Here is a 54,342-nt window from a genome sequence, read left to right on the forward strand (position 1 = left end):
CGGAACTTCATCGCCACGCTGATGCTGTCGCAGGGCGTGCCGATGCTGAGCCACGGCGACGAGTTCGCGCGTACCCAGCGGGGCAACAACAACGCGTACTGCCAGGACAACGAGTTGTCATGGGTGCAGTGGCCGGAGCCGGCCGAGGCCCCGGGGGACGAAACGGACGAGACCGCACCGGACGGGGCGAACGGTCCGGGCAGCAGTCTGCTGGAGTTCACCCGGGCGATGGTCTGGCTCCGTCGCGACCACCCGGTCTTCCGGCGCCGCCGGTTCTTCCACGGCCGTCCGGTCGAGGGCACGCACGACGAGCTCTCGGACATCGCGTGGTTCACGCCGGAGGGCAGTGAGATGACGCAGCGGGACTGGCAGGCCGCGCACGCCAAGGCACTGACGGTCTTCCTCAACGGACACGCGATCTCGGAGCCGGGGCCGCGCGGCGAGCGGATCTCCGACGACTCGTTCCTGCTGATGTTCAACGCGAGCGCCGAGACGCTGGAGTTCTCCGTACCGGTGAATCACGGCCGGCAGTGGCTGGTGGTGGTCGACACCGCACGCCCGGTCGGAGTCCTGCCCGGCTCGGGGCCGAAGGTGGCGGGAGGCGATCGGGTGACGCTGGTCGGGCGCAGCATGGCGGTGCTCCAGCGGCCCGCGTAGGGCGTGTCCGGTCACCGGGGACACCGCCGGTCGAGCCCTTTGCGGCGTTCCGTGACACACAAGCCGCCAGGCTGGGTACGAACGTCCGCATGACGCCCACCGCCACCTACCGGCTCCAGCTCCAGCCGGACTTCCCGTTCGCGGCCGCCGGACACGCCGTGCCGTATCTCGCCGCGCTCGGCGTCTCCCACCTCCATCTGTCCCCGGTCCTCGAAGCCGTGCCCGGCTCCCGGCACGGCTACGACGTCGTCGACCACGGCCGGGTCCGTGGTGAGCTCGGCGGTGAGGACGGGCTGCGGGAGCTGGCCCGAACGGCGCGTGAGCACGGTCTCGGGCTGATCGTGGACATCGTGCCGAACCACATGGCCGCCGTCCCCCGCCACAACCGCGCGCTGTGGGAGGTGCTGCGCGAGGGCCCCGGGTCCCCGTACGCCCGCTGGTTCGACATCGACTGGGCGGCGGGCGGCGGCAAGGTGCTGCTGCCGGTGCTCGGCGGACGGATCGGCGAGGAGATCGGCGGACTCCGGGCGGACGGGGACGTGCTGCGCTACGGCGACCAGGAATTCCCGCTGCGGACCGGCACCGCCGGTCTGCCGCTGCCCGAGCTGCTGGATGCCCAGCACTACCGGCTCGGCTGGTGGCGGCTGGCCCGTACCGAGCTGAACTACCGGCGGTTCTTCACGATCTCGGAGCTCATCGGGGTGCGGGTGGAGGACCCCGAGGTCTTCGCCGCCACCCACGGCAAGATCCTCGAACTGGTCCGGGACGGTGTCGTCGACGGGCTGCGCATCGATCACCCCGACGGGCTGGCCGACCCGGCGGCCTACCTGGAACGGCTCTCGGCGGCGGCCGACGGGCGGTGGACGGTGGTGGAGAAGATCCTCACCGGCGGCGAGACGCTGCCCGCGGACTGGGCCGTCGCGGGGACGACCGGCTACGACGCACTGCACCGCGTCGACGGGCTGTTCGTCGACCCGATGGGCGCCGCGGAGCTGGTCGGCCGCTACCGGGAGTACGCGGGACCCGCCGGTGACCGCGGCGGTTACTGGACGGCGACCGTCCGCCGGGCCGCGTACCGGGTGGTGACGCATGAACTGGCCGCCGAGACCGAGCTGCTGACCCGGCTCGCCGTACGGATCTGCGCCGACGACCCCGCGCTGCGCGATCACGCCCCGTGGACGCTGCACGCCGCCGTGCGCGAACTGCTCGTGCGGGTACCCGTCTACCGCCCGTACGCGACGGCCGGCGGGCCCCGCACACGGACGGCCGACGAGACGCTGCCGGACGCGGTCGTACGGGACGCGAAGGCGATGTTCGCCGTGGCGGAGGAGGCGTCGGCCGTCGATGTGGTCCGGGAGCTGGCGCTGGGGCGGCTGGGAGAGGGTCCCGACCGGGCCGCGTTCTGTGCCCGGTTCGCCCAGACCGCCTCCGCGCTGCGCGCCAAGTCCGTCGAGGACACCGCGTTCTACCGGTATGTGCCGTTGATCTCGGCGAACGAGGTGGGCGGCGATCCCGGTCAGCCGGCGGTGACGCCGGAGGAGTTCCATGCGTTCTGTGCCCGGCTGGCCCGCGACTGGCCGGCCACCGGCACGGCGCTGACCACCCATGACACCAAGCGGAGCGCCGATCTGCGGGCCCGGGTCGCGGTGCTGACGGAGTGCCCGGAGTCGTGGTCCGGACTGCTGACGGAGCTGGAGCGGATGACTCCGGCCACCGCTCCCGACGCGCAGCTCGCCTGGCAGGCCTGGCAGACGGCCGTGGGCTGCGCGAAGCTGCCGGGCGGCGAGATGGCGGGCCGGCTGGAGCCGGCGCTGCTGAAGGCGGTGCGCGAGGCCGGGCTCTTCACCAGCTGGACCGAATCCGATCCGGCGTACGAGCGGGCGGTGACGGACTTCGTCGCGGCCGGGCCGGCGGCCGGCTCCGGTCCGGTGCGCGAGACGCTGGAGCGGTTCGCGAACACGCTCGACCCGTACGTGCGGGCCAATGTGCTGGGTGCGGCGCTGGTGCAGCTGACGATGCCCGGTGTGCCGGATCTGTACCAGGGCACGGAGCGGGAGTACGTGGCGCTGGTCGACCCGGACAACCGGCGGCCGTTCCGCGAGCCGTCCGGGGACGGGGCCCGCGGCGAGAAGGGCGAGCTCACGGCGGCCGCCCTGCGGCTGCGGCGCGAACGGCCCGAGGCGTTCGGCGAGTCCGGTACGTACGCCCCGCTGGGCGCGCATGGCCCGGCGGCCGCGCACTGTCTGGCGTTCTGCCGCTCCGGCGAGGTGGTCACCGCCGTGACCAGGCTGTCGTTGCGGCTGGCGGAGTCGGGCGGCTGGCACGACACGGAGCTGGCGCTGCCGGACGACGGGCCGTGGACCGATCTGCTGACACCCGGGCGGGAGTTCGCCGGGGGCCCGGTCGCGCTCGCCGAGCTCTTCGCCGGGCGGCCGGTGGCGCTGCTCAGCCGGGCCGGACGAGGAGGGCCCGCGGACCGCGGGTGAGCAGCCCGGTGCCGGCCGGACGGAATCCGTCCGCCCAGCGGAGCCGGGGCATCGCGTCGAGCAGCGCGCGCAGGCCCTGCCCTGCCTCCAGCCGGCCGAGCAGCACGGCCGGGCAGGACGCGGGGCCGGTGAGGGACCGGCCCTGGTCGCGGCGGAAGGGGTCGAAGAGGTCGGGTGCGGCGAACCGTTCCGGATCGCGGCCGGCCGAACCGATCAGACAGGCGACGTCCGCCCCGGCGGGCAGTGTGCCGCCGCTGAGGGTGACCTCGGCGACGGTGCGGCGCAGCACGACCTGGACCGGCGGGTCGCGGCGCAGTGACTCGGTCCAGGCCCGGTCGGCCAGGGCGGGTGCGGTGCGCAGGGCGGCGAGGAGGTCGGGGGCGTCCAGCACATTGGCGAGGAAGGAGGCGAGCGCGGTCTCGCGGAGGCCGGTGTGCCGGGTGCAGGGTGTGGCAGCGGTGGCTGTCCCACCTGCCGCGCCTGTTGCACCTGTCGTACCTGTCGCGGTGCGGGACAGGCGGAAGGCGTACGGTCGGGCGCTCGCGCCGGGGGCGGCGCCGACGGGCAGCCAACGGCAGAACTCCGCGACGAGGTCGACCTGTTGGCGGCCCGCGAGCCGGCGCGCCAGCACGTACGCGGTCCGCTCGATCCGCGCGACCATGTGACGTGGTACCGATCCGGGGTCCGGCATGTGACATGGCATCGCCCCGGGCGCGGTCGTGTGGTGCCGGCGGGGCGCGCAGTGGGGGCTGCCGTGGCAGAGGCCGAGCGGGGCGGGGCCGCCACGGGGCGCGGCGTCGTGCGGGAGGCCGGTGAACCGGGGGTCGGTGAGCGCCGTGGCCACGTCCGCGTACCGGCTGACCAGCCAGGCGCCCAGGGGCGCGTCGTAGCAGAGCGGGTACTCCTCGCGCAGGACGCGGTAGAGCCGGTACGGGTCGTGCGCCGCGCCGGGTGCGAGCAGGCTGGGGCCGGTGCTCGGGCGGGGGCCGCGCGCCGGCCTGCCGGTCCGACGGCCGAGGTCCGGTGCGGGTATGCCTTCCGGCGCGTCGGCCTGCATCGGTACCCCCGGGACTCAGGGCGCCGGTGTGCGGCGCGGCTTCCCACCAGGGGACCACCCGCGGGGGTGTCGCGCAGTCGGCGTACGGCCGTCCGGGTGACGGCGGTTCGCCCGGTCGGGGGTCTCAGTCCGTCGGTGTCCGGGGGCGGAGCGGCCGGGCGGCCCCGAGCAGATCCGTGAACGCGGCGCCGGCCCCCGTGAGCTCGACGCGGGAGAAGACCGCCAGTCGACGCCGCCAGGGAGGTTCGACGGCGAGGACCGCGAAGTCCTCACCGACCGCTCCCCGGACCACATGCGCCGGAGCGTGCACGGGCGGGCGGCCTGGTGAAGATCGTCGCCGAACGGGGCGGCCGGGTCCTCGGGGTGCATCTCGTCGGTCCGCAGGTCTCCGAGATGATCGCGGAGAGTCGGCTCATCGTCGGGTGGGATGCCGAACCGGCCGACGTGGCCTGTCACATCCACGCCCATCCGACGCTCTGCGAGGCGGTCGGCGAAGCCTTTCTCACCCTCGGCGGACGCGGGCTGCACCAGCGGTCCCGAGCCGGCCGGCTCCCAGCCGGGCGGGCGGGGCCCTCAGTCGGGCGGCGCGAGGACGGGCGCGGAGAGCCGGAAGCTCATCCGTCCGAAGCTCACCTGGTCCCCGTCGCGGACCGGGACCGTGCCGGTGACCCGCTGGCCGTTGACACAGGTGCCGTTGGTCGAGCCGAGGTCACGCAGCAGCCAGCAGCCGCTCCGCACGGTGAGCTCCGCGTGGAGCCGGGAGACGGTCTCGTGGTTGAGCCGCAGGCCGTTTCCGGGATCGCGGCCGATCAGCAGGGGGTTCGGGCTCGGGGCGGGGAGCAGCAGCTTCGGGAGCCGTTCGGTCTGCCAGACCCGGCGCACCCGGCCGGGGAATCCGGACATCCCGCCCACCACCCGGAGTATCCGCCGTGACCAGTGGTTCTCGCCCTCCAGGTCGGCGGTGAGCGCGTCCAGCTCCTCGGAACGCCGGGCGGTGAGGGCCAGTTCCATGCGTCGCACGAAGGTGTCGTGGGACAGTCTGCCCTGTGCCGCGCCGTCTCTGAGCACGCCGAGCACACGATCGCGCTGGGCATCGGACAGCCGCACGGGATACGTGTGGGACTCGAAGGAGGACGTCACGCGGACAATTGTCGGTCCGACCGCCCCGGGGTGTCCAGAACGGGCCCGTGTCCGGCCCTTCGACCGGCGCGGAACACCCCGCGAACGCCTTCGCGGACAGCCCCTCGGAACCCTGCCGCGAATATCCCCGCGCACGGCCGTGGCGACGTTGCTACTGTCTCCCGCCGCGGGCCGCCCGGGATTCACCGGATGGCACTTCCGCGCATCCCGAGGAGCTCGTGTGACCTTTGCACCACAGGAACTGACCATCCGTCCGCTCGCCGGCCCGCACGAGCTCGGGCTCTTCCGCCGGCTGTCGTACACCCTCGATCACGAGCTCGCCGACGACCTGGGGAGCGGGCGTCGTCGCCCCGAGTGGATGTGGGTGGCGATGCGCGGCGAGCACGTGGTGGCACGGATCGCGTGGTGGAGCCGGACCGGAGAGGCGCCGCTGCTCCTGGACTTCTTCGACCTGGACGACACCCTGCCCGAGCCCGAACGCGGCGAGGCGGGCCTGAAGCTGCTGGAGACGGCGACGGCGGCGGTCGTGCCCGCCGGCGCCCCGCGGCCCGAGTACGGACGTTTCGTACCGGCCGACTGGCGCGAGGACCCGGCCGCCCGCGATGCCGTCGAGGCCCGGATCCGGGTCATGGAACGCTCCGGTGCGCGGATGCTGGTCGAGCGGCTCCGTCTGGAGTGGCGTGCCGGTACACCGGTCCCTGCCGACAGCGGTCGGCTCCGGTTCCGCCCGGTCGGCGACCGTGAGGATCTCCTCGCGCTGATGACCCCGGTGATGGAGGGCACCCTCGATGCCCACGGGCAGGCCGACCTGGCGTCCGGGCTCGGTGCCCGCGAGGCCGCCGAGAAGCACTACGACGAGGAGCTGGCCGGGTACGGGACACCGCGCGAGTGGTGGCGCGTCGCCGAGCTCCCGGACGGTGAACCGGTCGGGTTCGTGATCCCGGCACGCAACGACTACAACCCGATCATCGCCTACATCGGTGTGCTGCCCGCACGGCGCGGCCACGGCTACATCGACGATGTCCTCGCCGAGGGCACCAGGGTCCTGGCCGCGCAGGACGGCGTGGAACGGATCCGGGCCGCCACCGACCTCGGCAACGTACCGATGGCCGAGTCCTTCGCACGCCTCGGGTATGTGAACTTCGAGCGCTCCTTCGACATGGTCTGGGACTGATCCGTCCCACCGGCAGGGCGGTTACGCCGACCGCTCCCCCGTGAGTCCGGAGGCGGCTTCCGCCAGCCATTCCAGGCGGAGTTGCTGCTCGGCGGGGATCGTGGCGTCCTCGCCGCGCGGCCCCACGTTGAGCAGCAGATTGCCGCCTCCGGCCGCCGTCTCCCGGACCAGCGTCTCCAGCGCCGCGCGGCCGAGGTACGCCTCGGGCGGGGAGTTGCGGTTGTAGCCGAAGCTGTGGTCGATGCCACGGGTGATCTCGTACGGGTCGGGGCCGCTGTGGCGGGCGAATTCCGGGGTGCGGAAGTCGTAGTACGGGGGCCGGCGCGGGACGAAGCCCTCGCCCCGGGCGGCGGTGCGGCGTTCCCAGCCGTCGTACAGGGCCCTGGCGCCGGGAAGCCGCAGCGCGCGCCACATCGGTGCGTACGGGAACAGCCGGTCGTTGACGACGCCGTGCGGAACGGCGAAGCGGTAGTACTCGATGAGCCGCTGCACATCGGCGCGTGAGCCGGGCCAGGCGATGTCGTTCCAGAGGATGTCGGGGCGGTACCGCCGGATCAGTTCGCGCATCTGGGCGCCCGCGTACGCGGGGTAGCTGCCGCGCGGCACGGCCGAGACGGTGTCCGCGCCGGTTCCTATGGGGCGGTCGTCGAAGGTCCAGTCGAGTCCGCCGGAGTAGTGGACCCCGAAGCGCAGCCCCTCGGCCCGTACGGCTTCGGCGAATTCACCGACGATGTCGCGTGTGGTGTGCCAGCGCGCGCGGTGCGGGTTGGCGACGCCGGAGGGCCAGAGGCAGAAGCCGTCGTGGTGCTTGGTGACGAGGACGGCGTAGCGGGCGCCCGCGGCACGGAAGCCGCGGGCCCACGCGGTGGGGTCCCAGCTCTCCACGGCGTCGTTGAAGTCGTCTCCGAAGGAGGTGTACGGGCGGCTGCCGTAGGTCGCGCGGTGGTGGGCGGAGACGGGGCTGCCGGGGAACCGGAGCGCGTTCTCGTACCACTCGGCGCAGGAGGTCCAGCCGAGCGGCGAGCGGCGGCCGGCCTGCGGGAGTTCAGCCGCGGGGACGTACGGCGGGGCCCAGCCCGGTACGGAGGCGGGCGTCCAGTGCACAAAGATCCCCAGTCCGGCCCGGGACCACCACGAAGCAACCATGCCGCGAAGTATGGATCACGCCGGAGACCCTCCGTCAGGTCGGTGTCCCGGACCGCCCGCCTTCTGTGTGCGGATCAGGTCGCGGTACCAGGCGTAGGAGTCCTTCGGCGTCCGGCGCAGTGTCTCGTAGTCGATGTGGACCAGGCCGAAGCGCTTGCTGGCGCCCTCGGTCCATTCGACGTTGTCGGTGAGCGACCAGGTGAAGTAGCCGCGTACGTCGACACCCGCGTCGATGGCCGTACGCAGGGCCCGCAGATGTCCTTCGAGGTACGCGATCCGGCGGGTGTCCTCGGCGGGCTCGTCGACGGCGCAGCCGTTCTCGGTGATGTAGAGCGGCGGGAGCCGGTCGCCGAAGCGGTCGTGGAGCTGGACGAGGGTCTCGCGCAGGCCGTCGGGGACGACGGGCCAGCCGAAGTCGGTCTTCTCGTAACCCTCTATCTCGCGGATGCCGAAGGGGAGTTCGGCGGGCATCCGGAAGCCGGAGAAGGTCTCCTCGGCGTCGGCGTCGGGGGCGCCGACGAGGGTGGGGTTGTAGTAGTTGACCCCGTACCAGTCGAGCGGGGTGGAGATGGTCGACAGGTCGTCCTCGACCGGGCCCGGCATCAGCGCGGCGAAGTTCTCGTCGGGGTAGCGGCCGGTGAGGACCGGGTCGGCGAACAGCCAGTTGGTGATCGTGTCGTACAGCTCCGCGCCCAGGCGGTCCTCCTCGCGGTCCCCGGCGGTCCAGACGGGGGTGTGCGAGACGGCGATGCCGATGTTGTCCGCGCCCGCGCCGCGCAGCGCGCGCACGGCCAGGCCGTGGGCGAGGAGCTGGTGGTGGGCGGCGGGCAGGGCGTCGAGGAGGAGGGCGCGGCCGGGCGCGTGCTCGCCGAGGGCGTAGCCGAGCATCGTGACTTCGGCCGGTTCGTTGATGGTGATCCACATCGGTACGCGGTCGGCGAGGCGCTCGGCGACGATGCCCGCGTACTCGGCGAAGCGGTAGGCGGTGTCCCGGTTGAGCCAGCCGCCCTCCTCGTCCAGCGGCAGCGGGGTGTCCCAGTGGTAGAGGGTGGGGGCCGGGGTGATGCCGTGGGCGCAGAGTTCGTCGACGAGGCGGTCGTAGAAGTCGAGCCCCTGCGGGTTGACCGGTCCGCTGCCGCCGGGCACCACGCGCGGCCAGCTGACGGAGAACCGGAAGGCGTCGGCGCCGAGGCCGGCCAGCAGGGCGACGTCCTCACGGTAGTGCTGGTGGAAGCCGGTTCCGCGGGTGGTGTCGGTGCCGTCCTTGATCCGTCCGGGCTGCGCGGCGAAGGCGTCCCAGCCGGAAGGGCCCTTGCCGTCGGTGTCGGCCGCCCCCTCGGTCTGGAAGGCGGACGCGGAGGCTCCCCAGAGGAAACCGGGCGGGAACGACGGCACAGTCATCTCGGCCTCCACAGCCGTAAGAGGGAGTGCGTATTGAGCGGAACCTGGCGGGGCAATGATCAGAACCAGACCTTAATCGTCAGTATCGGGCTCGATCCAGTGTCGTGGGCCGGTGATCACGGCTGTTGCCGACGATGGGGCACGGGGGCGAGGAGACGAGGAGCGTTGCATGCTGTTCGAGGTATGGGCACCGGATGCGGACTCGGTCGGGCTGCGGCTGTCGGGTGAGCTGCGGGCGATGGGACGTGATCCAGGGCGGGACGGCTGGTGGACGGCCGAGGCGGAGGCCTCGGACGGGGACCGCTACGGCTTCGTCCTGGGCGGGGACGGGAGCGGCGGGGACGGGAGCGGCGGGGACGGGGACGGCAGCGACGGGGACGGTGCTGACCCGCGCGTGCTCCCCGATCCGCGTTCGCGCCGTCAGCCGGACGGGCCGGACGGCGAGAGCGCCGTCGTCGACCACTCGTTGTTCGAATGGCGCAGCGACTGGGCGGGCCGGGGGCTTCCGGGCGCCGTCCTGTACGAGCTGCACATCGGTACGTACACCGACGAGGGCACCTTCGACGCCGCGGCCGCCCGGCTGGAGCACCTCGTCGAGCTCGGCGTCACCCATGTGTCGCTGATGCCGGTCTGCCCGTTCCCCGGCACCCACGGATGGGGGTACGAGGGGGTGTCGCTCTGGGCCGTGCACGAGCCGTACGGCGGACCGGAGGGGCTCAAGCGCTTTGTCGACACGGCGCACGGTCTCGGGCTCGCGGTCCTCCTGGACGTGGTCCACAATCACCTCGGCCCGTCCGGCAATCACCTCCCGGCCTTCGGCCCGTACTTCACCGCGACCCATCACACGCCGTGGGGCGCGGCGGTCAATCTCGACGCCCCCGGTTCGGACGAGGTGCGGGCGTTCCTGCTGGGCAGCGCGCTCGCCTGGCTGCGGGACTACCGGCTCGACGGGCTGCGGCTCGACGCGGTCCACGCCCTGGCCGACGGCCGGGCGCTGACCTTCCTGGAGGAGCTGTCCACGGCGACCGACGCGCTCGCGGCCGAACTGGGCCGGCCGCTCCCGCTGATCGCCGAGTCCGACCTCTGCGATCCGCGGACCACGACCCCGCGCGAATCGGGCGGCCTCGGCCTGCACGCCCAGTGGAACGACGACTTCCACCACGCCCTGCACTCCGCGCTCACCGGGGAGTCCCAGGGCTACTACGCGGACTTCGCCGCGGCTCCGCTGGCCGCCGTCGCCAAGACCGTGACGAGCGCGTTCTTCCACAACGGCACGTACTCCAGCTTCCGGGGCCGTACCCACGGCCGCCCCGTCGACATCGGCCGCACGCCCGCCCACCGCTTCGTCGGCTACGCCCAGACCCACGACCAGATCGGCAACCGGGCCCTGGGCGACCGGCTCTCCGCCACGCTCTCCCCCGGCCTGCTGGCCTGCGCCGCGGCTCTCGTCCTGACCGGGCCCTTCACGCCGATGCTGTTCATGGGCGAGGAGTGGGGCGCGCGCACCCCCTGGCAGTTCTTCACCGACCACACCGATCCGGCGCTCGCCGAGGCGGTGCGCAACGGCCGGCGGCGGGAGTTCGCGGCGCACGGCTGGGCGGCGGACGACATTCCGGACCCGCAGGACCCGGCCACCCGCAACCGTTCCTGTCTGGACTGGAGCGAGCCGTCGCGGGAGCCGCACGCCCGCCTGCACGCCTGGTACCGCGAGCTGATCGCACTGCGCCACGCCCTGCCCGACCTCCGCGACCCGGACCTGGCGTCGGTACGCACCGCCCACGACGAACAGGCCCGCTGGCTGGCGTACCGCAGGGGCGATCTGCGGATCGCGGTCAACCTCGGCGAGAAGCCGGCCACGATCCCGCTGGGCGGCGGCCGGCGCCGGGGCGGCGGGGACCGGGTGGTGGCGGCGTGGGGGCCGGTGGAGGCCCCGGGCGGCGACGGGCTTCTGCACCTGCCGCCGGAGTCGTGCGTGGTGCTGGCCGACGGCTGAGGGGCGCGGCGGGGCCGGTCCGCCGCGCCCCTCGTCCGGCTATTCGACGATCGCCAGCTCGCGCGCGGTGGTGTTGAGGCGTCGGCCGCCGTCCTCGGTCACGGTCACGATGTCCTCGATCCGCACACCGAACCGGCCCGGCAGATAGATGCCCGGCTCCACCGAGAAGCACATCCCGGGCACCAGCGGCTGCTCCTCGCCCTCGATCATGTACGGCGGTTCGTGGGTGGTGACACCGATGCCGTGGCCGGTGCGGTGGATGAAGCGTTCGCCGTAGCCGAACTCGGTGATGACCGCGCGGGCCGCACGGTCGATCTCCTGGCAGGCGACGCCCGGCCGGACCGCGTTGCAGCCCGCCTCCTGCGCCTCCCGCACGATGTCGTGGACCCGCTGCTCCTCGGCGGTGGGTTCGCCGACGTGGACCGTACGGGAGGTGTCCGAGCCGTAGCCGTGCTTGAGGCCGCCGAAGTCGAGCACGACCATGTCGCCCCGCTCGATGGTGCGGTCGCCGGCCTCGTGGTGCGGATTGGCACCGTTGGGGCCGGAGCCGACGACCGTGAAGTCGACCTGGGAGTGCCCGAACCGCGTGAGCAGCTCGGCCAGTTCGGCGGCGATGTCGGTCTCCTTGCGGCCGGAGAAGCGCACCTTGAGGATCTCGCCGTACGTGGCGTCGGCGGCGGCTCCGGCGGCCGCGAGCCGCTCCAGCTCATGGGCGTCCTTCACCGCGCGCAGCATCGGCAGGGCCTCGGTGAGGGAGACGTACGAGGTGCCCGGCAGGGTGCGTTGCAGCCCGAGCAGATGCATCGCCCAGGCGTTGTCGCTGATCCCGAACCGGCCCGCGCCGTCGAGCAGCGGGGCCGTGACGGCGTAGGGGTCCTTGCCGTCGGTCCAGTCCCGGAGGGTGAGGGCCGGGGCACCGACGGCCTTCTCGGCGTCCGGGGCCTCCAGCGTCGGGACGACGAGGACCGGGTCCTGACCGGCCGTGAGGACGAGGACGGTGAGGCGTTCGGTGTTCACGGGCTGGTAGCCGGTGAGGTAGACGAGATCGGGTCCGGGCGCGACCAGGACGCCCGCGAGTCCGGCCTCGGCGGCGGTGTCGGCCGCACGCCTCATGCGGGCCCGGTAGTCGTCGGCGGTGAACGGTACGGGCTGGTTCTGGCTGGACATGCGGGACCTCCTGGCGACGCGACACGGCACACAGCATCCTGCCTGTCCGCGCCGGTCGACGCGAGTGGGGCTCAGGTTTGCGGATCCGGACGTACGACGAGGTCGGCGCCGTCCCGGCCGCGCTCGACCAGGCGCGCGTTGGCCTCGTCGGACCGCATCACCCAGCGCTCGGCGTACGGCCGCGGCTTCCCGAACCGCACATGCCGCTCGACGAGCCGCCGTACCCGCAGGGCCGGGTCGGTGTCCAGGAACCAGACCTCGTCGAGCAGCCCGCGGACGGGGGCCCAGGGGCCTTCGTCGTGCAGCAGGTAATTGCCCTCGGTGATGACCAGCGGGATGTCCGGGGATACGGGAACGGCCCCGGCGACCGGCTCCTCCAGGGCGCGGTCGAAGGCGGGGGCGTACACGGTGGTTCCCGCTTCCGGTGTGCGCAGGCGTCCGAGCAGGGCCGCGTACCCGGCGGCGTCGAAGGTGTCGGGGGCGCCCTTGCGCGCGGCGCGGCCGAGTCGTTCCAGCTCGGCCTGGGCCAGGTGGAAGCCGTCCATGGGGACGAGGACGGCGAGGCCGTCGAGCGCGTCGACGAGCCGGGCCGCCAGGGTGGACTTGCCGGCCCCGGGCGGCCCCGCGATGCCGAGGATGCGACGGTGCCCGGGGACGGCGAGGCGGCGGGCGCGGGCCGTCGTCCCGGTGGGATCGCTGTCGGCGGTGGGATCGCCGGTGGTGGGGCCGTTCGTGTCCATGCGGGGCATTGTCCCGCAAGGAGAAGAGCCACACATGGGCGTACGCGTCACGTTGCGGCAGCACGTCCCAGTCGCTTCCGCACGCATCGGCCGGGGCGTTGACACAGAAGGCCAGGGCGCGGTGCTCGCTCCCGTTCCACTCCTCGCGGAGCCGGCTCCGGAAGTCGGCCTTCGCTCTCTCGACATCCTGTGCGCCGTGCTCGCCCCTGAGAATCCTTCTCACGACCACGGCCTGCGGCTCAGGCCTGCTCACCATGACGCCCATGGTCTCGGCGTTCCGCGACCGGGACGAGAGGGCCTGCCGGCGCCGGCCCTCCCCACCGCCGCGCCGCGTCAGCGCGCCCCCTTGCCCTCCAGGTACGCCAGCACCGCCAGCACCCGTCGGTGCACCGTGCCGTCGTCGGGTTCCAGGCCGAGCTTGGCGAAGATCGAGCCGATGTGCTTGCTCACCGCCCGTTCCGTCACGACGAGTTCGGCGGCGATGGTGCCGTTCGCCTTGCCCTGCGCCATCAGTTCCAGCACCTCGCGTTCGCGCGGGGTGAGGCTCTGCAGCGGTTCGGCGGACGACTTGCGGGTCAGCAGCTGGGTCACGACCTCGGGGTCGAGCGCCGTGCCGCCGCCCGCCACCCGGTCCAGTGCCTGGAGGAACTGGTCGACCCGGCCGATCCGGTCCTTCAGGAGGTAGCCGATGCCCTGGGCGCCCTGGGCGAGCAGCTCGGCGGCGTAGGTCTCCTCCACATACTGCGAGAGCACCAGGATCGGCAGCTCGGGCAGCTCCGCACGGGCGGCGAGCGCGGCGCGCAGCCCCTCGTCGCGGAAGGTGGGCGGGAGCCGCACGTCGAGCACGGCGGCGTCCGGGCGGTGTTCCAGCAGGGCGGGCAGCACCTCGGGCCCGGTCGACGCGGCGGCCACCACCTCGTGGCCCGAGCTGGTGAGCAGCAGGATCAGCCCCTCCCGCAACAGCGCGTTGTCCTCGGCGATCACGATCCGCACGGCAGCTCCACTTCGATGTCCGTCGGCCCCCCGATGGGGCTGCTGATGCGGGTGGTGCCGTCCAGGGCGGCGATCCGCCGCCTGATGCCGACCAGCCCGCTGCCGGACCCACCCCGGTCCGTGGCCTGCGTGGGCCGGGGGCTCGGACGATCGCCGCCGGTGGAGGGCTTCTCCGAGGTTCCGTACCGTTCGCCCGCGCCGCCGTGCCCATTGTCGCTGATGGTCACCCGCAGGGTGCCGGGGGTACGTTCGATGCGCACGGTGGCGGCCGTCGCACCGCTGTGCTTGCTGATGTTGGTGAGGGCCTCGGCGATGACGAAGTAGGCGGCGGCCTCGATCGCGGCCGGAAGCCGCCGGCCGTCCTCGACGCCGTCCAGCTCCGCGGTGACGGGCACGCCCGCATCGGCGGCCAACGCCCGTACCGCGCCTGCCAGTCCGCGGTCGGTCAGCACCGGCGGATGGATGCCGCGCACCACGTGCCGCAGTTCGGCGAGAGCCGCCTCCGCACCGTCCTGCGCCTCGTCCAGACGGATGCGCGCGGTGCCCGGGTCGCTGTCGAGGAGTTGTCTGGCGAGGCCGATGCGCAACGACAGGGCGACGATCCTGGCCTGGGCTCCGTCGTGCAGATCACGTTCGATGCGCCGCAGTTCGGCGCCGTGTGCCTCGACCGCACCGGCCCGGCTCTCGGTCAGCTGGGTGATCCGTTCGGCGAGCGCGGCCGACGGCGACGTGGTGAGCAGGGAGCGGGTCCATTGCGCGGACAGGTCCGCGAGTACGCCGTGCCAGCGCAGCACCCACCCCTGCCGCTCGGGCAACGGGGTGCCGTACTCGTCGGCGGCTCGCCGGTCCAGCAGATGCACGACCGTCAGCGCGACCCCGTCCACCAGGAGTCCGACCGGCCACAGCACCATCGCGAGGTAGCCGAGGGCATTGCCCATGAGTGCCTGGAAGGGCAGCCAGAGCGCGTCGCGCCAGACCGTCGGATCGGCGAGCACCCGCCGGACCCGCTCGGAGAGTTCGGCGCTGTCCAGCGACGGATACTGCGTCGGGGTGAACGGAACGCCCAGCCGCGCCGCGGCCCTGCGTCGCTCGGACTCCGCGAACCGGCGCAGCACCTTGGCGGCCTCCGGCAGCGCGGGCAGCCCGATGAGCACGGTGGCGAACAGCAGGACCGCCACCACCAGGAACGCGCTCACATACGCGAGCAGCGCGACCGCGATGCCGACGGCCAGATAACGCGACGCGTCCCACGAACGCCGGATGGCGGCCGTCAGCGGGGCGGGAGTGGTGCTCATGACGCAGAACGTTACGGGGCTTCGTCCGTCGCCGGAGTGGAGCCCTCCCCCGGGCCGGGGTGGAGCTGGCTGCACCCCCGTTCCGGGACCGCGCACCCTCGCTCGGCCGGTCTCCGGTTCGTAGCGTTTACCCAGGTCAGAAGGTATGCGGCGGGGCAGAGAAGGAATGGTGGAGTCAACGGTGGACGCGATCACAGCGGTGCGGTCGTCCGCGCTGAGGCTGGAGTCGGTGAGCCGGCGCCACGGCCGGCGCGGCCAGGAGACGACCGCGCTCGACGCGGTCAGTTGCGTGGTCCCGGCCGGGAGCTTCACCGCGGTGGTGGGCCCCTCGGGCTCGGGGAAGAGCACATTCCTGCAGTGTGCCGCGGGTCTGGACCGTCCGACATCGGGCACGGTACGGATCGGGAACACCGATCTCGGTGCGCTCTCGGAGGCCGCGCTGACCCGGTTGCGGCGGGACCGGATCGGCTTCGTCTTCCAGTCGCACGCCCTCAATCTGATGCCTTCGCTGAGCATCGAGGAGAACGTCGTGCTGCCGCTGGTGCTGGCGGGCGCCGACCCGGCGGACGAGCGGGTGCTGACCCGCGGGCGGGACCTGCTGGCCCGGGTCGGCCTGGCGGACCGCGGCGCGCAGGGTCCCGCGACGCTCTCCGGCGGGCAGCAGCAACGGGTGGCGGTGGCACGGGCGTTGGTGACCGAACCCGAGGTCATCTTCGCGGACGAGCCGACGGCTTCCCTGGACCCGGAGGCGGCGGCCCTGGTGCTCGGTCTGCTGCGGGACGCGGTGCGGATCGACGGCCGTACGGTCGTCATGGTCACCCATGATCCGGTGGCGGCGAGCTGGGCGGACACCGTACTGACGATGGACGGCGGCCGGCTGCGATGAACAGGACCAAGGGCAGCAGGGCCAAGGAGAGCAGGAGCGAGGGGAGCGGGACCGGGAGCGAAGAGGCGGCGCGGCCCCGGCCGGATGCGCGGACCGGCGTCCGACGGGCGTCGGCGTTTCTCGCCCGGCGTTCGCTGAAGGCCCATCGCCGGGCCTGGGGCGCGGTGTTCACGGCGACGACGGCGGCGGCCGCACTGATCGGCGCCTTCGCCCTCGTCGTCGGTTCGCTGCTGCTGGCGCAGCCGCCGGTGGAGCGTTACGCGGGGGCCGACGCGGTGGTGGCGGCCGACCAGAAGGTGACGTACACGGCGAAGCCGTGGGGCAGCAAGCCGAAGACCGCGACGACGTATCTGCCGGAACGGGTGCGGCTCGACCGCTCCGTGGTGGCGAAGGCCGCCGCCGCGCACGGCGTCGCGAAGGCCGTCGCGGACGATTCGGTACCGGTGACCGTGGGCGGCGAGGGCGGCGCGGCTTCGGGCCTCGGCCGTTCCTGGGCGGCCGCCGCGCTCACCCCGTACCGGCTGACGGACGGACACCCGCCCAGGTCGGCCGGCGAGGTGGTCATCGACAGCGCGCTGTCGGCGGCCACCGGGAGCGGGACCGGTGACCATGTGACATTGCAGGTCGACGGGGCTCCCCGGCCGTACACCGTCAGCGGTGTCGTAGGCGCCGGTCTCCGGGGCGGCTCCCCCGCCGTCTTCCTCACCGAGCGGCACCTCACCGCCCTGGCCGGGCACCCCGGCACGGTGGACGCGGTCGGCATCGTCGCCGAGCCGGGGGTCTCCGCCGACGCGCTGCGGGCTTCGCTGGAGGAGGCGTTGCCGGACCGCTCCCGTGGCGACCACGAGGTCCGGGTGCTCACCGGCCCGGAGCGCGGGCAGGCCGAGCACCCGGACGCGCTCGGCGCCCGAGGCGAACTGCTGCCACTGCTCGCCTCCATCACCGCAACGGTTTTCATGGTGGCGCTCCTGGTGATCGCCACCACCCTCTCCCAGGCGGTCCACCAGCGCTCCGGTGAACTGGCGCTGCTGCGTGCCATCGGAGCGACGCCCCGGCAGCTCAGGTCGGCCGTCGGCCGCGAGGTGAGCCGGGTGGCCGGTGCCGCGGCGGTGCTGGGCGGGGTCGGTGCCGTACCTCTGGGGCTGCTGATGCGGTCGCTCCTGACGACGGACCCGCTGCCACTGCCCATGCCGGTGTGGCTGCCGTTCGCCGCGGCAGCCACGGCGGCGTCGCTCGTCGCGCTCGCCGCCCGTCCGGTGTCGGTCCTCGCGGCCAGGTCCATCACCGGGCTGCGGCCCGCCGCGGCGCTGGGCGCGGCCCGTGCGCCCGAGCCGAGCGAGCCGGGACGGGTGCGTACGGTCGCCGGAGCGGTACTGGCCATGGCGGGCGTCAGCGCGGCCGGTGCGGCGACGGCGCAGGGCGGGCAGGCCGCCGCGGTGGCCGCGTCGGGTGCGGCGACATCGATGATCATCGCCGTGGCGCTGCTCGGTCCGTGGATCGCCCGGGTGGCAATGAGGGTCCTCGGCACGCCGGTACGACGCGTCGGCGGGGTCTCCGGCTTCCTCGCCGCCAAGTCCGCCGCCGCGCACAATCGGCGCCTCGGTGCGGCGATCACCCCGATCGTGCTGGTCGTCGCGTTCGTCTGCGTACAGCTGGCGGCGGGCTCGACGCTGGAGCGGGCCGCCGACCGGCAGGCCGGTGCCGCGCTCCGGGCCGACCTGGTGGTGACGGGCCCGGCCGCCGGACTGCCGGACGGTGCGGCTCGGGCCGTGCGCGGGGCACCGGGGGTGGCGGCGGCGACCGGTGTGCTGCGCTCCGGTGTCGTCCTCGCGCATCGTGAGATGGGTGATCCGAAGCTGGACCGGTTCCCGGTGCTGGGGGTGACGGCGGACCAGCTGTCCGGCACGCTCGATCCGCGGGTCACCGCGGGCGATCCGGCGGACCTCACCGGCCGGGGCACGGTGGCGGTCGGCGAGGACCGGGCCGCCGATCTCGGTGTCGGCGTCGGCGACCCGGTGGAACTCCGTCTCGGCGACGGCACCGAGGTGCGACTCCGTGTGGTGGCGCTCTACGAACGGGCGCTGGGACTCGGTGAGTTCATGCTGCCGCGCGAGGCACTGGCCGGGCACGTCTCGGCCCTTCGCGACCAGCTGATCCTGATCCGTTCGACGGACGGCACGGCGGCCTCCGCCGCCACCGCCGCTTCGGTACGACGTGCGCTCGCCCCGTACACGGGTGTGCGGGTCCGTCCCGCGACGGCCGACGACGTACGGATCGCACCGTCGTCGTCGGACCAGGACAACGCGATGGTCATCATCGGTGTCGGGGTGATCGGTGGCTTCGCGCTGCTCGCGGTGATCAGCACGCTGTCCCTGATCACGGTGGGCCGCCGCCCCGAGTTCCGGCTGCTGCGGATGGTCGGTGCGGGCCGCCGTCAGGTGCGGCGGATGCTGGTGCTGGAGACGGGACTGGTGGCGGTGGCCGGGCTGGCGATCGGCACACTGGTCGCGGCGGTACCGCTGGTGGCGTTCGCGGTGTCGACGACCGGTTCGGTGCCGTATCTGCCACCGGTGCAGTACGGGGTGCTCGCCCTGGCCGTGACCGTCGCGGCGGGTGCGGGGACGCTGGGGCCGGCATCGTCCGGTGGCCGGTTCGTCCTCGGGCGCCGCAGGTGAGGACGGCTCCCGTGGTCCCGTCCGGCAGCCGCGGGGCAGCGCGTCACGGCGCTGCGGGCAGGGGCAGCGCTCCCTCCCGTACCGCCGCCGCGGCCAGTGCGTCGAGCACCGGGGCGATCAGCGGATGTCCCTCCGCCCCCTGCCGCACCGCGGCGAAGACCCGGCGGGTCGGCGCGCTGCCCTCCACCGGCCGCACCACCACGCCCGTCAGCTCCATCCCCAGCAGCGCCGACCGCGGCACCAACGCCACCCCGGCCCCCGCCCCGGCCAGCGCGACCACCGCGCGGAAGTCGTCCGAGGAGTGCTCCAGCCTTGGCTGGAAACCGGCGAACTCGCAGGACAGGACCACCACGTCGTGGCAGGGGTTGCCGGGGTAGGGGCCGATCCACGCGTCCTTCTCCAGGTCGGCGATGGCCACCTGTGTCCGGCCGGCCAGCCGGTGCCCGACCGGCAGCACCGCGTCGAAGGGCTCGGAGTACAGCGGCACCCGGGTCAGCCGGCGGTCGTCCTCGCCCGGGGCGCCCCGGTACTCGACGGCGACGGCCACGTCGACCTGCCGGTCGAGCACCATCGGCACACTCGCGTCGCCCTCGGCATCCTGGACCCGGACCCGGATGCCGGGCGCGGTACGCGTCAGTTCGGCGATGGCGGGGGCGAGGACCAGGCCGATGCCGGTGGCGAACGCGGCGACGGTGACCGTGCCCGCGTCCCCCGCGCTGTAGGCGGCGAGCTCCGCCTCGGCCCGTTCCAGCTGGGCGAGCACCGCGTTGGTGTGGGTCAGCAGGATCTCCCCGGCGGGGGTGAGCCGGGCGCCGCGCGCGCCCCGTTCGACGAGCCGGTGTCCGGTCTCCTGCTCCAGCGCGGCGAGCTGCTGGGAGACCGCGGAGGGGGTGAGGTAGAGCGCGGCGGCTGCGGCCGTCACCGTGCGGTGGTCGGCCACCGCACGGAGGATCCGCAACCGCCGTGAATCGATCATGTGACCCATTGTCCCAGGTCACGGAGGGAACCCCGCCGCCGGGCGGGGCTCCCGGGTGAGGCCCCCGGGTGCTACTCCCCCAGCGCGGCCCGCGCGTCGACGAACGCGTCCACGGCCCGGTTCACGTCCTGTGTGGAGTGCGCGGCGGAGAGCTGGACGCGGATCCGGGCCGCGCCCTGCGGGACGACCGGGTAGGAGAACCCGATCACGTACACACCGCGCTCCAGGAGGAGCTCCGCCATCCGGCCTGCCTTCGCCGCGTCCCCGATCATGACGGGGGCGATGGCGTGGTCGCCGGGCAGGATGTCGAAGCCCTCCTCGGTCATCCGGGTACGGAAGAGCGCGGTGTTGGCGTTGAGCTGCTCGCGCAGGTCGCCGGCGGCCTCCAGCAGGTCGAGGACCTTGAGCGAGGCCGCCGCGATGACCGGGGCGAGGGAGTTGGAGAAGAGGTACGGGCGGGAGCGCTGGCGCAGCAGCGCGACGATCTCGGCGCGCGCCGCGACATAGCCGCCGGACGCGCCGCCGAGCGCCTTGCCGAGGGTGCCGGTGATGATGTCGACCCGGTCCATCACGTCGTGCAGCTCCGGCGTGCCACGGCCGCCGGGGCCGACGAAGCCGACGGCGTGCGAGTCGTCGACCATGACCATGGCGTCGTAGCGCTCGGCCAGGTCGCAGATCTCGCGCAGCGGCGCGACGTACCCGTCCATGGAGAACACACCGTCGGTGACGACGAGCCTGCGCCGGGCGCCGGACGCCTCCTTGAGCTGCTTCTCCAGGTCGTCCATGTCACGGTTGGCGTAGCGGAACCGCTTGGCCTTGGAGAGGCGGATGCCGTCGATGATGGAGGCGTGGTTGAGGGCGTCGGAGATGACCGCGTCCTCCGGGCCGAGGACGGTCTCGAAGACACCGCCGTTGGCGTCGAAGCAGGAGGAGTAGAGGATCGTGTCCTCCTGGCCGAGGAACGTGGAGAGCCGCTGCTCCAGTTCCTTGTGGACCTCCTGGGTGCCGCAGATGAAGCGGACCGAGGCCATGCCGTAGCCCCAGCGGTCCAGCGCCTCGTGGGCGGCGGCGATCACCTCGGGGTGGTCGGCGAGGCCCAGGTAGTTGTTGGCGCAGAAGTTGAGCACCTCACCGGGCCGGCCGCCCGCGGTGACGGCGACCGACGCGGACTGCGGGGTGCCGATGACGCGCTCGGGCTTGTGCAGTCCGGCGGCCTCGATCTCTTCGAGGGTGGTGCGCATGTCGTCGCGTACGGAGTCGAACATGAGGGGTGTCTCCCAGCTGTCTACGGTGGCGTCGTCTACGGAGGCGTCGGGTCAGGAGGTCCAGTCGAGGATGACCTTGCCGCCGCGGCCGCTCGCCGCGTCGTCGAAGGCCGCTTCGAAGTCGCGGTAGCCGTACCGGCCGGTGATCACGGGGGCGAGGTCGAGGCCGCCCTCCAGCAGTACGGACATGGCGTACCAGGTCTCGTACATCTCACGGCCGTAGATGCCCTTGACGGTGATCATCGAGGTGACGATGCGGGCCCAGTCGACGGCGAACTCCTCGGACGGCAGTCCGAGCATGGCGATCCGGCCGCCGTGCGTCATGTTCGCGATCATGTCGCGCATGGCCTCGGGCCGGCCGGACATCTCCAGGCCGACATCGAAGCCCTCGCGCAGTCCGAGGCTCTTCTGGCCGTCGGCGATGGTCTCCTCGCCGACGTTCAGGGCGAGGCTCACGCCGACCTTCCGGGCCAGTTCCAGGCGGGCCTCGCTGACGTCGGTGATGACGACGTTGCGGGCGCCCGCGTGCTTGGCGACGGCCGCGGCCATGATGCCGATCGGCCCGGCGCCGGTGATCAGTACGTCCTCGCCGACCAGCGGGAACGACAGCGCGGTGTGCACGGCGTTGCCGAACGGGTCGAAGATCGCGGCGATGTCGAGGTCGACGGGGACCCGGTGCACCCAGACGTTGGACGCGGGCAGGGCGACGTACTCGGCGAAGGCCCCGTCCCGGCCGACGCCGAGGCCGAGCGTGGAGCGGCACAGGTGGCGGCGGCCGGCCAGACAGTTGCGGCACTTGCCGCACACCAGGTGACCCTCGCCGCTGACCAGGTCGCCGACGTTGATGTCGACGACGTCGGCGCCGGTCTCCGCGACCTCGCCGACGAACTCGTGCCCGAGGACCAGCGGGGTGCGTACGGCCTGCTGCGCCCAGCCGTCGTAGTTGCGGATGTGCAGATCGGTGCCGCAGATACCGGTACGGAGCACCTTGATCAGTACGTCCGAGGGGCCGATCTCCGGCTCCGGCACGTCCATCAGCCAGAGTCCCGGCTCGGCCTTCTGCTTCACGAGTGCCTTCACGGCTGCGGCTCCCTGCGCTGGTGCGGCGTTGAGTACCCCGGGCCGGGGGCATGCCTGTGGGAAGCCTGCGGCCCGGGGAGGATCGAGAGGGACGGGGCAATGGCAGCGCGCGTCGATCGGCTGCCGCGCACCATCCTCTGCCGTCACGGAGAAATCTGCCGCACCCCGCGCCACAGGTCCATCGAGGTTTTCTTAAGCGCGCCCGCAGCTCCGCTTCATGCCGTGCTCCGCCCCGGCGTCACATGTGGGCGCCGCTGCCGCCCGGCGCCCGCGCCGTTCCGCTTCATACCTCCGTGCACAGCCCCAGGAAGCGCGCCCGCCCGCTCCGGACCCGGTAGAGGAACATCCCCGTCCCGGTCGGCACCTGATGGGTGGAGTGGAAGGAGAGCGTCCGGGTGATGCCGGGGTGGCTGGTCCGGAACAGCCGCTGTGCGACGCCACCGCGTTCCGCGCCCGCCGCGCTCGTGGACCGGGCGGCGCGGGCGATCAGCCCGACCGCGTCGTACGCCTCGGCGGACCAGCCGGCCGGCGCGGTCCCGAACCGCTTCCGGTACGCGGCGGTGAAGGCCTTCGCGGCCGGGAGCGCCGCCGGATCGGTGTACGCCTGTGCGAAGACCCATCCTTCGGCGGCCCTTCCCGCGCCGCGGAGGAAGGCGGGTGCCAGGACCGGCCCGACGGACATGCCGGTACCGGTGAATCCGGCATCGGCCAGGGCGGTGGCGCAGCGGGCGCCCCGGCCGGGGGACGATCCGGCGTACACGACCGCGTCCGCTCCCGCCGCGACCGCCGCGTGGGCGGCCGGGGCGAAGGTGGCGGTGTCCGCCCCGACCGTGTGCACGGTCACCTCGGTCCCCTCGATCACGGTGTCCCGGAAGCGGTACGTGATCGACCAGTTGCTCCGGGGGTCGGCACGGTCCTCGACGACGACCACCCGCCGGGCCGGGCGGACCTGGGCCACGTACCGGATCAGGGCGATCGACAGCGAGTCGTCGAAGGGCCGGGTCACGCAGAGGGACTTGGTGCCCGCCCGGTCGGCGGTGGTGGATCCTGCCGCGACGACGACCTGGGCGAGGCGTGCGTTCTCGTAGCGGCCGAGCTCCCGCTTCCCTCGCCCGGTCCCGGGCCCTCCGCTGCGCCGGAACACGCCGCCAGCAGCAGTGGGGCCAACGCCAGGATCCCGTATCTGCGTATCGGCCCGCCGCACATCACGATCGACCACCCCGTCTCCCCGACGCCGCGTCGATCCTATGAGCGCGGGCCGGACACGGGCGGTTCCGGGCAGAACTGTTGCGGCTTCAGGAGGCTGGGGCGGCTGTCGGGCGGCTCGGCGGCCGCTACGCCGCCGGCTCTCCCGCGGGCTCGGCCGGTTCCGGGTCGGTGGCCAGGCGGGCGTGCAGGTGCTCGTCGTGGTACTTCCCGTCGCCGAAGCGGTAGGAGTCGCGCAGTGTGCCCTCGGGGAGATAGCCGCAGCGGTCGGCCACCCGGCAGGAGCCCTCGTTGCCCACCGCGTGGGCTATCTCGATCCGACGGGCATCGGCGGTGGCGAAGCCCCAACTCGTCACCGCCCTGGTCGCCCTGGTGGCGATGCCCCGCCCGCGGGCGGCCGGCAGCGTCCAGTAACCGATCATCGCCAGGCCGTCCTCGCGGTCGACCCAACGCAGTGCGACATTGCCCAGCAGGGCACCTCCGGCTGCTTCCCGCACGGCGAACGAGGCGCTGGCGCCACGGTCCCAGGCCTTGTCCCGCGCCTGCACCCAGGCCAGGGCGGCGCTGCGGTCGGCCGCCGCGAGCGGGCTCCAGAGGGCGATCCGCGGATCCGCCGCCGCGTCCACCAGGCCGTCCAGCACGGCTTCCGACTCGGCGTCCTCCCGACTCCATGGGCGCAGCACCACATCACCGAGGTCGAGTGCGGTGCGGACGAAGGCTCGCCGGTCGATGGGGTCCTGCGCGGTCTGCGGGGGCATGGCTGTGCTCATGGCCCCATTCCTACCCGGCCGTACGGGACCCCGCCAGCGAATTTCCGCCGGTCACGGGCGGTGGTCCGCGGTCCACCCCGGCCCGGGAATTGGACGACTGTTAACCCCCGCGTGCCCTTGTGATTCCCGCACGACACGGACACAACCGATCGAATAGGTCTGGACCACTCGCGGACGCCTTGATCCGCCACCCCATCCAACACTCCCTTTTAACGCTCCCTTCGCAAATGGTCTATACCTTTGACGGTATGGTGGATCACCCGATGCCGCCAAATGCCCGGCCATGGGGGTCTTATGACGATCCATCATCTTCCACAACCACCGTCCGACCACGAGCTCTACTGGTACTTCGGGCCGCAGCGCCGCTGGGTACTGATCAGCACCTCGTTCGCCTTCGCACTCACCGCGGCGACGATGCTGACCTTCGCGCTGCGCGCTCCGGCCCTGTGGGCCTTCCTCGCGGTGCTCGCCCTCAATGTCGTCGCCCTCGCGCTGTCCTCGGTCAACAGCCTGCGCCAGCGGCGACTGACCAGGCGCTCGCACGAGGTGCTCGTCCATGCCTGGGACCCGGCCGAACTGCCCGGTGTGGACCTGTACTTGCCGACCTGCGGCGAGCCGCTCGCCGTTCTGGACAACGCCTACCGCGCAGTCTCGGCGGTCGACTGGCCCGGCGCGCTGACCGTCTGGGTGCTGGACGACGCCGCGAGCCCCGAGGTCGCCGAGCTGGCCGCCTCGTACGGATACCGGTACGTCGTCCGGCCGGACCGGGGTCACCTCAAGAAGGCCGGCAATCTCAACCACGCGCTCACCCTGAGCAGCGCGGAGTACATCGCCATCCTGGACGCCGACTTCGCGCCCCGGCCCGACTTCCTGCGTCATCTCGTCCCGTATCTCGCCGACCCCGGTGTCGGCATCGTGCAGAGCCCGCAGTGCTTCGACACCGACGGGTCGATGAGCTGGATCCAGCGCGCCGCCGGATCGGCCCAGGAGTGGTTCTTCCGCTGGATCCAGCCGTCCCGGGACGCGAGCGACGCCGCGATCTGCTGCGGCAGCAACGCGGTCTACCGCCGCAGCGCCATCGACCTGGCCGGCGGCTTCGCCAGGCTCGACCACAGCGAGGACCTGTTCACCGGGCTCGCACTCCACGAACAGGGGTTCCGCACCCTGTACGTTCCGGTACTGGTGGCCAAGGGCACCTCGCCGGACAACCTGGCGTCCTTCGTCAACCAGCAGTACCGCTGGGCGATGGGCAATCTGCATCTGCTGGGGACGCCCGTCCTCAAGCGCATGGGCGCCCCCTGGCGGATGCGGCTGTGCTTCTACGAAGGCGTCGTCGGCTACCTGACGACGGCGGTGAACACCTTCGCCGCTCCACTGCCGCCGTTGGTGATGCTGTTCCGGTACCCGGACGACGTCCGCCCCTGGCACGTGCTGCCGCTGCTCGCCCCGCTCTGGCTCTGGCACGTACTGCTGCCGCGGATCAGCCGGACCCGCTGGCGGGTGGAGGTGATCCGGGCCAATGTCCTGACGAGCGTCGCCGCCGGGGCCGCCTTTCTGCACACCCTGCGCGGCCGCAGCGCGGCCTGGGTGCCCACCGGGACCGGCGGTGCGGCGAAGGGCGGCATGGCCCGCCGGGTCGTGATCGTCGCCCTCGCCTGGCTCTGCTGCTCCACCGGCGCGGCCGCCGCCGGGCTCGCCCTGGCGGTGGCCCGCAACGGCTGGGAACCCAACTGGGGTCTCATCCTCTACCTGTTGGTGCAGTGCCAGATCAACCTGCCCCTGATACGCGACCTGTTGACCGAACTGCGCCCCGCCGACCCGGCACGCGGGCCCGCGCGGCCGGTACGTCCGACAGGACGCTCCCTGCTGCCCAGGCGCTGGCCCGAAGCGCTGGCCGCCACCACACTTCTCCTGCTCACCGCCCTGCTCGCATCCGGTTGGGTCAACCCGATGCTGCCCTGGCTGAGTTGAAAGGCCCGTCAGATCAATGTCCACGACCATGGCTCCCGGCTTCCGTCGCTCCGGGTTCCGCCCAGACATCGAGGGACTGCGCGCGGTCGCGGTCCTCGGGGTCCTCGCCTTCCACGCGGCCGTGCCCGGCCTGACCGGCGGATTCGTCGGAGTGGATGTCTTCTTCGTCATCTCCGGCTATCTGATCACCGGGCTCCTGGTGCGTGAGGCCGTCACCACCGGGCGCATCCGGCTCGGCGAGTTCTTCTCCCGCCGGGCCCGCCGCCTGCTGCCCTCCGCCGCCGTGGTCCTCGGCGCCGTCGCACTGGCCGGGGCCTGGCTCACCGTCCCGCTGCGCCGCACCGAGCTGGAGTACGACGTGGTGGCCGCGGCGCTGTCCGCCGCCAACTGGCGCTTCGTCCAGCAGCAGACCGACTACCTCGCGGCAGGCCACGGCCAGAGCCCGTTGCTGCACTTCTGGTCGCTGGCGGTGGAGGAGCAGTTCTATCTCTTCTGGGCCCCACTGCTCGCCGGCTTCGTGTACGTCGCCGCCAGGGCGGCACGCCGGGGGCGCGCCGTGCGGTCGGCGGTGACCGCCTTCACCGTACTGCTGACGCTCGGCTCCTTCGCCCTGTCGCTGCGCTGGACCGGTGACTCCGTTTCGCTGGCATACCTCGGAACTCCCTCGCGGGTATGGCAGTTCGGCATCGGTGCGTTACTGGCACTGCTGCCCTGGCACCTGCTGCGCGGCCCTCGCCCGTTGCGCCTGCTGTGCGGGTGGGCGGGGGCCGGGGCACTGTTGTGGTGCATGGTCGAGTACGACGCGTCGACCCCGTACCCCGGATACGCGGCGCTCGTGCCGACGCTGGCCACGGCAGCGGTGATCCTGGCCGGGATACCCGACCGGTCGTCCGGCGGGAGCGCGAACGGCCCGGACGCGTACGGGGTGGGGCGGCTGCTGGCGGGCCGGGCGCCCCGTGCGGTCGGACGGCTCTCCTACACCCTCTACCTGTGGCACTGGCCCGTACTCGTACTCGCGGAGGCCCGCCTCGGCACGCTGGACTGGCCGGCGAAGGCGGCGCTGACGGTGGCGTCCGCATTGCCCGCGCTGGCCACCATGCGCTGGGTCGAGCAGCCGGTGCGTCACAGCAGGACCGTGTCCGAACTGCCCCGGCGGGGACTGTCGGTGGGGGTGTCGGCCGTCACCGTCCCGGTCGTCCTCGCACTGGTGATGGGCACCACGGCCCTGCGGCTGCTGGGCCCGGCCGCACCGGTGGACGTGAAGGGCCTGCCGCCGGGCGCGGCCGAGGGCCCGCATCTGCTGTCGCGGAACGGCACGCCGTTCAAGGACGGCCCCGTGGTGCCCAGTCCCGTGCAGGCGCGCAAGGACTTCCCGCCGGACGGGGCCTGTGAGGTGGCACCGCCGGTGACCAGCAGTCCGCCCTGCCTGTTCGGGGCGACCGGCAGCCCGGACCGGATCGTCCTGCTCGGCGACTCGCATGCCGGTCAGTGGTTCTCCCCGATGCTCGCCCTGGCGGCCCAACGCGGATGGGCTCTTGAGGAGTTGGTGAAGCAGGGCTGCCCACTTCCGGAACTGCGTGTGGTCAACCCACAGTTGGGCCGCACCTATCACGAGTGCGACACCTGGCGTACGGACACCCTGGCCCGGCTCGGCAAGGGGCCCAAGCCCCGTCTCGTCGTGATCGCCTCCCTCAACCGCTACACCGATGACCAGCAACTCCTCACCGAGGGATGGGAGAAGACACTCAAGCCCCTGCGTGCGCTCGGGGTCCCGATCGTGTACCTGGAGGACACCCCCGTGCCGGGGAAGGACATCCCGGCCTGCGTCTCCGGGCACACCACGGACCCGGAGGCATGCGCGTTCGACCGCGACACCGCACGGTGGCCCGACCCGCTGGCGCGGCGGATCGCGTCCGGCCGGCTGCCGGGGGTGCGGGCCGTGTCGGTCGGCCCGGTCCTGTGCCCACCGAAGGGGGCGACCTGCCCGGCGGTGCTGGACCGGATCCTGCTCTACCGGGACGACGCCCATCTGACCGATGTCGCCGCCGTGGTCCTCACGCCCCGGCTCGAACGGCTCCTCTCGGAGGCCGGAGCACTGTCCGGCGGCCCGGGACCGGAGGCGGACGGCTGGACCCGGATCATGCACGACGACTTCGAAGGGCCCGCGGGCAGCCGCCCGTCCGCCGCCCGCTGGAAGTACGACATCGGCACCTGCTATCCGGGCTGCCCGGCCCCGCAGTGGGGAACCGGTGAGATCGAGACCATGACGGAATCGACCGACAACGTGCGCCTGGACGGGAAGGGCTCACTGGAGATCGTCCCCACGCTCAGGGACGGCAAGTGGTACTCCGGCCGGATCGAGTCCCGGCGGGCGGACTTCGCCCCGCCCCCCGGCGGTGTGATGCGGATCGAGGCGTCCATCGCGCTGCCCGATGTCACCGGCTCCGCGGCGGCGGGCTACTGGCCGGCCTTCTGGACCCTGGGAGCGAAGCTCCGCGACGGCTTCACGGGGTGGCCGTCCGTCGGTGAACTCGACGTCATGGAGTCCGTCAACGGCCGCGACACCGTCTTCGGCAGCATGCACTGCGGCACCTTCGAAGGCGGCCCCTGCGAGGAGCCGGTGGGGCTCACCTCGGGACCGCGGCCGTGCCCCGGCTGCCGTACCGCCTTCCACTCCTACGCCGTCGAGGTCGATCTGACGCCCGGCGCCGAGGAAGTGCGCTGGTACCTGGACGGCCGCGTCCACCACCGGGTCACCGAGGCGGGAATGGACTCCCGGACGTGGGACCGGGCGGTGCACCACGGGCTGTTCCTGATCCTGAACGTGGCCATGGGCGGCAAACTCCCGGCCGCCGACGGCGCCACCGCGGGCCCCGGCACCGAGCCGGGACACCCGATGCGCGTCCAGCACGTCACCGTCTCGACCCGGGAGGGCGCCCCCCGCTCCTGACCGACCGCGCCGCGCCGCACACCGAGTCGACTCCGGTGCGTGGCGCGGCGCGGTATCAGGTGTTACGGGTCGGACGCGACATGTCACATGTCACTCGTCGTGCGTCACGCGCCACGCGCCACGCGTCACTCGTCAGGAGAGGGCCAGCTCGGTGACGTTGTTGGCCTCCAGGACCCACGTCGCGCTCAGGCCGCCCTCCTTCACCCGCGCGTCGCCGTCACCCTTGAGTACACCGATGCGGTTGCCGGACAGGGCGATCTGGATGGCCTGGTTGTACTCGTGGACCCAGCTCGCGCTGAGGCCGCCCTCCTTCACGTGTGCCTCGCCGTTGTCCTTCAGGACGCCGATGCGGTTGCCCGACAGTTCGAGCTGGATGATGTCGTCGGCCTCCCGGACCCAGGAGGCGCTGAGGCCGCCTTCCTTCACCCAGGCGACACCGTTGCCGGTGAGGACGCCGATGCGGTTGCCGGCCAGGTCGATGCCGATGGCGTTGTCGGACTCCCTCACCCAGGAGGCGCTGAGGCCGCCTTCCTTCACCCAGGCGACACCGTCACCCGTGACGACCCCGATGCGATTGCCCGACAGTTCGAGCTCCTTGACCTTGTCGGACTCCTTGACCCACGTGGCGCTCAGCCCGCCCTCCTTCACGTAGGCCTCGCCGGTGTCCTTCAGGACGCCGATGCGGTTGCCGGACAGGGCGATCTGCTTGACGTCCGTGGCTTCCTTGACCCACGTGGCGCTGAGGCCGCCTTCCTTCACCCAGGCGACACCGTCACCCGTGACGACCCCGATGCGATTGCCCGACAGGGCAATCTGCTTGACGTCCCCCGACTCCTTGACCCATGTGGCGCTGAGGCCGCCCTCCTTCACGTAGGCGTCGCCGTTGACACGCAGGGTGCCGATGCGGTTGCCGCCGTCGCCGGAGACCGTGCCGGGAACCGCGTTGGCCGTGGACGGACCAGCGAGACCGGCCAGCGCCAGAACGGCTGCTGCCGCGGAGAGAGTCTTGAGATTCAACGGAGTAACTCCTGTACACAGAGGGACCCTTGGGCCCAATGAGCAGTGCCCTCGGGGGATTGAGCAATCCGGAGACGATCAACGACTGAAGGGGCAGCGGGTGCCGGGGCCATTGGGGTGAGGGAGGCGCATTGAGCAGGGCTCGCCGCGCGCCGTGCCCCACGAGCCCGGCCGGGTCCGGACGAAGGCCCGGGTGACCTTCCGGCAGGGTGCGTGCGGGGCGGTGTGCCTTGATAGCGTCGCTCCCGCGATTGCGGACCGCTCCCCGCCGGGGTCGTCGCTGCGCCCGGACGGCCCGCCCTCGACGGGCGGCCTGCGGAGCGGGCGTGCTGACGGTACGGGGACGTTCGCGGCAAGGACGAAGAGGGCCGACGCATGAGCCTCGCGCAGTTGCACTACACCTCTGCCACCGCGGGGGACGACGGGGGCGGCGCACGGTTCACGGCCGTCAGCGCCGGCATACCCACGCCGGTGCTGGCGGAGGCCGAGCAGCTCCTCGGCTACGCGCCGCCCGCCGGAGCTCCTTACCACCCCACCACCGGCGAACTCCGTTCGTTTCCCGAGGCGTTCAGCTTCAGCACCCTGTCCGACGGCAGTCATCTGCTGAGCCGCACCGTGGCGCTCGACGGCCCCGGCGCCGGCGGTTTCCACGCGCACGCGGTGCACCTTCCGGCCGGTACCCGGCTGCCGGGCGACGCGCTGCCGATCACGGCCTGGCGGTCGCCGAACTGGGCCTCCGTCGCGCCCGTCGGCGGCACCCCCGGCCCCATGGCCGCCCTGCCCGCCTCCGCCGCCTTCGGCCCCGAGGCGCTCAACGACTTCGCGGTCTCCCGGAGCCCCTGGCTGGCGGCGGTCTTCGCCGACCTGCGCCGGGTGTGCGAGGAGCCGGCGCAGGCGCGGCTCGTTCTCGTGGAGCGGCAGTGCGCCGATGTGGCCCGGTGGATCGCCCTGGCCGGAGCCGTACTGCCGCCGGAGACCGCTCAGCGGCTGACCTTCACGACCTACACCCGTCGGCCGTCCGGTTCCCCGCACCAGATCGTCGGGGTGCTGCCGGAGGACGCCCCCGAACCGACCGGCCCGGACGGCGCGTTCCTGGGGTGCGCGACTGCACCGGGGCGCGCCCCGGCGAGCCGGTGGGCGATGCCTGGGCCGAGACCTGCGCCCGGATCTGGCGCAACCGGTCCCCCGAGCTGTTCCGGGTGGCGGCGGAGCTGCCCGGCGAACCCTTCGCCGCCGGGCCGCTCGCGGTGACGGCACTCTGCGCGGGCGTCCCGCTCGGCCCCGACGGGCGCGCCGCGGCGGCGAACTGGGCGGCCGAGCGGCCGTACGCGCTGGACGAGGAGCGGACCCGGCAGCTGACCGACGCGCTGACCGCTCCCGGCCTCGACCGCACCAGCACCGAACTGTCAGGGGTCGCAAGGCTGTTGACCGCCCTCGACGGCCGGTCCGCCGCCGCCACGACCGCGACGCTCGGCGCCCTGCTGGTGACGGAGGCGGTCCATGGCGGCGATGTCGCACTCGATCCGCCCGCGCGCTCGGTCTTCGCCGGACCGGCCGGGGAGCGTGCCGTCGCCGCGCTGGTCACGGCTCTGGGCGACGACCTCCGTACCGAACTCGCCACCGGTACGCCCCTCGCGACCCCCGCGACGCCCGTTCCCGGGCGGAGCATGGGGCGTGCCGTGCAGTTGCTGCGGATCGCTCGGCTGCTCGATGTGGACTGCGCGGAACTGCTCCCCGACGTCGTGGGCCGGATGGCCCGGTCCCTGCTGGGCGAAGGGCCGGCCGACTGCGCCGCGGTGCTGCTCGATCTGCTGGACGAACAGTTCGATGTCCGTACGGCGCTGCTCGGCGAGCTGGACCGGATCGCCCCGCAGGATCCGTCGGCGACGGAGCGGCTGCTGGCGGAGGTCGCGCTGCCGTTCACCGGGGCACAGGCACTGCCGCATCTGCGGATGTGCGCGGCGGCGCCGGACGCCAGGGCAGGCGGCGGCGACGACCGGGTGAAGGTGCTGAACACGGTGCTGCGCGCCGGTGGAATGTCACCGTTCACCGAGCCGTTGGTGCTGCGTACGGCGGTGGGTCTCGCCTGGGGCGACGGCACCCCCACGGCGGGCGAGGCCCGGCTGCTGCTGGGCGGGAGCACTTCCGACGCGCACCGTACGGCCGGTACGTGGGCCGTGCTCGTCGCGGCGGCGCTCGGTGCCCCCGCCGACGACGCGGCGGCCCCCGAGCTCGCCCATGACCTGTTGCGCGGTTTCCCGCAGGAGATCGACGCGCGGACGCGCGGCGCCCTGCTTCTCCTGGAGTTCGCCCGGGACGTCCGCTCGGGGGCGGCGGAGCCCGGCTGGGCGGAAGGGGCCCGGAAGCTGTGTGCCGGGGCCGAACCGGTGGAGCCGGGCGTGCGCGAGCAGGCGTTCGGCGCCCTGGCCGGGCAGCTGCTCGCCCCGGACCGGCCGGAGGCGGAGCTGTACGCGTTCGTCCACAGCGACGACCCGGATCTCATCGCGGCCTACGGCAACGCCGCCCGGCAGGACGCGGTGCTCGCCCGACTGCGCTCCGACCCGGCCTATGTCGCCGACTGCTTCACCGTCTGGAGCTCCCACCCGCACGCGGGCCGTGCCTGGGGCGAGACCCGGGCGGCGCTGCTGGAGGAGGTGCTGCGTCCGGTGGTGCGCGGCCTGTCGGCCGGCGAGGTGGCTGCGGTGGAGGAAGCCGCCGAGCGCGCGGGCAGCAGCCGTACGGCGGAGGCGTTCCGGACGTGGAACCGGCCGGGCGGCCTCCGAAGGCGGCTCGGCAGCAGACTGGCGGCGCGGGTGCGCCGGTCGTGAACGACATCCTCCGGCAGTCGCGGGCGGGCCACGGAAGTCGTGGCCCGTCCGGGGCGACCGGTACCGTGTGACCTATCGATCTCGTGCGCTCCCGGCGGGCTGCGTGACACCCCCAGGAGGAACAGATGACGACGAACCGCGGACGCAAGGACGTCATCCGGGACCGGATGGCCGCGACCGGCGAGTCGTACAACGTCGCCGCCCGCAATCTGAAGGCCATGAAGGACATGGGCGCCACGCGTGAGGCCGTCCTCACCCAGCGCTGGCGTCCCGCCGACACACTCGACGTCCCCTGCCCCTGCGGCGGCACGTGCGAGCCCGGTGAGCGGTGCGAGCGCTGCCACGCGCTCCACCGGCACGTGGCGCGCTACCCCGGCAGCGTCACGGACGTGGAGACCTGGGCCGACCGTTACGACTGCATGGGCTGCGCGTCCTCGTACATCCTGACCGTGGTGCTGCCCGGTCGGCCGTGGGGTGTCGCCGAGACCGTGATCCGTGGCGGATCCGCGGAGCCGGTCGTGCGGGCCCGGGTGTTCCCGGGTGTCGCCCATCCGCTGCTGCGGCCGGAGGGCGCCGAGGACGAGACCGAGGACTGACGACCGGCGCCGGCCCACGCCCCCGCGCCCGCCCCCGTCAAGGCGGAGGCCCCGGCCGCCCCGGAGTCACCGGACGGCCTGGACGACGGTCGCTCCCACCGCGACGGCGAGGACCAGGGACGCGACGACCAGGGACCGCGGGTTGCCGAAGTTGACCGTCCAGCCGATGCCGACCCGTTTGGGCACCAGGACCCCGGGATCATCGGCATTGACGTAGATCGTGCCGGCGCCGCGCCAGAAGCGGTCGTCGTCCCGCGCGACCAGTCCGGTGCTCTCCTCGCCCGTGTCCTCCGGCAGCCTGCTGCCGAAGGGCCCGACGCGCAGGACGAACCGGGCGACCACGACAAGCACCGCGACGAACGGCACGCCCGTGACGGCCAGGGTCACGACCGTCGAACGGGTGTCGCTCCAGATCAGCGCGGACAGCCCGAGCAGCATCAGATTCACCAGGGCGGTGATGCCCATCGCGGAGCGGGCCGTGACGATGAGGTAGCGGCGGTACCGTGCGGCGCCGGCCACCGGGCGTGCCACATCGAGGTCGGCACGGGCCCGGAGCAGTCCGGCGACGACGGCGGCCATGGTGAGGGTGAGGAGGACCTGGCCGAGGACGAGGCTGAAAGCGGTCCACACACTGGTCGTGTACATGTGATAGACGGTTCCGCCGGAGGAGCGTTCGGGCAGTGCGATGCGGTCGGGCAGACCGGGGTAGACGACGACGCCCGCGGCGATGCTGACGGCGATCACGACGAGCGCGGGGACGGTCCAGCCCCAGGGGAAGCGGACCGGGTCGGTGCGCAGGGACGTGTCCACGACGGAGCCCTGCCGGGCCTGTCCGTACCATCCACCCTCCGCCTTCGCGCGGGCGATGCCGCGGTGGGCCCGTACCCACAGGGCGGCGGCGAGGGCGCAGAGCAGCAGGGAACCGGCGGCTCCGGCGGTGAGGGTGCCGAGCGCGGCGCCGAGCGCCGAGGCGAGCACGGTGACGACGGCCGCGGCGACGAGCATCGCACCGCGGTAGCGACTGCGTTGTTCCTCGACGGCGGCGGCGCGCGCCTTGTCCGGCGGTACGCGGACGCCGAAGGGTACGGCGGAGGGGTTGAGGAGCGGGCTGGGGGCGGTGTACAGGACGGCGCTCAGCGCCGCGAGTATGCCGAAACTGAGAGCTGCGTCGACCAGCAAGGTGTTCACCTGTCCGTTCTTGTCGCTGATCCCGGTGGAGCGGGGCACCGCACCGGGACACGGAATGACGTTTCGGGGTCCCGTGCCGCGCGCCGTTCCGCGCGGGACGTCGTGCCGCGGCCCAGGCCTCCCGCCCGGCCCCACGGGTCAGGACTTTTCGTCCTCCCTCCCGGGGAAGCCGTCCAGAACCGCCGCGACATGTCTCTTCACCTCCTCCTTCGCGATCCCTCGCACGTCCAGCTCGGCAAGGAGGGTGCGCATCCGCGCCTCCCAGTCGACGCCGGCCCGCAGTTCGTCCGACGGCTGCTTGACGTCCGGCCGGACCGCCGCACCGCTCTTGCGGTTGATGCGGATGATCCCTTCGCGTCGTAGCAGGTCATAGGCCTTGTTGACGGTGTGGAAGTTGATCGCCAGGTCGACGGCCAGCTGCCTGGTGGAAGGAAGACCGGCACCGGGCGCCAACGCCCCTTCCGCGATGGCTTCCACCACCCGGTCCCGGATCTGCTGATAAATCGGCACCTCGCTGTCGAGGTCGAGCACTAGGTACACGCCCCATACTCTATCTGCTATACATCTAATAGAACAGACGCTCATGGCAAATGCGGCAGCGCGACGGCCCTGCGCAACTGCCCAGGGGCCGCCCAGGCCCCCGATGGAGGGTGAATCCCCATGGCACTGATGAACATCTCCGACACCGGCCTCACCATCGAGTTCACCGGTCGTGAGCGCATATGGATCCGGCGCGATCCGCTGACCGTCCCGCTCACCGCGGTCCGCCGGGTGACCGTCCTCGACCATCCCCTGCGCGCCGCCCACGGCGCCCGCAAGGGCCTGCACGCCCCCGGAGTCGCCAAGATCGGCACCTGGGGGTTGCTCACCGGCCCTCGCCGGCTCGTGGCCGCCTACCGGGACAGGCCGGGACTGCGCGTGGAGCTGGACCGCGCCGCCGGTGGCGGCTTCGACGAGCTCGTCCTCTCGCTCGACGACGCCCAGCGGCTGGCGCGGCTCATCGAGCAGCGGGTGGGGAGCACCCGATGAGCGGGCGGCCGCAGGGCCTGCGTATCGAAGTCGACGGGCTGACCAAGCGGTTCGGCCGTGTCCGGGCCGTCGAGGGTCTGAGCTTCACCGTGCGGCCGGGCGTCGTGACGGGCTTCCTCGGCCCCAACGGCGCGGGCAAGACCACGACGATGCGGATGATCCTCGGCCTGGTGAGGCCCACCGCGGGCACCGCCACCATCGGCGGACAGCGGTACGCGGAGCTGTCCAGGCCCTCAGCCACCGTGGGTGCCGTGCTCGACGCCTCCGCGGTCCACCCCGGCCACACGGCACGGGACCATCTGCACATCTACCGCACCATGGGCGGCCACCCGGCCGACCGGGTCGACCGGGTGCTGACCCGGCTGGGACTCGTGCAGGCGGCGGACCGCCGGACCCGCACCTTCTCCACGGGCATGCGGCAGCGGCTCGGCCTCGCCACCGCCCTGCTGGGCGACCCGCGGGTGCTGCTGCTGGACGAGCCGGGCAACGGACTCGACCCCGAAGGCATCGCCTGGCTGCGCGGCCTGCTGCGCGAGCTGGCGGCCGAGGGGCGCACGGTGCTGGTGTCCAGCCACGTGCTGAGCGAGGTGCAGCAGATCGTCGAGGACGTCGTCGTGATCCGCGAGGGCCGACTGGTGGCGGCGGGACCGCTGACGGAGATCGAGCGGCTCTCGCCCGGCACGGTACTGGTCCGCTCCCCGGACGCGGCGGCGCTGCGCGCCGCACTGCTGCGCGGCACCGCGGGGGCCGGCGCGGCCGACCGGGTGGACCTCATGCCGGACGGAACGCTGCGCGTGTACGGGATGGCCGACTCCGCCGTCGCCGATCTGGCCGCCGCCGAACGGCTGCGCGTGTACGGGCTGACCGCCAAAACGAGCCTGGAGCAGCTCTTCCTCCGGCTGGCGGGAGACGACGCACCGGCCGGCCACGACCGGCCGCCGGCACTGGCGAACGAGGAGCGGGACCGGCGATGAACGCACTGATCAAGGCGGAGTTCCGGCGACTGGCCGCCACCCGTCTCCCGCTGTGGGCACTCCTCGCGGCCGTCGCCCTGGGCGGCGGCATGGTGGGGGTGATGACGCTGGTCGGCCCGGAGAACTTCGATCCGCCGGCGCCCGGCCTGAACACCGAGGAGGGTGTCCGCTCCGTCCTCGGGATGCTGAGCTTCACGGTGTTCCTGCCGGCCGCGCTCGGCACCCTGGCGATGACCGGGGAATACCGCCACCGCACCGCCACGTACACCTTTCTCCACGCCCCTCGGCGCCGGCAGGTGCTCACCGCCAAGCTCGTCGCGTACGGCGTCGCCGGCCTGGTGTACGGGCTGGTGCTCACCGGCACCGCCGGGGCCGCCTTCTTCGGGGGCGCCGCGGCGCGCGGGGTGATTCCCGGCATGACCACCGGTGAAGTGGTGGCACTGCTGCTCGGGCCGGCCCTGGCGATGGCGGTGTACACCCTGCTGGGCGTGGCCGCCGGGGCGCTGATCCGCCACCAGGTCGCGGCGCTGGCCGTCGTCGTCGGTTATCTGTACGCGGGTGAGTACCTGCTGATGATGATCCCGGGCGTCAGACTCCTCTACCCGGTGCTGCCCGGTGGTGCCACGGCGTCCCTGACCGGCTTCAGCTATGTCGCGGACACGATGGCCGCGGAGCCGGCGACCGGCCCGGTGCCGCTGCTCTCCCCCGTCGGCGGCGGGCTGCTGCTCGCCGGCTACGCCCTGGCCGCGGCGTTCGTGGCGGTCCTGGTGCCGATGCGCAGGGACGTGCACTGAGCCCGCACGGCGGAGCGGGCGCCCCGGAACGCGTTCGTTCCGCGGCACCCGTCCCGGCTCTCGTCCCTCAGCCCTCGTCCGGGGCCAGGCGCAGCGAGATCGAGTTGATGCAGTACCGCTGGTCCGTCGGGGTCGGGTAGCCCTCGCCCTCGAAGACATGGCCGAGGTGCGATCCGCAGCGGGCACAGCGGACCTCGGTGCGAACCATGCCGTGACTGCGGTCCTGGATCAGTTCGACCGCGTCCGTGTCCTTCGGGTCGTAGAAGGACGGCCAGCCGCAGTGCGACTCGAATTTGGTGTCCGAGCGGAACAGATCGGCACCACAGGCGCGGCAGGAGTAGACGCCCGTGGTCCTGGTGTCGGTGTATTCACCGACGAAGGCGGGTTCGGTGCCGGCCTGGCGCAGGACCGCGTACTCGGCCGGCGTCAGCTCCGCCCGCCACTGCTCGTCCGGCTTCTCGATGTCGTACGACACGGCGCTCCCTCAGCTCGACAGATGGTCCAGGATCTGCGGGCCGAGGTCCGTGACGTCGCCCGCTCCCATGGTGAGAACGAGGTCGCCGGGCTTCGCCATTCCCGCGATGGTCCCCGGGACCGCGGCCTTGTCGTGGACAGCGGTGACGTCGGCGCCCGCGGAGCGCGCGGCGTCGATGATCAGGTCGCTGGTGATACCGGGGATCGGGTCCTCGCGGGCCGGGTAGATGTCCAGCACCACGGAGCCGTCGGCCAGCGCGAGGGCCTGGCCCATCTCGGTGCCCAGCTCCTGGGTGCGGGAGAAGAGGTGGGGCTGGAACACGACCAGGAGGCGGGCGTCGGACGCGGCGCCGCGCATCGCTTCGAGGTCCGCGGTCATCTCGGTGGGGTGGTGCGCGTACGAGTCGATGACCTGGACGCCCGCCGCCTCGCCCTTGAGCTGCAGGCGGCGCTTGACCCCGGTGTACTTGCCGAGGGCCGAGGCCAGGTTGTGGGCCGGGATGCCGAGGGCGACACCGGCGGCGAGGGCCGCGACGGCGTTGAGGGCGTAGTGGCGGCCGGGCACGGAGACCGTGAACGTGAGGTACTTCCCGTTCAGGATGACCGTGACCTCGCTGGTCAGGCCGCGCGGGGTGATCTTGTGGACCCGTACGTCGGCGGTCCCGGACTCGCCGTAGGTGACGACGTTCAGCGAGGGGAGGGCACGGACCCGCTCGGTCAGCTCGACGGCGCCGGCCTGGTCGGCGGCGATCACCAGGGTGCCGCCCGGGACGATCTTGCCGGTGAAGGCCTCGAACGACTCGTAGATCTCGTCCATCGAGGCGTAGTTCGCGTGGTGGTCCAGCTCGACGTTGAGGACGATCGCGACCTCGGGGTCGTACTTCTGGAAGCTGCGGTCGCTCTCGTCCGCCTCGGCGACGAAGATCGCGCCCTCGCCGTGCGCGGCGTTGGTGCCGGGGCCGGCCAGGTCGCCGCCGATGGCGTACGAGGGGTCGAGGTTCAGCTCGGTCAGGGCGACGGCCAGCATCGACGTGGTGGTCGTCTTGCCGTGCGTACCGGCCACCGCGATGGCGCGCAGGCCGCCCATGAGCGAGGCGAGCGCGTCGGAGCGGTGCACGACGGGGACCGACAGCTCGGCGGCGCGCAGCAGCTCCGGGTTGTCGGCGCGGATGGCGCTGGAGACGACCACGCACGAGGCGTCGTCCGCCAGATGTCCGGCGGCGTGCCCGATGTGGACGGTCGCCCCCAGCGCCCGCAGCGCCTCGGCGGTACCCGACTCCTTGGCGTCGCTGCCCGCGACCTTGGCACCGCGCTGGGCGAGGATCTTCGCGATGCCCGACATTCCGGCGCCGCCGATGCCGATGAAGTGCGGCCGTTCCATGGCGGCAGGAATACCGGGTGCCATGCGTGTGTCTCCCAGAAGTCGATACGAGTACCGGAGCCGGTACGGGGTGCCCGCCCAGCCTATTCGCTGTGCGCGAAGAGCTTGAGCACCGGTACGCCGACCTTGTGGCGGGCCCTGGACGCCCAGTCCCGGTGGAAGAACTCCTCGACGTAGTGCGGCGCGGTCAGCACGATGACCTCGTCCGCCTCCGCGTCCTCGACCACGGACTTCAGCTTGTCCAGGGGGTGGTCCTCGATCACCTGTCCGACCGCTTCGGAGCCTGCCTGCCGCAGGGCCTCCAGTGATACTTCGAGCGCGAGTTCGGCGGGCTGTCTGGCGTTCTTGCCCTCCGGCTCCTCACTCTCCCGGGCGGCTTCCTTCAGTTCGCCCATCGCCAGGTCGTCGATCGCCCGCAGCAGCACATCGGCCTGGTCACCGCGCGGCTGCATGAGCACGACGAAGGAGATCGGCTCCTCCCCGTGCAGGGTGGTGACGAACTCGACGTCCTCGGAGGTGAGGGGCTTCTCGATCATCAAAACGCTGGTGAACACCACGGGTGCCCTTCTGCTTCAGTGGCCGTCGCCGGTCACTGCTGAAACCATCCTTCCCCGTGCTCGCACGGGGTCTGCGAGAGTAATTGTGCCCACCGGAGGCTAACCGGAACGGCAAATTCCGCCCATTGTCAGATCCGACGGTACCGAGTGAAGAGGAACCCGGCCTCTTCCAGCATCGACGCCAGGGCGAATCGTTCCGGCACAGCGACCGAGGGGCCGCCCGCGATCCGCTGCGCGTCTCCGGCGGTCAGCATCGGCGAGAGGGTCAGACAGAGCTCGTCCAGCACCCCGGCGGCCACGAACTGACCGAGCATCCTCGGGCCGCCCTCGGTCAGCAGCCGCTTGAGTCCGCGGTCCGCCAGCTCCCGTACGGCCCTGGCAGGGTCCACCCGGGAGCCCTCCCCCGCGATCACCACCTCGGCGCCCGCCCGGCGCGCCTCCTCGATCCGGGCCGGAGGGGCTCCGGCGCCGGTCAGCACCAGGGTCGGGACGAGCGGCTCGGTGAAGAGCGGCAACGAGAAGTCGAGGTCCAGACTGCCGCTCACCACGGCAATCGCGGGCGCGGGGCCCTGTCCGGCCGCGGCCCGCCGGGCGGCGAAGGCCTCACGGGCCCTGGCGGGGCGGTAGCCCTCCAGGCGTACCGTCTCCGCCCCGGCCAGCACCACGTCCGCCAGGCCGCGCAGGGTGCCGAAGATCCGCATGTCGCTCTCGCAGGAGATCGGCTGCGAGCGGCCGTCGTGCTGGGCGGCCCCGTCGAGGGTCGAAACCATGTTGGCGCGCAGCCAGGGGCCGTCCTGCTCGGGGTAGGCGTAGGCGTCGGCCAGCGCGTCCAGGCTCCACTCCCCCTCGTGGTCAGCCGGTGTCAGGTCGGTCACAGGGAAGAGGCGTCGCATGTCCTGCAGTCTGGCACGGCCCTTAAGGTTGAGAGTTGTGTCGTCCTCCACAGCCCTGCCGGGGCAGAGCCCCATAGCCGAAACGGCCCCCCTGTCCCTCTGCGCACTCGAGCCCCGCGTTCCCGCCGACCGGCTGGTCGCCGAGATGGTGCCGCCGCCGCGCTTCGACTCCGTACGCTTCGATACGTACGTGCCGGACCCCAACCAGCCGAGCCAGACCGAGGCGGTCGAGGTCCTGGGCGACTTCGCGGCCGGGCTCGGCGGCGCGCACGTCAGCGGCTCGGGCAAGACCGGAAGAGCGCGAAGCGCGTCCTTCGAGGGGTGGTGGCGTGCGACGGGCGGGCGGTTCAGCAGGAAGCCCGCCGCTCCGTCGGCGCCCCTCGGGGTCTACCTCGACGGCGGTTACGGCGTCGGCAAGACCCATCTGCTGGCCTCCCTCTGGCACGCCACCCCCGCCGCCCCCTCGCTGAAGGCGTTCGGCACCTTCGTCGAGCTGACCAACCTGGTCGGCGCGCTGGGCTTCCAGCAGACCGTGCAGACGCTGAGCGGGCACCGGCTGCTGTGCATCGACGAGTTCGAACTGGACGACCCGGGCGACACCGTGCTGGTGTCGTCGCTGCTGAGCCGGCTGGTCGAGGCGGGGGTCGCGCTCGCCGCCACCTCCAACACGCTGCCCGGCAAGCTCGGCGAGGGCCGGTTCGCCGCGGCCGACTTCCTGCGGGAGATCCAGGGGCTGTCCGCGCACTTCCGTCCGCTGCGGATCGACGGCGAGGACTACCGCCACCGCGGGCTGCCCGAGGCCCCGCCGCCGTACTCCGACGAGCAGGTCACCAGGGCCGCGTACGCCACCGAGGGCGCCAGCCTGGACGACTTCCCCTCGCTGCTCGACCATCTCGCCCGGGTCCATCCGAGCCGCTACGGCGCGCTGACGGACGGTCTGCGGGCGGTCTGCCTCACCGAGGTACAGCCGGTTCCCGACCAGTCGACCGCACTGCGGCTCGTCGTCCTCGCGGACCGGCTGTACGACCGGGAGGTCCCGGTGCTCGCCTCCGGGCTGCCGTTCGACCGGCTGTTCAGTGAGGAGATGCTGAACGGCGGATACCGGAAGAAGTACTTCCGGGCGATCTCCCGGCTGACGGCGCTGGCGCGCGACGCGAAGGGGCTGGTGGCGCAGTAGGTTCGGGGACGTACCTCCCCCTCGGAGCCCTCGGGCGCCGAGGGGCTCCCGTATCGACCGCGCACACCGTTTGAAGGGATTCGGCATGGCAACCACGCGTCAGGCTCACACGGTCTGGGAAGGCAACCTGCTCGAGGGCAAGGGGGTCGTCACCCTCGACTCCTCCGGCATCGGCGAGTTCGATGTCTCCTGGCCGTCCCGCGCGGAGAAGCCGAACGGAAAGACCAGCCCCGAGGAGCTCATCGCGGCGGCCCACTCCAGCTGCTTCTCGATGGCGCTGGCCCACGGTCTGGCCGCGGCCGGCACCCCGTCGACCCAGCTGACCACCACGGCCGACGTCACCCTCCAGCCCGGCACCGGCATCACCGGTATCCACCTCACCGTCCAGGGCCAGGTGCCCGGTATCGACGAGGCGGACTTCGTCAAGGCCGCCGAGGACGCGAAGGCGAACTGCCCGGTCAGCCAGGCGCTGACCGGCACGACGATCACGCTCTCCGCCTCGCTGACCTGACCACAGGGGCCACTCCCGGCCCGGGACACACCTGGGGGCCCGGTGACCCGCATGGTTCCCGCGCGGCGATACGCGTGCTACACACATGCGGGTCACTTCTCCTGTCCGCCAGCAGGGAGTTGCCTCATGTCATCAGAAACGTCACGACCGACCGCGGAAACGTCACGCCTGTCCGCCACCCGTCGCCAGGTCCTGGCCGGCAGCGGCGCGGCCGTTGCCTCGATCGCCTTCACCGGGGCGTTCTCCGAACTCTTCGCGGGTACCGCGGCCGCCCGGGGACACAGCGGGTACGGCCCGCTGGTGCCCGACCCCGACGGTCTGCTCGACCTTCCGAAGGGCTTCCGCTACCGCGTCCTGTCCAGGGAGGGCGACCGGCTCCGCTCCGGCGAGGGCCCGGTACCCAGCAACCACGACGGCATGGCCGCCTTCGCCGGCCGTCACGGACACGTCCGTCTGGTCCGCAACCACGAGAACCGCGTCACCGCGAAGCTCCAGGTCCCGGTCGTCGAGGGCCTCACCTACGACCCGATGGGCAAGGGCGGCTGTACGGCCCTGGAGCTGGACGGCCGCAACAACGTCCTCGGCGAACGCGTCGCCATCGCCGGTACGGCGGTGAACTGCGCGGGCGGCCGTACCCCTTGGAACACCTGGCTGACCTGCGAGGAGACCGAGGACAGAGCCGGTACCAACGGCTACACCAAGGACCACGGCTTCATCTTCGAGGTGGACGGCGCCGATCCGCACCGCACCGGGGCCGTGCCGCTCACCGCGATGGGCCGCTTCCAGCACGAGGCCATCGCGATCGACCCGAAGAGCGGGATCGTCTACGAGACGGAGGACGCGTTCGACAAGCCGTTCGGGCTCTTCTACCGCTTCCTGCCGAACAAACCGCTCGGCGGCACGGGCTCGCTGCGGGCCGGCGGCCATCTGGAGGCCATGCGGGTGCCGGGCGTGCCCGACCTCTCCGTGGTCCAGGAGACCGGGGCGAGCTTCGAGGGCATCGAGTGGGTCCCCGTACCGGACCCGCTGGCGGCCGAGACGCCGATCCGGTTCCAGGACTTCGGCCCGAAGGGCATCACGCACGCGCAGAAGCTGGAGGGCTGCTACTGGGGCGGCTCCTCGGTCTACTTCGTCTCCAGCTTCGCGCACAGCTCGCAGGGGTCGGCCGCCGACCACTACGGCCAGGTGTGGCGGTACGAGCCGAAGCGGCGCCGCCTCACGCTCGTGATCGTCTTCGGCCCCGGCACGGACGTGCAACTGCCGGGCGAGTCCCCGGACAACATCTGCCTCGCCGCCGACGGCGGGCTGATGGTGTGCGAGGACGGCGACGGCGCGCAGCATGTGTTCGGACTGACGCGGGGCGGCGAGGTCTACGCGATGGCGCGGGGCCGGCAGAACATCGGGACACCGCAGGAGCCCGAGTGGGGAGAGTTCGCCGGGGTCACGTTCGCTCCGGACGGCGGGACGATGTATGTGAACTGCTACACACCGGGGACGACGTTCGCGGTGACGGGGCCGTGGCGCTGACGCGCTGAGCCACGAGGGGCCGGGGGCGGACAGTCGATGTCCGCCCCCCGTGCGCTGCCCGAACGGCCCGCGTCCCGACGGACATCGGCCGCAGAAGCTGCGGCGGGGATCCACGCATGGAGATAGGCTCCCGCCTGGTTCCGCGCGCCTCCGCGGAACCCGTTCGCACCGACGGGGACGGAACACACCTCACCCTCGACGGTGCACCGCATGCCTTCCGCAGCCTCGAAACCAACCCCCGATGGGACGTGAACCATGAGGCAAGAAACCGCACGGCACGACATCACCGTCGTCGGCGGCGGTCTGGCCGGTGTCTGCGCGGCGATTGCCGCCGCCCGGCTGGGCCGTACCGTGGCACTGATCAACAACCGGCCGGTTCTCGGCGGGAATTCAAGCAGTGAAGTCCGGGTCTGGGTCGTCGGCGCCACCGCACACGGCAACAACCACAACGCCCGTGAGGGCGGCATCATGGGCGAACTCTTCGTCGAGAACCAGTTCCGCAACCCGGACGGGAATCCGTACTACTGGGACATGGTCGTGCTGGACGCGGTCCGGGCCGAGCCCGGGATCACGCTCTACCTCAACACCGACGTGCGGGAGGTGGACGCGGACGGGCCCGAGGACGCCCGGCACATCAACGCCGTCACCGGGTGGATGATGGGCTCCGAGCGGCTCATCCGCTTCGAGAGCGAGCTGTTCCTGGACTGTTCGGGAGACGGCCTGGTCGGCGCCCTGGCGGGTGCCCGCCACCGCATCGGCCGGGAGTCGCGGGCGGAGTACCTCGAACCGTGGGCGCCGGAGGAGGCCGATCGCATCACGCTGGGATCGACCCTGCTCTTCTACACCAAGGACGCGGGGCACCCGGTCAAGTACGTGCCGCCGTCCTTCGCCAAGAACATCGCCGAGACCTCGATTCCGCAGCGCCGCATCATCAAGTCCGGTGACAACGGCTGTGCTTACTGGTGGATCGAGTTCGGCGGCGAGCTGGACACGGTGCATGACAACGATGCCATCCGTGACGAGTTGTGGGCGGTCATCCACGGCATCTGGGACCACATCAAGAACTCGGGCGAGTTCGACGCCGCCAACATGACGCTGGAGTGGGTGGGTTCGGTGCCCGGCAAGCGCGAGTACCGGCGCTTCCTCGGTGACTACGTGCTCCACCAGGGCGACATACTCGGCCAGACCGAATTCGCCGACCGGATCGCGTTCGGCGGCTGGTCCATCGATCTGCATCCGCCGAAGGGCATGTACGCCGACGGGGACGGCGCCAAGCAGCGCTACGCGGACGGGATTTACCACATTCCCTACCGAAGCCTGTACTCGGTGAACACGACGAACCTGCTCTTCGCCGGGCGCAACATCTCCTCCAGCCATGTCGCCTTCGGCTCGACCCGGGTCATGGCGACCTGCGCGACGATCGGCCAGGCCGCGGGCACCGCCGCCGCGCTGTGCGCCGCCCGGGGTGTCGCCCCGCGCGCACTCGATGTGCCCGTGCTGCAGCGCGCCCTGCTGCGGGAGGACGCCTCCGTCATCGGTCTGGCGTCGGCCGACCCGGACGACCTGGCCCTGCGCGCCACCGTCGCGGCCTCGTCCAGCCTGACCGACTTCGGTGTCGGAACACTGCGGGAGCGCCTGCCGCTGACCGCCGACGCCGGCCTGGTGCTTCCCGTCGACCCCGAACTGACCGGCCTCGAACTGCTCGTCGACGCCGAGCGGGACACGGAACTCGTCGTCGAGCTCCACGACCCGGAGCTCGGACAGAACTACGTCCCCCGCCGCCTCGTCGACACCGTCACCGTGCCGGTCGCCGCCGGGTCGAAGCAGTGGGTCGCGACGGGGCTCCGGTGGACGCCGGAGAGCGCCCGCAACGCCTTCGTCGTCGTACGGGCCAATGAGGACCTCGCCCTGTACAGCACCGACGGGCCGGCCCCGGGCGTGCTCGCCCTCACCCGCGTCCCGCTGGACCCGCGTGCCGAGTCGCCGCAGCCGCTGCGCGAGTGGACCGACAGGGGCCTGCTGCGCCGCGGCTTCTGCTTCCGGGCGGGCGAGACCGCCGCGTACGCCCCCGCCAAGGCCGTGGACGGCTACGCCCGCCCGTACGCCGGTCCGCACATGTGGGTCTCCGAGCCCCTCCGGGAGGGCGTGGGAGCCTGGCTGGAGCTTGCCTGGCCGCAGCCGGTCACGCTCCGCCGGATCGATGTCCTCGCCGACGACGACGTCAACGAGGACCTGATCAACCTGCATCACCACCGGACCCCGTTCGACACGCTGCCGACCCTGCTGCGGGACTACCGCGTCGAAGAGCGCGATGCGGACGGCACCTGGCGGACCGTCTCCCGCACGACGGACAACCGGCGCCGCCGCCAGGTGCACACCCTGGACGAGCCGGTCACGTCGACGGCTCTGAGGATCGTCGTCGAGGCGACCAACGGAGCCGCCTCGGCGCACGTTGTCGCGGTTCGCGCGTACGCGTAGGAGCGGACCGCCCGGCGGACCCGCCGGGCGGACCCGCGGGACGGATCATCCGGGGCGGCGATTCGACGGCCCGGGTGAATCCGCGCGCGACTCCGACGGAGGCAAGCGCCATATCCACCTACTAGTCACACAGCTAGATAGTTTCCGCTAGTGACTCATTCCGTGCGGAAAATGACGGCTCTGACCGTTCTTGGTGTGGTGCTCGGCAGCCTCACCGGCTGTGGGGGCCACGGCAGCACGCCCGCCGACGGCCCCTCGGCCTCAGGGCGTACGCCTTTCGTGGTCCATGCTCCGTCGCACCCGGTCTCGGTACCGCCGCCCACCATGCCTCCGGGCCCCGGGGCACAGACACCCGTCTTCACCCACGGGGTGAGGACCGGCGAGAAGGTGGTGGCGCTGACCTTCGACGCCGACATGACGGCCGCCGAGGGGCCCCGCGCGGCAGCGGGCGAGCACTTCGACAACCCCGGACTGATCGCGCTGCTGCGCGAGTTGAAGGTGCCCGCGACGGTGTTCATGACGGGGCGGTGGGCCGAGGAGTACCCGGCGCAGGCCAGGTCCATCGGCGCCGATCCCCTCTTCGAGGTCGGCAACCACTCGTACAGCCACTACGCCTTCACGTCCCCCTGCTACGGGCTGCCGACCGTGGCGAAGGGCGACATGCGCGCCGATACGGCGCGGGCCTTCGCCTCGTTCCGGAAGGCCGGCGTGCGCAATACGGTGCCGTACTTCCGCTTCCCCGGCGGCTGTTACGACGATGCGTCGCTGCGCGCGCTCACGCCCGAGAAGGTGACGGCGGTGCAGTGGGACGTCGTCAGCGGCGACGCCTTCGCGACGAACGCGGACGCGGTGGCCGAGCAGGTGCTGGAAGGGGTGCAGCCGGGCTCACTGGTCGTCATGCACTGCACCCGCAGCGCGGCGCCGGTCACGGACGAGGCGGTACGCCAGGTGGTCCCCGAACTGCGCAGACGCGGATACCGCTTCGTGAAGGTCTCCGACCTGATCCGGGCGGCGCAGCGCTGAGGCCTGCCCCGTTAGCCGGAGCATGCCGTGCGCTGGGCCTCCTGCCATTCGCAGACCGGGCAGAGGGTGATGCCCCTGACCGACTCCGGGTACTCGGTCGGCTTCCGGCAGAGCACGCACTCGGCGTACGGAGGGCCCACGGCGGTCTCCGTCCCGGTGGCCGCGGGGTCCGCGGCCGGTGTACCGCAGTACGCCTCTTCCCTGCGTCCATCCATGCGCTCGTCCATGCGTACGAGCCTACTCAGCCGCGCAGGGAAGCCAGCTTGCAGGCGAGCGCGGCCGCCGCGGCGGCGAGGGCGGCGGCGGCCACGAACGGCAGGACGGGCAGGTGGACCGTGCCCGTCCGCGAGCCGGTGACCAGGTCCGTCACGGCGGAGTTCGCGGGCGAACCGCTGGTCACGAGGGCCAGCAGCGCGGCCGACACGGTGCCGGCGACGGACCAGCCCCGCCGGCGCAGCAGCGGCCGGGTGCAGAGCGCACCGACCACCGCCCCCAGCAGCACACAGCAGGCGACGGCGAGCAGTCCGGCGATCCCGGCGGGCAGCAGCGCCACCCGGACGGCGTTGTCGGTGCTGGCCGGCTTGCTGATCAGCAGCACGGTCAAGGTGGCGGCCACGCCCAGCAGCCCGCCGCAGCCGAGTGCGGCAAGCAGCGATGCCAGATGCGCCTTCGGCGATCCCACCACCGCGGCGGTCACGGTCCGGGCGGCGGGCGGTTCCTGGTTGACGCAGAGCTGTACGAGCCAGGCGGTGACGGGCAGGAGCCCGGCGGCGGCGTAGCCGAGCGAGTCGAGGACGGGCTGCCCCCACTGCACGCCGATGCCGACGAAGGCCACGTACAGCAGGACCGGGGCGAGCCAGCGCTGGGAGCGGACCAGCAGGGCGGTCTGGTAGCGGAGGAGGGCGGTCATGATGCCTCGGGGGTCGGGGTGCGGTGCGGGGGCCCGTCGGTCCCCGGGCCCGCCACGCGGCCGGGGGCGGCGGCCAGTTGCCGGATGTGCCAGGGCGGGCGCGCGGTGAGCAGGGCGCGCAGCAGCGCGTCGGAGTGCGCGGCCGCGACGGTGAGCCGCACGCCCCCGTCGGCCCCGGGCGTGTGCTCCGGCGCGCCCGGCAGCCCGGCGGGGAGCACGGCGCCGGGCGGGCCCGCCGCCTCGATCCGTACCCGCGGGCCCGTCTCGACGGACCGTGCCCCGGATGTGGCGAACAGGCCGTTCCCCTCGATCCGGAACACGGCGTCGGCCGCCCCGGCGAGCCTGCGCGGGTCGTGGTCGACGAAGACGACGGTGGCGCCGGCCGCGACCCGTTCGGCCACGGCCCGGTCCAGCTCGTCGCGGGCCGCCGTGTCGAGCCCGGTCCATGCCTCGTCCAGGATCAGCAGCTCCGGCTCGGCGAGGAGCGCCTGGGCGACGGCGACCTTCTGGCTGGTGCCCTTGGAGAGGTCCGGGAGCGGTGTACGGGCGTGGCCGGCGGCCCCGAAGCGTTCGAGCCACGATCGGGCGCGCTCCGCCGCCTCGGAGGTCCGCAGGCCGTGGATACGGCCGAGGTGGACGAGGTACCCGGCCGCGGTGAACGGCAACGCGGCCGAGAAGCGTTCGGGGACGTACGCCGTGCGCGGCCGGCGGCCGGTGATCCGGCCCTCCGTCGGGGAGTCGATCCCGGCGAGCAGCCTCAGCAGGGTCGACTTCCCGGTGCCGTTGGCGCCCTCGATCCGGATCAGGGTGTGCGCGGGCAGGTCGAGGTCGACCCCGCGCAGCACCCACGGTCCGCCGAGGCCGTACCGGCGGCCGACGCCTGTCAGGTTCAGTTGGCCGTCGCCTTCTCGGGCTTGGCCTCGCTGGGTCGTACGATCACGAAGCCCTCGCCGTCCAGCCGCAGTTGGACGGCCTCGCCGGATCCGCCGCGGATCATGGAGCCGAAGCTCTGCGAGCGGTGCAGCGAGGTGTTCAGGTTGGCGCTCCAGCCGACCACGGCGTCCGTGTCGACGCAGACCGGCTGCTGGGGCGTGACGGGTATCACGATGGGGTGGCCCTCACACATCAGGCCGAGCTTGCCGTATCCGGTGAAGACGCTGTTGAAGAGCCCGCCACCGGTCATCCCGGCGCCCTTCACGGTCTTGATCTCGTAGGAGAGCGTGGAGTCGAAGCAGAGCACGTTGCGGCCGTTGATCGTGAGGACGTCGCCGTGCTCCATGTCCACGATGAAGCAGTTGGCGGCCTCGTGCGCGAACCATGCCTCGCCCTGGCCGCGGACCGCCATCAGCGGCAGCCCCTCGCCGGTCACGGCGCGCTTGAGCATGCCGCCTATGCCCTGGCCCTTGCGCTCGAACTGCAGATCGCCGCGGAAGGCGATCATCGAACCCTGGCGGGCGTGCATCTCGCCGTTGACGGCGTACTTGATGGATTTGGCGTTCTGCAGGGTCATCCCGGGGGCCGTTGCCTGCTGCGCCATGTTCTCGCTGGAAAAGAGATCGCTCTTCATGCGGTGCATCCTCACCCGGAGCGTTTCATTCCGCCAAGAATCATTTTCCGGGCGGCTGGCAGACTGGACGGGTGAGCAGCAATGACACCCCCGTATCCCCGTCCGCATCCCCGGCCACGCCCCACTCACCTGCGGCGGACAGCCCGTTCAGGACGGAGCCGACGAGCCTCGACGAGGCACCGCAGTACGTGCTCCCGCTCGTGGTGCACATCGAGAAGACGGCTCCCCCGGCCCGTACCGACGCTCTGCGGACCGCCGCCCGCGCGGTGCTCGTGATGCTCTCCGACGAGCGCTCGGACGGCGAGGGCGAGTGGGCGCGGGCGATGCGGGACTGGCAGGACGCCCGGATCCGCAAGGTGGTGCGGCGGGCGCGCGGCGCGGAGTGGCGCAAGGCGTCCGCGCTGCCGGGCATCACGGTCACGGGCGAGAGCGCCGAGGTGCGGGTCTTCCCGCCGGTGCCTCTGGACGGCTGGCCGAAGGAGCTGGCGAAGCTCCAGGTCTCGGGGACGGATCTGGACGATCCCGAGCCGCCCGCCGCGCCCGATCCCTCGGGCCCGGTGCTGTGGCTCAACCCGGAGCTGGACATGTCTGCGGGCAAGACCATGGCGCAGGCCGGACACGGTGCGCAGCTCGCCTGGTGGGAACTGCCGGAGACCGAGCGCAAGGCGTGGCGCGAGGCGGGCTTTCCGCTCTCCGTCGCCACCGCGGAGCCGGGCCGCTGGCAGGAACTCACGGTGAGTGGGCTTCCGGTGGTGCATGACGCCGGGTTCACCGAGATCGCTCCCGGCTCGTGCACGGTGGTCGCCGACCATCCGGCACTGCGACGCGGCTGAGCGCGGGCGGGGCGGCTCCGTCGCGTCCGTCCCCGAGGACCCGCCCCCGAGGACCGTCCCCGCCCCGACCGCCCCGGACCGGGAACCTCAAATCAAGCTCTGAACGTCCTCCTGTTCGGATTCAGCACCGCCCTCCGGGGCCATGAGCCCTGCACGGTGCGAAGGAGGGGGACGGCATGGAGCTGGGAATAGGTATCGGCTGGCGGCCGGAGATCGCGGACGCCGTCGAGGCGCTGCCCGGGATCGACTGGGTGGAGGCGGTGGCGGAGAACATCTGCACCGGCCATCTGCCCGATTCGCTGGTACGGCTCAGGGAGCGCGGGGTCACGGTCGTGCCGCACGGCGTCTCACTGGGCCTCGGCGGGGCCGACCGCCCCGACGCGGGACGGCTCGCGGATCTCGCCGCCCGCGCCGAGCTGCTCTCCGCGCCCCTGGTGACCGAGCACATCGCGTTCGTACGGGCCGGGGGGCCGCGCACCTCTTCGCCGGGGCTGGAAGCGGGCCATCTGCTGCCCGTCCCGCGGACCCGGGACGCCTTGGACGTGCTGTGCGAGAACGTACGCGTCGCGCAGGACTCGCTGCCGGTGCCGCTGGCCCTGGAGAACATCGCGGCGCTGATCTCCTGGCCGGGCGAGGAGCTGACCGAGGGGCAGTTCCTGGCGGAGCTGGTCGAGCGCACCGGGGTCCGGCTGCTGATCGACGTCGCCAATCTGCACACCAACCACGTCAACCGGGGCGAGGACCCGGCCACCGCGCTCGACGAGCTGCCGGTGGAGGCCATCGCGTACGTACATGTGGCGGGCGGCGTCGAGAAGGACGGCGTCTGGCACGACACCCACGCCCACCCGGTCACCGCGCCCGTCCTCGACGTCCTCGCCGAACTCCGTTCCCGGGTCGACCCGCCCGGTGTCCTCCTGGAACGCGACGACGACTTCCCGCCGGCCGGGGAACTGGCGGGCGAACTGGACACGATCCGCGCCACCTTGGACCGGTCTGCGGCGCACATGACGCGGTCCGTGCCGGGTTGCCGTCCGGCCGCGCGGACCGTGGCGTCCGCGCCCCCGGACGCGACGCGCGACCGGCTCGCGGCCGCCCAGAACGCGCTGCTCTGCGCCCTCGTCGCGGGTGGCCCCGCCCCGCAGGGCTTCGACCGGCGCCGCCTCGGGATCCAGAGCCGCGCCCTGGCCGCCAAGCGGGCCGGGGTCGTCGCCAAGCTGGCACCGGAGCTGCCGCAGATCCTGGGCGCCGGCTACCGGGACGCCTTCCTGGCGTACGCCACGGCCCGCCCCATGTCCGCCGGATACCGGCGCGACGCGCTGGACTTCGCCGAGGAGCTGCTGATTGCGGGCCGACCCGCCGACGACGCCGCCCGGCGCCGGCTGACCCACTGGTGGCAGGACCGGGCCGGCGCGCGCCCGCCGCGCCGCACCACCCGGTTCGTACGAGCGGCCCGCGCGGCCCTGACAGGAAGGTGACCGGCATGAACACCGTGGCACTGCTGGTGGATCTCGGCATCGCGCTCTCCTCCGTCGTTCTGGTCGTGGGGCTCGCGCGTGCCCGTGGCGGCGTCGGCGGCTCCGTCCACGACCTCTACGAAGTCGCCTTCCTCAACGGTGGTCCGGGCAGGGTCGTGGACACCGCGCTCACCGCGATGCGGGCGGACGGACGGCTGGCCGTCGGGGGTCCCGGAATCGTCGCCGTCCAGCGGGCCGAGGCCCGTGACCCGGTGGAGCGCGCGGTGCTCCAGGAGTACGCCCTGGCCCCCAGCGGCGCGCTGCACACCCTGCGCGAGGCGGTGATGCGGCACCCCGCGGTGCAGGAGATCGGCGACGGGCTCGCGGCCCGCGGTCTGCTGGCCGCGCCCGCCGCGAGCCGGGTATGGCGCCGCTGGGGCTTGGCCCAGGGACTGGTCTGCGTACTGGCCGTGCCGCTCACCATCGTGGCGACCGTCACACAGTCGCTGTCCGACGAACTGTCCCCGGACTCCCCCTTGCCCTTCGTCTTCAAGGTGCTCCCGGCCCTGATCCCCGGCTTCCTCATCGGCTTCGTCTGCACCGGCATCGCCCGGGGACGCGTCACCAGGTCGGGGCGGCGGGCCGCCGAGGCGTACCGCTCCGCCCGAGCGGGCAACCCTCAGCCGGCCCATCTGGTCGCCACGCTCGGGCTGCGGGCCCTCCCCGATCCCGAGCTCCAGGCGCAGTTGATCGCGGCGGCCCGGATGCAGCAGGGCGGACGGGCGTCCGGGCGGCAGGCACGCTCGGTGGCTGCGGCGTCCACGGGCGCCTCCGCCCTGCTCCTCGCACCGGTGGTGTGGTGTGCCGGCACGAGCCCCGGTCACGGCAGTTGCGGGAGCTCCGGCGACGGGGGCAGCGGCGGGGGCGGGTGCAGTTCCGGGTCGGGCTGTGGATCGGGGTCCGGCTGCGGCGGGTCGAGCGGCTCCGGCTGCGGCGGCAGCAGCGGTTCCAGCTGCTCCAGCAGCAGCTGTGGTGGCGGGTCCAGCAGCTGTGGTGGTGGGTCCAGTTGTGGCAGTTAGGACCTGCCCGGCGCCGCCGAACCGTCCGCATGATGAACAGGCCATGGCTTTCCACGCCCGTCCCGCATAGGAATCCGCCATGCTCTGGGTTCTGTTTCTGTTGGTCGCATGGGGTGCGGCAGCCATCTCGTGCGCCCGGCTCTGCCTCGTCTCGGCCCGCACGGGACTGCTGTCCGCCGCCTCCTCGGATCCCGCGGAGAGCACCGGCTCCGGCCATGAACTGACCCTGTACGAGACGGCGTTCCTGGCCGGCGGTCCTCACCGGGTGGTCGATCTGGCGCTGGTCACCATGCATCTGCGACGACGGCTGCTGCTCGCCCACACCGGCTGGGCGACGGTCGTCGACCCGGAGGGCCGGGACGAGATGGAGCGCACGGTGATACGTGCGATAGGCCCGCAGGGCCAGGCCCCGATACCTCCGGTACGGACGGCCGCGGCGACCGCCGACGCCGTGCGTGCCCTGGCCGACCGGCTCGTCGCCGCCGGCCTGGCGCTGCCGCGCGGTGCCGGGACCGATGTCGGCGCCGCGGTGCGCGCGGTGCGGGGCGCGACTCTGCTGGTGCTCGCGATGGGCGCGGTCACGCTGCTGATGCCCGGTCAGAAGCACGGTCCCGGCGGCCCGGTGGTGTCGCTGCTCGTGTGGTTCGGACTGCCGTTCGCGCTGACGGTCGGCTGTCTGGCCATCGCCCGGATGGAGATCCATCCGTACAGCTCGTGGGCCTCGCCCGCCGGTCAGCGGCTGCTGGCCGCGAACGACGTGCCGGCCGCCGGGGCGGACCGCGACGTCCTGGCGGTGATCGCCGTACGGGGTGTGCGCGCCGTGGACGATCCGGCGCTGCGGGCCGCGCTCGGCGGCGGGGCGGGCGGACCGCTGCGGTAGAACGGCCGGTCCGTCACGGGGTTGGTGCGTGCCGAAGGACGCCGGTGGGGGGGGGGGGAAGAGGGAGGGACCACGAAAAAGGACAAAGGGGGGGGGGAGAAAGGGAGAAAGGAAAACACCGCTCCTTCCCCCCCTTCTTCTCCT

Annotated in this window: 48 protein-coding genes and 1 pseudogene (1 of these 49 cut by a window edge); 24 read left to right on the forward strand and 25 right to left on the reverse strand. The window is 72.6% G+C overall.

Annotated features, from left to right (window positions below; translation table 11 throughout):
* Together glgX and treY are read left to right on the forward strand one after the other, a co-directional pair.
* Positions 1-657, forward strand: the final stretch of a protein-coding gene (gene glgX, locus ACFV8T_RS16485) for a glycogen debranching protein GlgX (protein WP_385328046.1). It extends 1,509 nt beyond the left edge of the window; only the last 657 of its 2,166 coding nucleotides appear in the window; the start codon falls outside the window, past its left edge; its stop codon occupies positions 655-657.
* Positions 658-746: 89 nt separating this feature from the next.
* Positions 747-3,143 carry a malto-oligosyltrehalose synthase gene (treY, locus tag ACFV8T_RS16490; RefSeq protein ID WP_385328048.1) on the forward strand — a complete coding sequence of 799 codons (2,397 nt, stop codon included), beginning with the start codon at positions 747-749 and terminating at the stop codon, positions 3,141-3,143.
* On the opposite strand, the gene ACFV8T_RS16495 is transcribed toward treY, so the two are convergent.
* Both ACFV8T_RS16495 and ACFV8T_RS16500 read right to left on the reverse strand, forming a co-directional pair.
* Positions 3,103-4,200 carry a cytochrome P450 gene (locus ACFV8T_RS16495; protein ID WP_385328049.1) on the reverse strand — a complete coding sequence of 366 codons (1,098 nt, stop codon included), beginning with the start codon at positions 4,198-4,200 and terminating at the stop codon, positions 3,103-3,105. The two genes, treY and ACFV8T_RS16495, sit on opposite strands and share 41 nt — an antisense overlap.
* Before the next feature lie 124 nt (positions 4,201-4,324).
* Complete coding sequence (locus ACFV8T_RS16500; protein ID WP_385328050.1) at positions 4,325-4,510, reverse strand: hypothetical protein; 186 nt, start codon at positions 4,508-4,510, stop codon at positions 4,325-4,327.
* A gap of 5 nt (positions 4,511-4,515) precedes the next feature.
* On the opposite strand from ACFV8T_RS16500, the pseudogene ACFV8T_RS16505 reads away from it, so the two are divergent.
* Positions 4,516-4,734, forward strand: a pseudogene (locus ACFV8T_RS16505) (dihydrolipoyl dehydrogenase); the annotation flags it as partial.
* A 39-nt stretch (positions 4,735-4,773) separates the two neighbouring features.
* Here the strand turns inward: ACFV8T_RS16505 and ACFV8T_RS16510 are convergent.
* Positions 4,774-5,340 (reverse strand): DUF1707 and FHA domain-containing protein, encoded by a 567-nt coding sequence (locus ACFV8T_RS16510; RefSeq protein WP_385328051.1) that lies wholly within the window; start codon positions 5,338-5,340, stop codon positions 4,774-4,776.
* Positions 5,341-5,560: 220 nt separating this feature from the next.
* On the opposite strand from ACFV8T_RS16510, the gene ACFV8T_RS16515 reads away from it, so the two are divergent.
* Positions 5,561-6,514, forward strand: a complete 954-nt coding sequence (locus tag ACFV8T_RS16515) for a GNAT family N-acetyltransferase (RefSeq protein ID WP_385328053.1) — start codon at positions 5,561-5,563, stop codon at positions 6,512-6,514.
* A 21-nt stretch (positions 6,515-6,535) separates the two neighbouring features.
* On the opposite strand, the gene ACFV8T_RS16520 is transcribed toward ACFV8T_RS16515, so the two are convergent.
* Positions 6,536-7,660 carry an alpha-L-fucosidase gene (locus ACFV8T_RS16520; protein ID WP_385328055.1) on the reverse strand — a complete coding sequence of 375 codons (1,125 nt, stop codon included), beginning with the start codon at positions 7,658-7,660 and terminating at the stop codon, positions 6,536-6,538.
* Between the two features lie 15 nt (positions 7,661-7,675).
* On the reverse strand, positions 7,676-9,061 hold the full coding sequence (locus tag ACFV8T_RS16525) for a GH1 family beta-glucosidase (RefSeq protein ID WP_385328057.1): 1,386 nt from the start codon (positions 9,059-9,061) through the stop codon (positions 7,676-7,678).
* 169 nt (positions 9,062-9,230) lie between these two features.
* Here ACFV8T_RS16525 and treZ point away from each other — a divergent pair, with 169 nt between their 5' ends.
* Positions 9,231-11,054 (forward strand): malto-oligosyltrehalose trehalohydrolase, encoded by a 1,824-nt coding sequence (gene treZ / locus ACFV8T_RS16530; RefSeq protein ID WP_385328059.1) that lies wholly within the window; start codon positions 9,231-9,233, stop codon positions 11,052-11,054.
* A 39-nt stretch (positions 11,055-11,093) separates the two neighbouring features.
* On the opposite strand, the gene ACFV8T_RS16535 is transcribed toward treZ, so the two are convergent.
* From ACFV8T_RS16535 to ACFV8T_RS16550, 4 genes are all read right to left on the reverse strand, one after another.
* Positions 11,094-12,221 carry a M24 family metallopeptidase gene (locus ACFV8T_RS16535; RefSeq protein WP_385328061.1) on the reverse strand — a complete coding sequence of 376 codons (1,128 nt, stop codon included), beginning with the start codon at positions 12,219-12,221 and terminating at the stop codon, positions 11,094-11,096.
* 71 nt (positions 12,222-12,292) lie between these two features.
* The gene (locus ACFV8T_RS16540; protein WP_385328062.1) at positions 12,293-12,961 is read right to left on the reverse strand and encodes a nucleoside/nucleotide kinase family protein; all 669 of its coding nucleotides are present in this window, start codon (positions 12,959-12,961) and stop codon (positions 12,293-12,295) included.
* A gap of 333 nt (positions 12,962-13,294) precedes the next feature.
* On the reverse strand, positions 13,295-13,954 hold the full coding sequence (locus ACFV8T_RS16545) for a LuxR C-terminal-related transcriptional regulator (protein WP_385328064.1): 660 nt from the start codon (positions 13,952-13,954) through the stop codon (positions 13,295-13,297).
* Positions 13,942-15,249, reverse strand: a complete 1,308-nt coding sequence (locus ACFV8T_RS16550; protein ID WP_385328066.1) for a sensor histidine kinase — start codon at positions 15,247-15,249, stop codon at positions 13,942-13,944. The genes ACFV8T_RS16545 and ACFV8T_RS16550 overlap by 13 nt, the downstream gene beginning before the upstream one ends.
* Positions 15,250-15,415: 166 nt before the next feature.
* Between ACFV8T_RS16550 and ACFV8T_RS16555 the strand changes: the two genes are divergently transcribed.
* Together ACFV8T_RS16555 and ACFV8T_RS16560 are read left to right on the forward strand one after the other, a co-directional pair.
* Positions 15,416-16,135 (forward strand): ABC transporter ATP-binding protein, encoded by a 720-nt coding sequence (locus tag ACFV8T_RS16555; RefSeq protein WP_385328068.1) that lies wholly within the window; start codon positions 15,416-15,418, stop codon positions 16,133-16,135.
* A complete protein-coding gene (locus ACFV8T_RS16560) occupies positions 16,132-18,810 on the forward strand; it encodes an ABC transporter permease (protein WP_385328069.1) in 2,679 nt (892 codons plus the stop codon). Before ACFV8T_RS16555 ends, ACFV8T_RS16560 begins: the two co-directional genes overlap by 4 nt.
* Positions 18,811-18,853: 43 nt before the next feature.
* Here the strand turns inward: ACFV8T_RS16560 and ACFV8T_RS16565 are convergent, their stop codons facing one another.
* The 5 genes from ACFV8T_RS16565 to ACFV8T_RS16585 form a co-directional block, all read right to left on the reverse strand.
* Positions 18,854-19,786, reverse strand: coding sequence for a LysR family transcriptional regulator (locus ACFV8T_RS16565; RefSeq protein WP_385328070.1), 933 nt, complete (start codon positions 19,784-19,786; stop codon positions 18,854-18,856).
* Positions 19,787-19,857: 71 nt separating this feature from the next.
* On the reverse strand, positions 19,858-21,051 hold the full coding sequence (locus ACFV8T_RS16570) for a glycine C-acetyltransferase (protein ID WP_385328072.1): 1,194 nt from the start codon (positions 21,049-21,051) through the stop codon (positions 19,858-19,860).
* Positions 21,052-21,102: 51 nt separating this feature from the next.
* A complete protein-coding gene (tdh, locus tag ACFV8T_RS16575) occupies positions 21,103-22,131 on the reverse strand; it encodes an L-threonine 3-dehydrogenase (protein WP_266428390.1) in 1,029 nt (342 codons plus the stop codon).
* Positions 22,132-22,414: 283 nt separating this feature from the next.
* On the reverse strand, positions 22,415-23,275 hold the full coding sequence (locus tag ACFV8T_RS16580) for an ABC transporter substrate-binding protein (protein WP_385328073.1): 861 nt from the start codon (positions 23,273-23,275) through the stop codon (positions 22,415-22,417).
* 190 nt (positions 23,276-23,465) lie between these two features.
* Positions 23,466-24,107, reverse strand: coding sequence for a GNAT family N-acetyltransferase (locus ACFV8T_RS16585; protein WP_385328075.1), 642 nt, complete (start codon positions 24,105-24,107; stop codon positions 23,466-23,468).
* Between the two features lie 294 nt (positions 24,108-24,401).
* Here ACFV8T_RS16585 and ACFV8T_RS16590 point away from each other — a divergent pair, with 294 nt between their 5' ends.
* Both ACFV8T_RS16590 and ACFV8T_RS16595 read left to right on the forward strand, forming a co-directional pair.
* Positions 24,402-26,078, forward strand: coding sequence for a glycosyltransferase family 2 protein (locus ACFV8T_RS16590; RefSeq protein ID WP_385328077.1), 1,677 nt, complete (start codon positions 24,402-24,404; stop codon positions 26,076-26,078).
* Between the two features lie 16 nt (positions 26,079-26,094).
* A complete protein-coding gene (locus tag ACFV8T_RS16595) occupies positions 26,095-29,028 on the forward strand; it encodes an acyltransferase family protein (protein ID WP_385328079.1) in 2,934 nt (977 codons plus the stop codon).
* 132 nt (positions 29,029-29,160) lie between these two features.
* Here the strand turns inward: ACFV8T_RS16595 and ACFV8T_RS16600 are convergent, their stop codons facing one another.
* Complete coding sequence (locus tag ACFV8T_RS16600) at positions 29,161-30,045, reverse strand: peptidase S1 (protein ID WP_385328081.1); 885 nt, start codon at positions 30,043-30,045, stop codon at positions 29,161-29,163.
* Positions 30,046-30,420: 375 nt separating this feature from the next.
* Here ACFV8T_RS16600 and ACFV8T_RS16605 point away from each other — a divergent pair, with 375 nt between their 5' ends.
* From ACFV8T_RS16605 to ACFV8T_RS16615, 3 genes are all read left to right on the forward strand, one after another.
* Positions 30,421-31,296, forward strand: coding sequence for a hypothetical protein (locus ACFV8T_RS16605; RefSeq protein WP_385328082.1), 876 nt, complete (start codon positions 30,421-30,423; stop codon positions 31,294-31,296).
* Complete coding sequence (locus tag ACFV8T_RS16610) at positions 31,245-32,873, forward strand: GTPase-associated protein 1-related protein (protein ID WP_385328342.1); 1,629 nt, start codon at positions 31,245-31,247, stop codon at positions 32,871-32,873. Before ACFV8T_RS16605 ends, ACFV8T_RS16610 begins: the two co-directional genes overlap by 52 nt.
* A gap of 125 nt (positions 32,874-32,998) precedes the next feature.
* A complete protein-coding gene (locus ACFV8T_RS16615) occupies positions 32,999-33,469 on the forward strand; it encodes a hypothetical protein (RefSeq protein WP_385328083.1) in 471 nt (156 codons plus the stop codon).
* A gap of 66 nt (positions 33,470-33,535) precedes the next feature.
* Here ACFV8T_RS16615 and ACFV8T_RS16620 read toward each other — a convergent pair whose 3' ends face one another.
* Positions 33,536-34,696: a DUF1648 domain-containing protein gene (locus ACFV8T_RS16620; RefSeq protein ID WP_385328084.1), complete on the reverse strand. Its 1,161-nt coding sequence runs from the start codon at positions 34,694-34,696 to the stop codon at positions 33,536-33,538.
* A gap of 99 nt (positions 34,697-34,795) precedes the next feature.
* Positions 34,796-35,188, reverse strand: a complete 393-nt coding sequence (locus ACFV8T_RS16625; RefSeq protein ID WP_385328086.1) for a GntR family transcriptional regulator — start codon at positions 35,186-35,188, stop codon at positions 34,796-34,798.
* 129 nt (positions 35,189-35,317) lie between these two features.
* On the opposite strand from ACFV8T_RS16625, the gene ACFV8T_RS16630 reads away from it, so the two are divergent.
* Genes ACFV8T_RS16630 through ACFV8T_RS16640 form a run of 3 tightly spaced genes read left to right on the forward strand, consistent with a single transcriptional unit; the run spans position 35,318 to position 37,454 of the window.
* On the forward strand, positions 35,318-35,686 hold the full coding sequence (locus ACFV8T_RS16630; protein WP_385328088.1) for a hypothetical protein: 369 nt from the start codon (positions 35,318-35,320) through the stop codon (positions 35,684-35,686).
* A complete protein-coding gene (locus ACFV8T_RS16635; RefSeq protein WP_385328090.1) occupies positions 35,683-36,660 on the forward strand; it encodes an ABC transporter ATP-binding protein in 978 nt (325 codons plus the stop codon). Before ACFV8T_RS16630 ends, ACFV8T_RS16635 begins: the two co-directional genes overlap by 4 nt.
* Positions 36,657-37,454, forward strand: coding sequence for an ABC transporter permease (locus tag ACFV8T_RS16640; RefSeq protein WP_385328091.1), 798 nt, complete (start codon positions 36,657-36,659; stop codon positions 37,452-37,454). The genes ACFV8T_RS16635 and ACFV8T_RS16640 overlap by 4 nt, the downstream gene beginning before the upstream one ends.
* Before the next feature lie 67 nt (positions 37,455-37,521).
* Here the strand turns inward: ACFV8T_RS16640 and msrB are convergent, their stop codons facing one another.
* The 4 genes from msrB to ACFV8T_RS16660 form a co-directional block, all read right to left on the reverse strand.
* Complete coding sequence (gene msrB / locus ACFV8T_RS16645; RefSeq protein WP_385328093.1) at positions 37,522-37,929, reverse strand: peptide-methionine (R)-S-oxide reductase MsrB; 408 nt, start codon at positions 37,927-37,929, stop codon at positions 37,522-37,524.
* Positions 37,930-37,938: 9 nt separating this feature from the next.
* Positions 37,939-39,333, reverse strand: a complete 1,395-nt coding sequence (gene murC / locus ACFV8T_RS16650) for a UDP-N-acetylmuramate--L-alanine ligase (protein ID WP_385328095.1) — start codon at positions 39,331-39,333, stop codon at positions 37,939-37,941.
* Positions 39,334-39,392: 59 nt separating this feature from the next.
* Positions 39,393-39,845, reverse strand: coding sequence for an indole-3-glycerol phosphate synthase (locus ACFV8T_RS16655; RefSeq protein WP_385328096.1), 453 nt, complete (start codon positions 39,843-39,845; stop codon positions 39,393-39,395).
* A gap of 149 nt (positions 39,846-39,994) precedes the next feature.
* The gene (locus ACFV8T_RS16660) at positions 39,995-40,759 is read right to left on the reverse strand and encodes a pyrimidine reductase family protein (RefSeq protein ID WP_385328098.1); all 765 of its coding nucleotides are present in this window, start codon (positions 40,757-40,759) and stop codon (positions 39,995-39,997) included.
* Between the two features lie 37 nt (positions 40,760-40,796).
* Between ACFV8T_RS16660 and zapE the strand changes: the two genes are divergently transcribed.
* The 5 genes from zapE (at position 40,797) to ACFV8T_RS16685 (ending at position 47,475) form a co-directional block, all read left to right on the forward strand.
* The gene (gene zapE / locus ACFV8T_RS16665) at positions 40,797-41,936 is read left to right on the forward strand and encodes a cell division protein ZapE (RefSeq protein ID WP_385328099.1); all 1,140 of its coding nucleotides are present in this window, start codon (positions 40,797-40,799) and stop codon (positions 41,934-41,936) included.
* Positions 41,937-42,021: 85 nt separating this feature from the next.
* Complete coding sequence (locus tag ACFV8T_RS16670; protein WP_385328100.1) at positions 42,022-42,447, forward strand: OsmC family peroxiredoxin; 426 nt, start codon at positions 42,022-42,024, stop codon at positions 42,445-42,447.
* Between the two features lie 126 nt (positions 42,448-42,573).
* A complete protein-coding gene (locus ACFV8T_RS16675) occupies positions 42,574-43,974 on the forward strand; it encodes an alkaline phosphatase PhoX (protein WP_385328102.1) in 1,401 nt (466 codons plus the stop codon).
* A 255-nt stretch (positions 43,975-44,229) separates the two neighbouring features.
* A complete protein-coding gene (locus ACFV8T_RS16680; protein ID WP_385328104.1) occupies positions 44,230-46,452 on the forward strand; it encodes an FAD-dependent oxidoreductase in 2,223 nt (740 codons plus the stop codon).
* A 171-nt stretch (positions 46,453-46,623) separates the two neighbouring features.
* Positions 46,624-47,475, forward strand: coding sequence for a polysaccharide deacetylase family protein (locus tag ACFV8T_RS16685; RefSeq protein WP_385328106.1), 852 nt, complete (start codon positions 46,624-46,626; stop codon positions 47,473-47,475).
* 11 nt (positions 47,476-47,486) lie between these two features.
* Here ACFV8T_RS16685 and ACFV8T_RS16690 read toward each other — a convergent pair whose 3' ends face one another.
* Genes ACFV8T_RS16690 through ACFV8T_RS16705 form a run of 4 tightly spaced genes read right to left on the reverse strand, consistent with a single transcriptional unit; the run spans position 47,487 to position 49,952 of the window.
* Complete coding sequence (locus tag ACFV8T_RS16690; protein WP_385328108.1) at positions 47,487-47,702, reverse strand: hypothetical protein; 216 nt, start codon at positions 47,700-47,702, stop codon at positions 47,487-47,489.
* A gap of 14 nt (positions 47,703-47,716) precedes the next feature.
* A complete protein-coding gene (locus tag ACFV8T_RS16695; protein WP_385328109.1) occupies positions 47,717-48,385 on the reverse strand; it encodes an ABC transporter in 669 nt (222 codons plus the stop codon).
* Positions 48,382-49,230 carry an ATP-binding cassette domain-containing protein gene (locus tag ACFV8T_RS16700; protein ID WP_385328111.1) on the reverse strand — a complete coding sequence of 283 codons (849 nt, stop codon included), beginning with the start codon at positions 49,228-49,230 and terminating at the stop codon, positions 48,382-48,384. The genes ACFV8T_RS16695 and ACFV8T_RS16700 overlap by 4 nt, the downstream gene beginning before the upstream one ends.
* 44 nt (positions 49,231-49,274) lie before the next feature.
* A complete protein-coding gene (locus ACFV8T_RS16705) occupies positions 49,275-49,952 on the reverse strand; it encodes an AIM24 family protein (RefSeq protein WP_266428330.1) in 678 nt (225 codons plus the stop codon).
* A 71-nt stretch (positions 49,953-50,023) separates the two neighbouring features.
* Here ACFV8T_RS16705 and ACFV8T_RS16710 point away from each other — a divergent pair, with 71 nt between their 5' ends.
* The 4 genes from ACFV8T_RS16710 to ACFV8T_RS16725 all read left to right on the forward strand — a co-directional run bounded on the left by ACFV8T_RS16710 (position 50,024) and on the right by ACFV8T_RS16725 (position 54,198).
* Positions 50,024-50,785 (forward strand): peptidyl-tRNA hydrolase, encoded by a 762-nt coding sequence (locus tag ACFV8T_RS16710; protein ID WP_385328113.1) that lies wholly within the window; start codon positions 50,024-50,026, stop codon positions 50,783-50,785.
* Between the two features lie 176 nt (positions 50,786-50,961).
* The gene (locus ACFV8T_RS16715) at positions 50,962-52,260 is read left to right on the forward strand and encodes a DUF692 domain-containing protein (protein WP_385328115.1); all 1,299 of its coding nucleotides are present in this window, start codon (positions 50,962-50,964) and stop codon (positions 52,258-52,260) included.
* 5 nt (positions 52,261-52,265) lie between these two features.
* Complete coding sequence (locus tag ACFV8T_RS16720; protein ID WP_385328116.1) at positions 52,266-53,318, forward strand: TIGR04222 domain-containing membrane protein; 1,053 nt, start codon at positions 52,266-52,268, stop codon at positions 53,316-53,318.
* 79 nt (positions 53,319-53,397) lie between these two features.
* Positions 53,398-54,198: a TIGR04222 domain-containing membrane protein gene (locus ACFV8T_RS16725; RefSeq protein WP_385328117.1), complete on the forward strand. Its 801-nt coding sequence runs from the start codon at positions 53,398-53,400 to the stop codon at positions 54,196-54,198.
* Positions 54,199-54,342 lie beyond the last annotated feature (144 nt).

It is taken from the genome of Streptomyces sp. NPDC059832 (assembly GCF_042731715.1).
Lineage (GTDB): Bacteria > Actinomycetota > Actinomycetes > Streptomycetales > Streptomycetaceae > Streptomyces.

Bases quoted from the DNA above. Each gene is read 5' to 3' on its own strand.
- murC (WP_385328095.1), bottom strand. From the start codon at position 39,333: ATGGCACCCGGTATTCCTGCCGCCATGGAACGGCCGCACTTCATCGGC.
- ACFV8T_RS16725 (WP_385328117.1), top strand. From the start codon at position 53,398: ATGCTCTGGGTTCTGTTTCTGTTGGTCGCATGGGGTGCGGCAGCCATC.
- ACFV8T_RS16670 (WP_385328100.1), top strand. From the start codon at position 42,022: ATGGCAACCACGCGTCAGGCTCACACGGTCTGGGAAGGCAACCTGCTC.
- ACFV8T_RS16495 (WP_385328049.1), bottom strand. From the start codon at position 4,200: ATGCAGGCCGACGCGCCGGAAGGCATACCCGCACCGGACCTCGGCCGT.
- ACFV8T_RS16720 (WP_385328116.1), top strand. From the start codon at position 52,266: ATGAACACCGTGGCACTGCTGGTGGATCTCGGCATCGCGCTCTCCTCC.
- ACFV8T_RS16705 (WP_266428330.1), bottom strand. From the start codon at position 49,952: ATGAAGAGCGATCTCTTTTCCAGCGAGAACATGGCGCAGCAGGCAACG.
- ACFV8T_RS16690 (WP_385328108.1), bottom strand. From the start codon at position 47,702: ATGGACGAGCGCATGGATGGACGCAGGGAAGAGGCGTACTGCGGTACA.
- ACFV8T_RS16525 (WP_385328057.1), bottom strand. From the start codon at position 9,061: ATGACTGTGCCGTCGTTCCCGCCCGGTTTCCTCTGGGGAGCCTCCGCG.
- ACFV8T_RS16540 (WP_385328062.1), bottom strand. From the start codon at position 12,961: ATGGACACGAACGGCCCCACCACCGGCGATCCCACCGCCGACAGCGAT.
- treY (WP_385328048.1), top strand. From the start codon at position 747: ATGACGCCCACCGCCACCTACCGGCTCCAGCTCCAGCCGGACTTCCCG.
- ACFV8T_RS16555 (WP_385328068.1), top strand. From the start codon at position 15,416: ATGGTGGAGTCAACGGTGGACGCGATCACAGCGGTGCGGTCGTCCGCG.
- ACFV8T_RS16680 (WP_385328104.1), top strand. From the start codon at position 44,230: ATGAGGCAAGAAACCGCACGGCACGACATCACCGTCGTCGGCGGCGGT.
- ACFV8T_RS16560 (WP_385328069.1), top strand. From the start codon at position 16,132: ATGAACAGGACCAAGGGCAGCAGGGCCAAGGAGAGCAGGAGCGAGGGG.
- ACFV8T_RS16520 (WP_385328055.1), bottom strand. From the start codon at position 7,660: ATGGTTGCTTCGTGGTGGTCCCGGGCCGGACTGGGGATCTTTGTGCAC.
- ACFV8T_RS16565 (WP_385328070.1), bottom strand. From the start codon at position 19,786: ATGATCGATTCACGGCGGTTGCGGATCCTCCGTGCGGTGGCCGACCAC.
- ACFV8T_RS16655 (WP_385328096.1), bottom strand. From the start codon at position 39,845: ATGATCGAGAAGCCCCTCACCTCCGAGGACGTCGAGTTCGTCACCACC.
- ACFV8T_RS16535 (WP_385328061.1), bottom strand. From the start codon at position 12,221: ATGTCCAGCCAGAACCAGCCCGTACCGTTCACCGCCGACGACTACCGG.
- ACFV8T_RS16630 (WP_385328088.1), top strand. From the start codon at position 35,318: ATGGCACTGATGAACATCTCCGACACCGGCCTCACCATCGAGTTCACC.
- ACFV8T_RS16675 (WP_385328102.1), top strand. From the start codon at position 42,574: ATGTCATCAGAAACGTCACGACCGACCGCGGAAACGTCACGCCTGTCC.
- ACFV8T_RS16685 (WP_385328106.1), top strand. From the start codon at position 46,624: ATGACGGCTCTGACCGTTCTTGGTGTGGTGCTCGGCAGCCTCACCGGC.
- ACFV8T_RS16615 (WP_385328083.1), top strand. From the start codon at position 32,999: ATGACGACGAACCGCGGACGCAAGGACGTCATCCGGGACCGGATGGCC.
- ACFV8T_RS16590 (WP_385328077.1), top strand. From the start codon at position 24,402: ATGACGATCCATCATCTTCCACAACCACCGTCCGACCACGAGCTCTAC.
- ACFV8T_RS16595 (WP_385328079.1), top strand. From the start codon at position 26,095: ATGTCCACGACCATGGCTCCCGGCTTCCGTCGCTCCGGGTTCCGCCCA.
- ACFV8T_RS16640 (WP_385328091.1), top strand. From the start codon at position 36,657: ATGAACGCACTGATCAAGGCGGAGTTCCGGCGACTGGCCGCCACCCGT.
- ACFV8T_RS16570 (WP_385328072.1), bottom strand. From the start codon at position 21,051: ATGTTCGACTCCGTACGCGACGACATGCGCACCACCCTCGAAGAGATC.
- treZ (WP_385328059.1), top strand. From the start codon at position 9,231: ATGCTGTTCGAGGTATGGGCACCGGATGCGGACTCGGTCGGGCTGCGG.
- ACFV8T_RS16695 (WP_385328109.1), bottom strand. From the start codon at position 48,385: ATGACCGCCCTCCTCCGCTACCAGACCGCCCTGCTGGTCCGCTCCCAG.
- ACFV8T_RS16605 (WP_385328082.1), top strand. From the start codon at position 30,421: ATGAGCCTCGCGCAGTTGCACTACACCTCTGCCACCGCGGGGGACGAC.
- ACFV8T_RS16715 (WP_385328115.1), top strand. From the start codon at position 50,962: ATGGAGCTGGGAATAGGTATCGGCTGGCGGCCGGAGATCGCGGACGCC.
- ACFV8T_RS16660 (WP_385328098.1), bottom strand. From the start codon at position 40,759: ATGCGACGCCTCTTCCCTGTGACCGACCTGACACCGGCTGACCACGAG.
- ACFV8T_RS16550 (WP_385328066.1), bottom strand. From the start codon at position 15,249: ATGAGCACCACTCCCGCCCCGCTGACGGCCGCCATCCGGCGTTCGTGG.
- ACFV8T_RS16635 (WP_385328090.1), top strand. From the start codon at position 35,683: ATGAGCGGGCGGCCGCAGGGCCTGCGTATCGAAGTCGACGGGCTGACC.
- ACFV8T_RS16585 (WP_385328075.1), bottom strand. From the start codon at position 24,107: ATGAGCACAGCCATGCCCCCGCAGACCGCGCAGGACCCCATCGACCGG.